At 68.1% G+C, this 55,734-nt stretch carries 59 protein-coding genes and 1 pseudogene (1 of these 60 only partly in view); 27 read left to right on the plus strand and 33 right to left on the minus strand.

Going from position 1 to position 55,734, the window contains the following annotated elements; translation table 11 throughout:
* On the minus strand, window positions 1-604 hold a 604-nt coding region (locus tag E0L93_RS16405), incomplete at its 3' end, for a xanthine dehydrogenase family protein molybdopterin-binding subunit (RefSeq protein WP_132688801.1).
* 107 nt (window positions 605-711) lie between these two features.
* Here E0L93_RS16405 and E0L93_RS03965 point away from each other — a divergent pair.
* A complete protein-coding gene (locus E0L93_RS03965) occupies window positions 712-2,142 on the plus strand; it encodes a sodium:solute symporter family protein (protein ID WP_132688804.1) in 1,431 nt (476 codons plus the stop codon).
* Window positions 2,143-2,146: 4 nt separating this feature from the next.
* Window positions 2,147-3,628, plus strand: coding sequence for an NAD-dependent succinate-semialdehyde dehydrogenase (locus tag E0L93_RS03970; protein WP_424511418.1), 1,482 nt, complete (start codon window positions 2,147-2,149; stop codon window positions 3,626-3,628).
* Here E0L93_RS03970 and E0L93_RS03975 read toward each other — a convergent pair.
* On the minus strand, window positions 3,609-4,721 hold the full coding sequence (locus tag E0L93_RS03975; protein ID WP_207890320.1) for an AI-2E family transporter: 1,113 nt from the start codon (window positions 4,719-4,721) through the stop codon (window positions 3,609-3,611). The two genes, E0L93_RS03970 and E0L93_RS03975, sit on opposite strands and share 20 nt — an antisense overlap.
* 117 nt (window positions 4,722-4,838) lie before the next feature.
* On the opposite strand from E0L93_RS03975, the gene E0L93_RS03980 reads away from it, so the two are divergent.
* Window positions 4,839-5,516, plus strand: coding sequence for a cyclase family protein (locus tag E0L93_RS03980; protein WP_132688810.1), 678 nt, complete (start codon window positions 4,839-4,841; stop codon window positions 5,514-5,516).
* Here E0L93_RS03980 and E0L93_RS03985 read toward each other — a convergent pair.
* Window positions 5,513-6,271 carry an SDR family NAD(P)-dependent oxidoreductase gene (locus E0L93_RS03985; protein WP_132688813.1) on the minus strand — a complete coding sequence of 253 codons (759 nt, stop codon included), beginning with the start codon at window positions 6,269-6,271 and terminating at the stop codon, window positions 5,513-5,515. The genes E0L93_RS03980 and E0L93_RS03985 overlap by 4 nt on opposite strands.
* A 122-nt stretch (window positions 6,272-6,393) precedes the next feature.
* Between E0L93_RS03985 and E0L93_RS03990 the strand changes: the two genes are divergently transcribed.
* Window positions 6,394-6,597 (plus strand): hypothetical protein, encoded by a 204-nt coding sequence (locus E0L93_RS03990; RefSeq protein WP_132688816.1) that lies wholly within the window; start codon window positions 6,394-6,396, stop codon window positions 6,595-6,597.
* Here E0L93_RS03990 and E0L93_RS03995 read toward each other — a convergent pair.
* Together E0L93_RS03995 and E0L93_RS04000 are read right to left on the minus strand one after the other, a co-directional pair.
* Window positions 6,594-7,547 carry an EamA family transporter gene (locus E0L93_RS03995; protein WP_243638098.1) on the minus strand — a complete coding sequence of 318 codons (954 nt, stop codon included), beginning with the start codon at window positions 7,545-7,547 and terminating at the stop codon, window positions 6,594-6,596. The two genes, E0L93_RS03990 and E0L93_RS03995, sit on opposite strands and share 4 nt — an antisense overlap.
* Before the next feature lie 29 nt (window positions 7,548-7,576).
* Window positions 7,577-8,623 carry an ADP-ribosylglycohydrolase family protein gene (locus E0L93_RS04000; protein ID WP_207890321.1) on the minus strand — a complete coding sequence of 349 codons (1,047 nt, stop codon included), beginning with the start codon at window positions 8,621-8,623 and terminating at the stop codon, window positions 7,577-7,579.
* 116 nt (window positions 8,624-8,739) lie between these two features.
* Here E0L93_RS04000 and E0L93_RS04005 point away from each other — a divergent pair, with 116 nt between their 5' ends.
* From E0L93_RS04005 to E0L93_RS04035, 7 genes and pseudogenes are all read left to right on the plus strand, one after another.
* Window positions 8,740-9,741: a LacI family DNA-binding transcriptional regulator gene (locus E0L93_RS04005; protein WP_132688819.1), complete on the plus strand. Its 1,002-nt coding sequence runs from the start codon at window positions 8,740-8,742 to the stop codon at window positions 9,739-9,741.
* Window positions 9,742-9,758: 17 nt separating this feature from the next.
* Window positions 9,759-11,237: a sugar ABC transporter ATP-binding protein gene (locus tag E0L93_RS16410; RefSeq protein WP_132689016.1), complete on the plus strand. Its 1,479-nt coding sequence runs from the start codon at window positions 9,759-9,761 to the stop codon at window positions 11,235-11,237.
* Window positions 11,238-11,304: 67 nt separating this feature from the next.
* A pseudogene (gene rbsB, locus E0L93_RS16560) lies at window positions 11,305-13,117 on the plus strand (ribose ABC transporter substrate-binding protein RbsB).
* A gap of 4 nt (window positions 13,118-13,121) precedes the next feature.
* Window positions 13,122-14,027, plus strand: a complete 906-nt coding sequence (gene rbsK / locus E0L93_RS04020) for a ribokinase (protein ID WP_132688822.1) — start codon at window positions 13,122-13,124, stop codon at window positions 14,025-14,027.
* Entirely contained in the window at window positions 14,024-14,413 is a 390-nt protein-coding gene (gene rbsD, locus E0L93_RS04025) for a D-ribose pyranase (protein ID WP_132688824.1), read from the plus strand. Before rbsK ends, rbsD begins: the two co-directional genes overlap by 4 nt.
* 69 nt (window positions 14,414-14,482) lie before the next feature.
* Window positions 14,483-15,430 carry a zinc-dependent alcohol dehydrogenase family protein gene (locus E0L93_RS04030; RefSeq protein WP_132688827.1) on the plus strand — a complete coding sequence of 316 codons (948 nt, stop codon included), beginning with the start codon at window positions 14,483-14,485 and terminating at the stop codon, window positions 15,428-15,430.
* Between the two features lie 92 nt (window positions 15,431-15,522).
* On the plus strand, window positions 15,523-16,542 hold the full coding sequence (locus tag E0L93_RS04035; RefSeq protein ID WP_132688829.1) for an LCP family protein: 1,020 nt from the start codon (window positions 15,523-15,525) through the stop codon (window positions 16,540-16,542).
* Between the two features lie 211 nt (window positions 16,543-16,753).
* Here E0L93_RS04035 and E0L93_RS04040 read toward each other — a convergent pair whose 3' ends face one another.
* Window positions 16,754-17,197 (minus strand): OsmC family peroxiredoxin, encoded by a 444-nt coding sequence (locus E0L93_RS04040; RefSeq protein ID WP_132688832.1) that lies wholly within the window; start codon window positions 17,195-17,197, stop codon window positions 16,754-16,756.
* Between the two features lie 170 nt (window positions 17,198-17,367).
* On the opposite strand from E0L93_RS04040, the gene E0L93_RS04045 reads away from it, so the two are divergent.
* The 3 genes from E0L93_RS04045 (at window position 17,368) to E0L93_RS04055 (ending at window position 19,211) form a co-directional block, all read left to right on the plus strand.
* Window positions 17,368-18,276, plus strand: a complete 909-nt coding sequence (locus tag E0L93_RS04045; protein WP_132688835.1) for a golvesin C-terminal-like domain-containing protein — start codon at window positions 17,368-17,370, stop codon at window positions 18,274-18,276.
* Window positions 18,277-18,309: 33 nt separating this feature from the next.
* The gene (locus E0L93_RS04050; protein WP_132688838.1) at window positions 18,310-18,615 is read left to right on the plus strand and encodes a DF family (seleno)protein; all 306 of its coding nucleotides are present in this window, start codon (window positions 18,310-18,312) and stop codon (window positions 18,613-18,615) included.
* A 62-nt stretch (window positions 18,616-18,677) separates the two neighbouring features.
* Window positions 18,678-19,211 carry a thioredoxin family protein gene (locus E0L93_RS04055; RefSeq protein WP_132688841.1) on the plus strand — a complete coding sequence of 178 codons (534 nt, stop codon included), beginning with the start codon at window positions 18,678-18,680 and terminating at the stop codon, window positions 19,209-19,211.
* Between the two features lie 19 nt (window positions 19,212-19,230).
* On the opposite strand, the gene sppA is transcribed toward E0L93_RS04055, so the two are convergent.
* The 5 genes from sppA to E0L93_RS04080 form a co-directional block, all read right to left on the minus strand.
* Window positions 19,231-20,256: a signal peptide peptidase SppA gene (gene sppA, locus E0L93_RS04060; RefSeq protein WP_132688844.1), complete on the minus strand. Its 1,026-nt coding sequence runs from the start codon at window positions 20,254-20,256 to the stop codon at window positions 19,231-19,233.
* A gap of 4 nt (window positions 20,257-20,260) precedes the next feature.
* Window positions 20,261-20,932, minus strand: a complete 672-nt coding sequence (locus E0L93_RS04065; protein WP_132688847.1) for a YIP1 family protein — start codon at window positions 20,930-20,932, stop codon at window positions 20,261-20,263.
* 67 nt (window positions 20,933-20,999) lie between these two features.
* The gene (locus E0L93_RS04070; protein WP_132688849.1) at window positions 21,000-21,884 is read right to left on the minus strand and encodes a hypothetical protein; all 885 of its coding nucleotides are present in this window, start codon (window positions 21,882-21,884) and stop codon (window positions 21,000-21,002) included.
* A gap of 81 nt (window positions 21,885-21,965) precedes the next feature.
* Window positions 21,966-23,093 (minus strand): hypothetical protein, encoded by a 1,128-nt coding sequence (locus E0L93_RS04075; protein ID WP_132688852.1) that lies wholly within the window; start codon window positions 23,091-23,093, stop codon window positions 21,966-21,968.
* Between the two features lie 29 nt (window positions 23,094-23,122).
* A complete protein-coding gene (locus tag E0L93_RS04080; RefSeq protein WP_132688855.1) occupies window positions 23,123-23,785 on the minus strand; it encodes a metallophosphoesterase family protein in 663 nt (220 codons plus the stop codon).
* A gap of 82 nt (window positions 23,786-23,867) precedes the next feature.
* Between E0L93_RS04080 and E0L93_RS04085 the strand changes: the two genes are divergently transcribed.
* Genes E0L93_RS04085 through E0L93_RS04095 form a run of 3 tightly spaced genes read left to right on the plus strand, consistent with a single transcriptional unit; the run spans window position 23,868 to window position 26,039 of the window.
* Entirely contained in the window at window positions 23,868-24,278 is a 411-nt protein-coding gene (locus E0L93_RS04085; RefSeq protein WP_132688857.1) for an NUDIX domain-containing protein, read from the plus strand.
* A gap of 19 nt (window positions 24,279-24,297) precedes the next feature.
* A complete protein-coding gene (locus E0L93_RS04090) occupies window positions 24,298-25,329 on the plus strand; it encodes a LacI family DNA-binding transcriptional regulator (protein WP_243638100.1) in 1,032 nt (343 codons plus the stop codon).
* Entirely contained in the window at window positions 25,329-26,039 is a 711-nt protein-coding gene (locus E0L93_RS04095) for a haloacid dehalogenase type II (RefSeq protein ID WP_132688863.1), read from the plus strand. The genes E0L93_RS04090 and E0L93_RS04095 overlap by 1 nt, the downstream gene beginning before the upstream one ends.
* A gap of 63 nt (window positions 26,040-26,102) precedes the next feature.
* Here the strand turns inward: E0L93_RS04095 and E0L93_RS04100 are convergent, their stop codons facing one another.
* Window positions 26,103-26,345 carry a hypothetical protein gene (locus E0L93_RS04100; protein WP_132688866.1) on the minus strand — a complete coding sequence of 81 codons (243 nt, stop codon included), beginning with the start codon at window positions 26,343-26,345 and terminating at the stop codon, window positions 26,103-26,105.
* A gap of 146 nt (window positions 26,346-26,491) precedes the next feature.
* Here E0L93_RS04100 and E0L93_RS04105 point away from each other — a divergent pair, with 146 nt between their 5' ends.
* Entirely contained in the window at window positions 26,492-27,151 is a 660-nt protein-coding gene (locus tag E0L93_RS04105; protein WP_132688869.1) for an LON peptidase substrate-binding domain-containing protein, read from the plus strand.
* On the opposite strand, the gene E0L93_RS04110 is transcribed toward E0L93_RS04105, so the two are convergent.
* Genes E0L93_RS04110 through E0L93_RS04130 form a run of 5 tightly spaced genes read right to left on the minus strand, consistent with a single transcriptional unit; the run spans window position 27,132 to window position 31,494 of the window.
* Window positions 27,132-28,076 (minus strand): mechanosensitive ion channel family protein, encoded by a 945-nt coding sequence (locus E0L93_RS04110; protein WP_165874149.1) that lies wholly within the window; start codon window positions 28,074-28,076, stop codon window positions 27,132-27,134. The genes E0L93_RS04105 and E0L93_RS04110 overlap by 20 nt on opposite strands.
* A gap of 21 nt (window positions 28,077-28,097) precedes the next feature.
* A complete protein-coding gene (locus tag E0L93_RS04115) occupies window positions 28,098-29,147 on the minus strand; it encodes a D-alanine--D-alanine ligase family protein (RefSeq protein ID WP_132688875.1) in 1,050 nt (349 codons plus the stop codon).
* A 38-nt stretch (window positions 29,148-29,185) separates the two neighbouring features.
* Complete coding sequence (locus tag E0L93_RS04120; RefSeq protein WP_132688878.1) at window positions 29,186-29,749, minus strand: HD domain-containing protein; 564 nt, start codon at window positions 29,747-29,749, stop codon at window positions 29,186-29,188.
* A 39-nt stretch (window positions 29,750-29,788) separates the two neighbouring features.
* On the minus strand, window positions 29,789-30,232 hold the full coding sequence (locus E0L93_RS04125) for a hypothetical protein (protein WP_132688881.1): 444 nt from the start codon (window positions 30,230-30,232) through the stop codon (window positions 29,789-29,791).
* A gap of 53 nt (window positions 30,233-30,285) precedes the next feature.
* Entirely contained in the window at window positions 30,286-31,494 is a 1,209-nt protein-coding gene (locus E0L93_RS04130; RefSeq protein ID WP_132688883.1) for a 2,3-bisphosphoglycerate-independent phosphoglycerate mutase, read from the minus strand.
* A 96-nt stretch (window positions 31,495-31,590) separates the two neighbouring features.
* On the opposite strand from E0L93_RS04130, the gene E0L93_RS04135 reads away from it, so the two are divergent.
* Together E0L93_RS04135 and E0L93_RS04140 are read left to right on the plus strand one after the other, a co-directional pair.
* Complete coding sequence (locus E0L93_RS04135; RefSeq protein WP_132688886.1) at window positions 31,591-32,493, plus strand: MBL fold metallo-hydrolase; 903 nt, start codon at window positions 31,591-31,593, stop codon at window positions 32,491-32,493.
* Window positions 32,494-32,617: 124 nt separating this feature from the next.
* Complete coding sequence (locus E0L93_RS04140; RefSeq protein WP_132688889.1) at window positions 32,618-33,679, plus strand: isocitrate/isopropylmalate family dehydrogenase; 1,062 nt, start codon at window positions 32,618-32,620, stop codon at window positions 33,677-33,679.
* Here the strand turns inward: E0L93_RS04140 and E0L93_RS04145 are convergent, their stop codons facing one another.
* The 5 genes from E0L93_RS04145 to E0L93_RS04165 form a co-directional block, all read right to left on the minus strand.
* Window positions 33,680-34,372: a FadR/GntR family transcriptional regulator gene (locus tag E0L93_RS04145; protein ID WP_165874150.1), complete on the minus strand. Its 693-nt coding sequence runs from the start codon at window positions 34,370-34,372 to the stop codon at window positions 33,680-33,682.
* Window positions 34,373-34,503: 131 nt separating this feature from the next.
* The gene (locus E0L93_RS04150; RefSeq protein WP_243638101.1) at window positions 34,504-35,901 is read right to left on the minus strand and encodes an NAD(P)(+) transhydrogenase (Re/Si-specific) subunit beta; all 1,398 of its coding nucleotides are present in this window, start codon (window positions 35,899-35,901) and stop codon (window positions 34,504-34,506) included.
* Between the two features lies 1 nt (window position 35,902).
* Entirely contained in the window at window positions 35,903-36,226 is a 324-nt protein-coding gene (locus tag E0L93_RS04155; RefSeq protein WP_132688895.1) for an NAD(P) transhydrogenase subunit alpha part 2, read from the minus strand.
* Window positions 36,226-37,527 (minus strand): NAD(P) transhydrogenase subunit alpha, encoded by a 1,302-nt coding sequence (locus E0L93_RS04160; RefSeq protein WP_132688899.1) that lies wholly within the window; start codon window positions 37,525-37,527, stop codon window positions 36,226-36,228. The genes E0L93_RS04155 and E0L93_RS04160 overlap by 1 nt, the downstream gene beginning before the upstream one ends.
* 41 nt (window positions 37,528-37,568) lie before the next feature.
* Window positions 37,569-38,087 (minus strand): (2Fe-2S) ferredoxin domain-containing protein, encoded by a 519-nt coding sequence (locus E0L93_RS04165; RefSeq protein ID WP_132688902.1) that lies wholly within the window; start codon window positions 38,085-38,087, stop codon window positions 37,569-37,571.
* 138 nt (window positions 38,088-38,225) lie between these two features.
* Here E0L93_RS04165 and E0L93_RS04170 point away from each other — a divergent pair, with 138 nt between their 5' ends.
* The 3 genes from E0L93_RS04170 (at window position 38,226) to E0L93_RS04180 (ending at window position 42,169) form a co-directional block, all read left to right on the plus strand.
* On the plus strand, window positions 38,226-39,131 hold the full coding sequence (locus E0L93_RS04170; protein WP_165874151.1) for a Ppx/GppA phosphatase family protein: 906 nt from the start codon (window positions 38,226-38,228) through the stop codon (window positions 39,129-39,131).
* A complete protein-coding gene (gene ppk1 / locus E0L93_RS04175; protein ID WP_132688908.1) occupies window positions 39,116-41,188 on the plus strand; it encodes a polyphosphate kinase 1 in 2,073 nt (690 codons plus the stop codon). Before E0L93_RS04170 ends, ppk1 begins: the two co-directional genes overlap by 16 nt.
* 81 nt (window positions 41,189-41,269) lie before the next feature.
* Entirely contained in the window at window positions 41,270-42,169 is a 900-nt protein-coding gene (locus E0L93_RS04180; protein ID WP_132688911.1) for a mechanosensitive ion channel family protein, read from the plus strand.
* 8 nt (window positions 42,170-42,177) lie between these two features.
* Here E0L93_RS04180 and E0L93_RS04185 read toward each other — a convergent pair whose 3' ends face one another.
* Window positions 42,178-42,549 carry an ArsR/SmtB family transcription factor gene (locus tag E0L93_RS04185; protein ID WP_132688913.1) on the minus strand — a complete coding sequence of 124 codons (372 nt, stop codon included), beginning with the start codon at window positions 42,547-42,549 and terminating at the stop codon, window positions 42,178-42,180.
* 162 nt (window positions 42,550-42,711) lie between these two features.
* Here E0L93_RS04185 and E0L93_RS04190 point away from each other — a divergent pair, with 162 nt between their 5' ends.
* The 4 genes from E0L93_RS04190 to E0L93_RS04205 all read left to right on the plus strand — a co-directional run bounded on the left by E0L93_RS04190 (window position 42,712) and on the right by E0L93_RS04205 (window position 46,551).
* Window positions 42,712-44,481, plus strand: a complete 1,770-nt coding sequence (locus tag E0L93_RS04190; RefSeq protein WP_132688916.1) for a S9 family peptidase — start codon at window positions 42,712-42,714, stop codon at window positions 44,479-44,481.
* A 67-nt stretch (window positions 44,482-44,548) separates the two neighbouring features.
* The gene (locus E0L93_RS04195) at window positions 44,549-45,076 is read left to right on the plus strand and encodes a cyclic nucleotide-binding domain-containing protein (protein WP_165874152.1); all 528 of its coding nucleotides are present in this window, start codon (window positions 44,549-44,551) and stop codon (window positions 45,074-45,076) included.
* Between the two features lie 10 nt (window positions 45,077-45,086).
* Complete coding sequence (locus E0L93_RS04200) at window positions 45,087-45,605, plus strand: cyclic nucleotide-binding domain-containing protein (RefSeq protein WP_132688921.1); 519 nt, start codon at window positions 45,087-45,089, stop codon at window positions 45,603-45,605.
* A gap of 1 nt (window position 45,606) precedes the next feature.
* Window positions 45,607-46,551 carry an aldo/keto reductase gene (locus E0L93_RS04205; RefSeq protein WP_132688924.1) on the plus strand — a complete coding sequence of 315 codons (945 nt, stop codon included), beginning with the start codon at window positions 45,607-45,609 and terminating at the stop codon, window positions 46,549-46,551.
* A gap of 9 nt (window positions 46,552-46,560) precedes the next feature.
* Here E0L93_RS04205 and E0L93_RS04210 read toward each other — a convergent pair whose 3' ends face one another.
* From E0L93_RS04210 to E0L93_RS04255, 10 genes are all read right to left on the minus strand, one after another.
* Complete coding sequence (locus E0L93_RS04210) at window positions 46,561-47,256, minus strand: hypothetical protein (protein WP_132688927.1); 696 nt, start codon at window positions 47,254-47,256, stop codon at window positions 46,561-46,563.
* A gap of 77 nt (window positions 47,257-47,333) precedes the next feature.
* Window positions 47,334-48,734, minus strand: a complete 1,401-nt coding sequence (locus E0L93_RS04215) for a V-type ATP synthase subunit B (protein WP_132688930.1) — start codon at window positions 48,732-48,734, stop codon at window positions 47,334-47,336.
* Window positions 48,731-50,467, minus strand: coding sequence for a V-type ATP synthase subunit A (locus tag E0L93_RS04220; RefSeq protein WP_132689022.1), 1,737 nt, complete (start codon window positions 50,465-50,467; stop codon window positions 48,731-48,733). Before E0L93_RS04220 ends, E0L93_RS04215 begins: the two co-directional genes overlap by 4 nt.
* A 50-nt stretch (window positions 50,468-50,517) precedes the next feature.
* Window positions 50,518-50,859, minus strand: a complete 342-nt coding sequence (locus E0L93_RS04225) for a V-type ATP synthase subunit F (RefSeq protein ID WP_132688933.1) — start codon at window positions 50,857-50,859, stop codon at window positions 50,518-50,520.
* Entirely contained in the window at window positions 50,856-51,974 is a 1,119-nt protein-coding gene (locus tag E0L93_RS04230) for a V-type ATPase subunit (RefSeq protein ID WP_165874153.1), read from the minus strand. Before E0L93_RS04230 ends, E0L93_RS04225 begins: the two co-directional genes overlap by 4 nt.
* On the minus strand, window positions 51,971-52,570 hold the full coding sequence (locus E0L93_RS04235) for a V-type ATP synthase subunit E family protein (protein WP_132688938.1): 600 nt from the start codon (window positions 52,568-52,570) through the stop codon (window positions 51,971-51,973). The genes E0L93_RS04230 and E0L93_RS04235 overlap by 4 nt, the downstream gene beginning before the upstream one ends.
* A 10-nt stretch (window positions 52,571-52,580) precedes the next feature.
* Window positions 52,581-52,796, minus strand: coding sequence for an ATPase (locus tag E0L93_RS04240; protein WP_132688941.1), 216 nt, complete (start codon window positions 52,794-52,796; stop codon window positions 52,581-52,583).
* 4 nt (window positions 52,797-52,800) lie between these two features.
* On the minus strand, window positions 52,801-54,753 hold the full coding sequence (locus tag E0L93_RS04245) for a V-type ATP synthase subunit I (RefSeq protein ID WP_132688944.1): 1,953 nt from the start codon (window positions 54,751-54,753) through the stop codon (window positions 52,801-52,803).
* Window positions 54,754-54,756: 3 nt separating this feature from the next.
* Window positions 54,757-55,134: a hypothetical protein gene (locus E0L93_RS04250; protein WP_132688947.1), complete on the minus strand. Its 378-nt coding sequence runs from the start codon at window positions 55,132-55,134 to the stop codon at window positions 54,757-54,759.
* 5 nt (window positions 55,135-55,139) lie between these two features.
* On the minus strand, window positions 55,140-55,734 hold the 3' portion of the coding sequence (locus tag E0L93_RS04255; protein ID WP_132688950.1) for a V-type ATP synthase subunit D. 35 nt of this gene lie beyond the right edge of the window; only the last 595 of its 630 coding nucleotides appear in the window; its start codon lies off the right edge, out of view — the gene reads right to left on this strand; it ends in the stop codon at window positions 55,140-55,142.

Raw genomic sequence — 55,734 nt, forward strand, 5'->3', positions numbered from 1 at the left:
GGGGCTCGATGGCGTTCGGGATCAGACGCTGCTGGATGTACCTCTCTTTGACCACCACATCCGCCCGCTCGAACGCCTCCTCCACATCCCCGACCTCAAGCGGCCAGGTGTAGCACTCGTTGGTGCCGAGCTCCTCATGCACCAGCGGCGAGCCCTCTTCGAGCGCCGCCTCCACGTCCACCACCGCATCCAGCGGCTCGTAGTCCACCTGAATGGCCTCCAGCGCGTCGCGCGCCCGGTAGCGGTCGGTCGCCAGCACCACCGCGACCGCATCCCCCACGTAGTTCACCTCCCCGCGGGCCAGCGGCCAGTGATCCGGGATGCGGATGTCCTCCGTGACCGGCCAGCCACAGGGGATACCGACTACCCACTCATCGGCCAGATCCCGGCCGGTGAAGGCCGCCACCACACCGGGCATCTCCCTGGCAGGCGAGACGTCCAGGTTGGTGATCCTGGCGTGCGCGAACGGGCTGCGCAAGACCGCCATGTGCACCGTCCCCGGCAGCCGGATGTTGTCCGTCCACTCCCCCCGGCCCTCCAGAAAGACCGGGTCCTCTTTGCGCGGCAGGCTCGTGCCAACGTGCGTCTGAGCTACATCAGCCATCTGAACTCCACCTTTCCCTCACGTAACGCAGGTAACGTAGCACAGCGGGTAGCTCCGGGCAACAGTATCCTTGTATCATTACTGCAACGTAGCAGGAAGGAGACGGGATGGAGAATTCGCTGGACTACGCGGTGATCTTGTTCTACTTCGCCGCGGTGGTGGGGGCGGGTTACTGGGGTTTGAAGCTGGCGCGCAGTGCGGAGGACTACCTCGTTGCCGGGCGGCGCCTGGGGTTTCCGATGTACGTGGGCACCATGAGTGCGGTGGTGCTGGGTGGGGCTTCTACGGTTGGCGGGGTGAGTTTGGGGTACCAGTATGGCATCTCGGGGTTGTGGCTGGTGTTCATGATCGGGCTCGGGGTGGTGGCGTTGGGTTTCTTGCTCTCGACCCGGCTGGCGAACCTGGGAGTCTACACCGTATCCGAGATGCTGAGCCTGCGCTACGGGGGTTCGGCGGGTTTGATCAGTGCGGTTGTGGTCTCCTCGTACGCCTTGATGATAGCCGTCACCTCCACGATAGCTCTTGGAGCGGTCTTCAACGTGGCGCTCGGGCTCTCGCCGGTGTGGGCGATCCTGATCGGGGGTGGCGTCGTAGTGCTCTACTCGTTCGCGGGTGGGATGTGGTCCGTAACCCTCACGGACATCCTGCAGTTCTGCGTGATGACGGTTGGGATCTTCTTCGTGCTGCTGCCGCTCTCCGTGTCTGAGGCCGGCGGGATTTCCGGGATGCGGGCTGCGCTACCGGACTCCTTCTTCTCTCTTACGGCTATCGGAGGCGGAACCATCTTCACCTACTTCCTGCTCTACGTGTTCGGGCTGATGATCGGGCAGGACATATGGCAGCGGGTCTTCACCGCGCGCGGTCCCTCCGTGGCGCGGTGGGGGAGCATAGCGGCCGGGGTTTACTGTCTGCTCTACGCTCTGGCCGGGGCTCTGATCGGGTCTGCTGCCCGGGTGCTCTTGCCGGAGCTGGAGGCTGCGGACAACGCGTTCGCCGCCGTTGCGATCGCGACCCTGCCGGTCGGGCTCCTGGGGCTGGTGCTCGCTGCGGCGCTGGCCGCGGTAATGTCCACTGCAAGCTCGGCCCTCTTGGCCTCCTCCACCATACTCGCCAACGACGTCTACGCCCGGCTGGCCCGCGGCGTTCACAACCGGGTTCTCATCAGTCGGCTGGCGACCCTGCTCGTGGGCGTGGCGGTGCTCGGCATTGCCATCGCCGTAGGCGATGTTGTCGGCGCGCTGACCGTGGCATACAACCTGCTCACGGGCGCGCTCTTCATCCCGATCGTGGGCGCGCTCTTCTGGCGGCGGGCGACGGGTGCGGGGGCTCTGGCCGCAATGCTGGTGAGCAGCGGTGTGGTGATAGCGCTCATGTACACCCGCGGGCTCTTCTCCAACGACCCGATCATCTACGGCATGCTGGCCAGCCTCGGGGTCTTCGTCGCGGTGAGCCTGCTCTCGCGCGGTCCGGGCCCACAAGAGCAGGAAGCCTGGGAGAAGCGTCTGAGGGAGCCCGTGCGGCGGGATGAGCTACACTAGCCAGATACGGTTCGAGGAGGAAGCTGTGATCGAAGAACAGGTAGCGGACAGGATATTTGTCGGCGGGGAGTGGGCTGAGGCCGCCTCCGGCAAGACCTTCGAGGTCACAAACCCCGCAACCGGCGAGGTCATCGCCACCCTCCCGGACGGCGGGCGCGAGGACATGCGCCGTGCCGTAGACGCCGCCGCCTCCGCCCAGCCGGAGTGGGGCGAGAGTCTGGCGGCGGAGCGCAGCGCCATCCTGCAGCGGGTCGCCCGGACCATGCGCGAGCGGAGCGAGGAGCTCGGGCGCATCATGACGCTGGAGCAGGGCAAACCGCTCGCCGAGGCGCGGGGTGAGATCGGATATGCTGCCTCGTTTCTAGAGTGGTTTGCCGAGGAGGCCAAGAGGATCTACGGCGAGACCATACCCGCCAACACGCAGGACAAGCGCATCCTGGTCATAAAGCGGCCCGTGGGGGTAGCGGCGGCCATAACGCCGTGGAACTTCCCGGCGGCCATGATCACGCGCAAGCTCGGCGCGGCGCTGGCTGCCGGCTGCGCCATGGTCATAAAGCCCTCGGAGCTGACCCCGCTCTCCGCTCTTGAGATAGCCAGGATCTTCGAGGAAGCCGGGCTGCCCAAGGGCGTGCTCTCAGTGGTTGCGGGGCTCGATGCCGCGGACATAACCTCTGCTGTTATGGAGGACGGGCGGGTCAGGAAGCTCTCTTTCACCGGCTCGACGGAGGTGGGGAAGCTCCTGATGAAGCAGGCCGCCGACACCATGAAGCGTCTCTCTTTAGAGCTGGGCGGTCACGCGCCGTTCATCGTCTTTGAGGACGCGGACATAGAGGCGGCCGTAGAGCACGCGGCCGCTTCCAAAATGCGCAACATGGGCCAGACGTGCGTGTGCGCCAACCGCATCTTTGTGCAGCGCGGCGTGATGGAGGAGTTTGCCGAGAAGCTCACCGCCAGGATGGCCGCCATGAAGGTCGGCAACGGCCTCGAAGAAGGGGTTGAGGTAGGGCCGCTCATCGAGGAGAAGGCCGTGCAGAAGGTCGAGCGGCATGTCGCCGACGCCCGCAAAAAAGGCGCGAAGGTGCTTCTGGGCGGTGAGCGGATCAACGGCGCGGGCAACTTCTACGCGCCCACCGTGCTGCTCGACGCCGACGAGACGATGCTCGTGGCGCGGGAGGAGACCTTCGGGCCCGTGGCGGCGCTCATGCCGTTCGAGAGCGAGGAGGAGGTGGTGCGGCGGGCCAACGACACCTCCTACGGGCTTGCCGCCTACTACTTCACGCGCGACGTGGGGCGGGTGATCAGGCTGGCGGAGAGGCTGGAGTACGGCATCCTCGGGGCCAACGACGGGATGCCCTCCACGGCCCAGGCGCCCTTTGGCGGCGTCAAGGAGAGCGGCTTCGGCCGGGAGGGCAGCCACTACGGCATGGAGGAGTATCTGGATATCAAGTACGTCTCGCTGGGCGGCGTTAGTAGTTCTCCTCGGTAGTGATCCTGACCCGGAAGAAGTCGAAGAGGACCCGGAGGACGGCGACGGTCGGCACGGCCAGCACGACGCCGAGCAGCCCGGCGATCTCCCCGCCCGCGATGACGGCGAGCAGGATGATGATCGGGTGCACGCGCACGGCCACTCCCTGGATACGCGGGGTGAGCAGGTTGCTCTCTATCTGCTGGATCGCGAAGAAGACTATGGCCGTCAGGACCGCCGTGAGCGGCGAGACGAAGAACGCGACGATAACCGCCGGTATCGCGCCGAGCCAGGCTCCGAGGTAGGGTATGATAGCCGTTATCGAGACCCAGGCGCCGAGCAGGATCGCATACGGGACGCCCAAGATGGCGAGCGCGATGGCCGAGAGCACGCCTTGCGCTATGAGCACGAAGGCCAGCCCGGAGAGGTAGCGCGAGAGCGAGAACCCGAAGGAGTCCCACAGCTCCCGGGCATCCCGCCGGTAGCGAGAGGGAACGGCGAGCAGGTAGGCGGCCTTGATCCGCCGCACGTCTATCAGGAGGTAGGCCGCCACAAAGAGCATTCCGAAAAGGGCGATGCCGATGCTGATCACCCCCGAGACGAACCCCACCAGCCCGCCGAGGGCCCGCTCGGCCAGCGCCTGGGCCCGGTTGAAGAGATCCTCACCCAGATTGGAGATGAAGTCCTCCGGCGTCCCCGGCAGGAGGTTGCGGTCGGCGAGCATCATCACCAGGCTGCGGAGCATCCGGTCCGCCTCGCCGGCAATGGCCGGTGTGGCGGCTATGAGCGCGCTGAGCTGCTCTATGAGTATCGGTACCAGCACCGCGATGGCGAACACCACCAACCCGGCCAGCGAGAGGAAGCTGACCAGGATCGCCAGCCCCCGCGGCATGATCTGTGAGAGAGCCCGCACCGGGAACGAGATTATGATGGCCAGCGCAAATCCGCCGATAGCTATTATCGGGACGCTGGGCGCCGCCCACATGATGAGCAGCAGCGCCGCCAGCGCCCCGGCCAGCAGCAGGTTGCGGGTGCGCCGGGAGATCCGGATCGGGGTCGGGTGGATCATCGGCCGGGCCTTCTTGCGGCCCGCTCTTTTGCGCCTCAGCCTCACTGCGCTCTCCGGGAGGTCGTCTCCATACAGGGAGTTTACCGTTTCCGCGCAGGACGTGGCCGCTGGAAGCCGGGCGAGGTATGGTAAGGGGCTGGAGAAGAAAGCAGGAGGTTCTTGATGCCCGAGTTTATCCGGCTCTCATACGATATCCGCGGCGGAGACCCCGGCTGGCCGGGGAACCCGAAATACTCCTACCAGCGGCACACCTCCATAGAGGACGGCAGCCCTGCCAACACCTACCGGCTGGACCTCTTCAACCACTTCGGGACGCACCTGGACGCTCCCAACCACTTCAACCCGGACGGGCCGAAGATAGCCGACGTCCCGATGGACCGGTTCGTCTATGAGCGCCCGCTGCTGATCGAGACCCCGAAAGGGAGCGATGAGCTCGTGATGCGGGAGGAGCTGGAGCGGCACGCAGATGCCATCCGGGAGTGCGACCTGCTGCTGCTGCGGAGCGGCTGGCAGAGGCTGCGCGCCGAAGACCCCGAGCGGTACGCCGGCGAGGGGCCGGGCGTCGCGCCCGAGGCGTGCGAGTACCTGATCGAGGAGTTCCCGGGACTGAAGGCCGTGGGGATGGACTGGATCTCGCTCGCAGCCTACCGGCGCCCCGAGGAGGGGAAGCTGGCGCACCAGATCTTGTGCGGCGTCCACCACCCGGGGCGGTACGTCATCATAATCGAGGACATCAACCTGAGCCTGGCTCCGCAGGAGATGCGGCGGGTCTACGCCATCCCGCTCTTCCCCGAGGTCGTGGACAGCAGCCCCTGCACCGTCTTCGCCGAGTCTCCCTAGTCCATCAGCAAACCGCCGTTGACCTCGATCACCTCGCCGACCACGTAGTTGGCGCGCTCTGAAGCCAGGAAGAGCATCGCTCCCACCGTCTCCTCCGGCGTTCCCGCCCGCCCGATCGGGATGGCGGAGACCAGCTTCTCCATCACCTCCGGCGGCGTGTAGCGCTCGTGGAAGGGAGTTTGGATGACCCCCGGAGCGACCGCGTTTACCAGGATGCCTTCGCCCACGAGCTCCTTCGCCATCGCCCGGGTGAGCGTGCTCACCCCGCCCTTGGCCGTCGCGTAAGCCATCGAGCCCGGCCCGCCGCCGTTGCGCGCCGCTATGGATGTGACATTGATGATCCTGGCCCGCTCACTGCGCCGCAGGAGCGGCAGCGCCGCCTGCGAGCAGAGGAAGACCGACTTGAGGTTCACAGCCATCACCCGGTCCCACAGCTCCTCGCTCATCTCGGAGAGGGTGGTGCGTTCGATCAGGGCTCCGGCGTTGTTCACGAGCACGTCCAGCCGGCCGAAGCGCCTCTCTATCTCCCCAACCATGCGCCGGACATCCGCAGCTTTCGAGACGTCTCCCCGTACCAGCAGCGCCTCGCGGCCGAGAGACTCTATCTCACCGGCCACCTCCTGCGCCGGGCCTTCGCTGCTGTTGTAGTGGACGGCGACGGCGCAGCCTTCCCGGGCGAAACCGATCGCGGCCGCCCGTCCTATCCCCGTACTGCTCCCCGTGACCCAGACTACCGTTCCTTCGGAGAAGATCATCCCTCACTCCCTCTCTCGCTTACAGCCAGTTGTTTCTAACACAACTGGAGCCGTTCCCGCAGGTTTCGCCCGGCGGACTTCCGGGCAATACCAGACACGGAGGCGATCAAAGAGGAGGAGAGTTGGCCCTGACGGCTACCGTCACCGGATTCGACGGCGGAAACGTGACGATGCTCATCGGAGAGCGCGAGATAGTCGTGGACCGCTCCGAGCTGCCGGAGGACATCGGGCAGGGAGACGTGCTGCGGCTGGAGTTCTCCGTGGAGCGCCGCACCATGAAGGACACCGACACCGAGCGCGGGAGCCGTCCCGGGGAAGAGGACTAGCGCCGGGGTCTGAACCCGGCGCTGCCGGCCGCCGCCGCGCTGACCAGCAGGATCGCGGCCCACGACCGGAGCTGCAGCGCCTCGCTCAGGATCACGAACCCGATAAGCGCGGCCACCGCGGGCTCCAGGCTCATCAGCACCCCGAACACCCGCGCGGGCATCCTCTTGAGCGCTTCTATCTCCAGCGTGTAGGGGATGGCGGTCGAGAGCAGCGCGATCCCGGCCCCGGCGAGCAGCACGCCCGGAGCCAGCAGCTCCGTCCCGGCCTGCCAGAGCCCGACCGGGGCCACGAGCACCGCTCCCACGCCCGTGGCGAGTGCGAGGCCCGTGCCTCCGGCGAAGCTCCGGCCTAGCAGGCCTCCGAGCAGCACGTAGCACGCCCAGAACGCCCCGGCCAGCAGCGCGAAGATTACGCCCACCGGGTCCAGAGCCTCGCCGCCCGCTACCCCGGTCGTGCTCGCGAAGGGGGAGAGCAGGAAGATCCCGCCGGCGGCCAGTGCGCCCCAAAGGAAGTCCAGCAGCCGCCGTGAGCCGAGGAGCGCTACGGCGAGCGGCCCGGTGAACTCCAGCGTCACGGCGACCCCCAGCGGTATGCGCTCTAGCGCCGAGTAGAAGCAGAAGTTCATCCCGGCGAGCACGAATCCGAAGGTGGCCGCCAGTGCGAGGCTCCTGCGCGAGGACAGTACCGCGCCCGCCAGCCGCCTTCGCCAGAGGAACGCCAGTAGCAGCGCCGCCAGCCCGACCCTGAGAAACACCGCCCCGCCGGGACCTACAGCCTCGAAGAGGCTCTTGGCCATCGCCGCTCCGAGCTGTACGGAGAGCACCGCCAGCAACACCAGCGCCGGCGGAGGGATGGACCCGGAGGCCTCGCGCAGCACGGCCACCCGCCCGGCGGCAAGCTCGCGCCCGAAGGGCCCGCGGTAGCGGAACGCCCGGTCAGGGGCGGCCAACTACCGGAATCCTCTCTCTACACTCCGGGTCACGGGGCGCATTCTCTCAGGTCCGGCGGGCGGTTTCGAGGCTTTTTCGCCTTGATCCGGCAGCACCGGCGGGCCAGCTCTGCGAGCTCTTCGTAACCCCACGTTCCGTTGTCCGTCACGCGGCGAGCCAGGTCTTCCGGAACGCCTTCTATCCCCAAGTGTGCCCCGCTGATGGCTCCCGCCATCGCCGCCGTCGTGTCCACGTCGCCGCCCGCCGAGATCGCATTCCGCACCGTCTCCCGGTAGTCCTCCGGGCTCCTCAAGAAGGAGTACAGGCTCCAGAGCACGCTGCCGACCACGAAGGGCGAGATCCCCCACCGGGGATCGTGCTCCCCGGATTCCAGCCCCGCCCGGGAGATCGGCCCGGCAGCCTCTCCGGGCGGAAGCTCTACCCACTCTTCCAGCCGGCGGATGTAGCCGCCGAAAGAGGGCTCTACCGCAGCCGTCCACTCGCTCAGTTGCGCCAGAAAGCAGCCGAAGTCCACCGGCCGCTCCTGGAACGCGAGCGCCACGGCCCCGGCTATGGCGACGGCCCCCGCCGAACACCGATCGTCCCGGTGGGTGATTATCCCCTGCTCCCGGGCCGCCCGGACCAGCCCTTCCGGATCGTCGTGGAAGAGAAGCCCCACCGGCCCGGCGCGCATCGCGCTCCCGTTCCCGGCCGCCGGAGGCGGCGTCCCGGACTCGCGCCAGGAGACGCCCCCGATCAATCGCCGCGCCGCCTCCTCCGTGGCCCGACCCTGACCGACGATGCGCACCTCCCGGAAGATGGCCGCGATCCGGCGCGCGTAATCCTCCGGGTCAAACCTCCCCAGCTCCGCGTAGCTCTGCAACAGCTCCCGGGCGAGCTGCGAGTCGTCAGAGTACTGGCCGAACCGGTACGGCTCGCGCCCTGCTTCCCCCGGCACTCCCTCATCCAGAACCCGGTCTATGTACCGGCGGCAGACCTCCGGCAGCCGCCCCTCAACCACAAACCCCAGAGCATCCCCCGTGCACTGCCCGATGAGACACCCCACAAACCTCTCCTCAGCGACCAGAACTCTCAACCTCCTCCAGAGTAACGGTACTCCTTGCCAACTTTAAAATACTCCTCACGTTCTGAGAGACCCACTCTTGTAATCGTTTACGTAAACGATTACACTAGGATACAGGAGGAGCTGGTTTGAGCACGATCAAGGACGTGGCCCGGGAGGCGGGGGTATCTACGGCGACGGTATCGCGGGTGATGAGCGGCAGCGGCCGGGTGAGCGAGCGGATGCGCGAGCGGGTTTTGGCGGCGGCCGACCGGCTTGGGTACCGGCCGAATGCGATGGCCCGGTCTCTGCGGAGCGAGACGACGCGGACGCTGGGGCTCGTGGTCTCCAACGTGCTCAACCCCTTCTTCACGGCGGTGGCGCGGGCTGTGGAGGACGCTGCTCACGAGCGGGGGTACAGCCTCATTCTGGGGAACGCTGACGAGGACCCGGAGAAGGAGGAGCTGTATCTGAATGTGCTTCTGGAGCGGCGGGTGGACGGTCTTATCGTGAGTCCGGCGCGGGCTGAGTCGCCGTATCTGGCGGAGGTTGTGGAGGAGGGCGTTCCGGTCGTGTTCGTGGACCGGCACATCGAGGGGATAGGTGCTCCGGTGGTGCGCGCGGACGGCCGGCGGGCGGTGGGGGAGCTGGTGGAGTATCTGGTAGGGCTTGGGCACCGGGAGCTGGCGGTGATCTCTGGGCCGCCGGAGGTCGTGTCGGGCCGGGAGCGGTTGGAGGCGTTTGTGGGTGCGGCGCAGCAGCGCGGCGTGCCGGTGATGGAGGAGCGCGTCCGGGTGGGGGACTTCCGCCGGGCGAGCGGTGCGGTGGCGATGCGGGAGCTGCTGGCGTTGAGGGAGAGGCCGACGGCGGTCTTCGTTGCGAACAACCTGATGGCGCTCGGCGCGCTGCGTGAGGTCCGGCGCGCCGGGCTGAAGGTCCCGGAGGACATCTCGCTGGCCAGCTTCGACGACGTGAGCTGGTTCGAGCTGGTGGAGCCGCCGGTTACCGCGATCTCACAGCCCACCGGCGAGCTCGGCGCTGCGGCGGCCCGGATGCTGCTGGAGATGGTCGAGGAGGGGCGCCGGCCCCGGTCGCTGATTATGGATGCTGAGCTGGTGGTGCGGGACTCGTGCGGGAGGCCGGGGCGGTGAGCGAGGAGCTGCTGGAGATGCGGGGCATCACCAAGCGCTTCCCGGGCGTGGTGGCGCTGGATAAGGTGGACTTCAAGTTGCGGGCGGGCGAGGTGCACGTGCTGCTCGGTGAGAACGGGGCCGGCAAGAGCACGCTCGTCAAGATCCTCTCCGGGGCGTACCGGCCGGACGAGGGCGAGATCCTGCGCGGTGGCGTGCCGGTGGAGATAGACTCCGCCGAGGACGCGCAGAAGTTGGGTATCTCTACCATCTACCAAGAGTTCAACCTGATCCCGGAGCTCAGCGTGGCCGAGAACATCCTGCTCGGGCGCCAGCCGCGGCGGTTCGGGATCGTGGACCGGCGCAGGATGTTGCAGCGGGCGCAGGAAGTGCTGGACGAGATGCGCGTCAAGGTGGACCCGCGGGCGCTCGTCTCCGAGCTCGGGGTGGCGCAGCGGCAGATGGTCGAGATCGCCAAGGCACTGAGCCTGGAGTCCGAGATCCTCATCTTAGACGAGCCGACGGCCGTGCTCTCCGGGCAGGAGATAGAGCGGCTGTTCGAGATCATCCGGGCGTTCAGGGACGAGGGCGTCGGGATCATCTACATCTCGCACCACCTGGAGGAGGTAGCCGGGATCGGGGACCGAGTGACGGTGCTGCGCGACGGGAGAGTCGCGGGGCACCTACCCGCGGATGCGAGCCGCGAAGAGATGGTACGCCTGATGGTCGGGCGCGAGATCGAGAACCAGTACCCCCGCCGCCGGAGCGCGGCGGGCGAGGTGCTGCTGGAGGTGAGGAACCTCTCGCGGGCGGGGGTGTTGCGGGACATCTCGTTCCAGGTGCGCGCCGGGGAGGTGGTCGGGGTAGCCGGGCTCGTTGGGGCCGGGCGCACGGAGCTGGCACGCGCCATCTTCGGCGCCGATCCTGTGGACTCCGGCGAGATCTTGGTCGGGGAGCGGAAGATGGAGCCGGGAGACATCCGGGAGGCCCGCAGGAAGGGCATCGGGTTCATTCCTGAGGACCGGCAGGGGCAGGGGCTCGTCCCCAGGCTCTCGGTGCTGGAGAACCTGGGGTTGGCGGCTCTCTCCAGGAGTGTGCGGCTGGGGATGATCCGGCGGGGGGAGCTGCGGCGCAAGGCTCGGGAGATGGTCGAGGGGTTAAACATCCGCACGCCGGGGCTGGAGCAGGAGGTCCGGTACCTCTCCGGTGGCAACCAGCAGAAGGTGGTTATCGGGAAGTGGCTGCTTGCGGACTCGAAGGTCCTCATCCTGGACGAGCCGACTCGCGGGGTGGACGTGGGGGCCAAGGTGGAGATCTACGAGCTTATCAACCGCCTTACCGACGAGGGCGCCGCCGTGCTCATGATCTCCAGCGACCTCCCAGAGGTGCTCGGTATGAGCGACCGCATCCTGGTGATGAGCCAGGGGCGCATCACGGGCGAGCTGCCGGCCAGGGAGGCGACGCAGGAGCGGGTGATGGAGCTGGCGACGCCGGAGAGCGAGGTTGTCGTTGAGTAGGCCGAGCTTCAGAGAGCTCCTGAGCCGCAGCGGGCCGCTCGGCGGGCTGGTGCTCCTGTGCGCGGTGATGGCGTTCCTCTCCCCGATCTTCCTGACCTTCACCAACCTTTTCAACGTCGGAACCCAGATAGCGGTCATTGCGATCCTGGCCTTCGGGGTCACCTTCGTTATCATCTCGGGCGGCATAGATCTCTCGGTGGGGAGCGTGCTGGCGCTGGCCGGGATCGTGTTCGGTTGGGCGGCGGTGTCGGCTGGACTGCCGCTGCCGCTGGCCGTTGCGGCCGGGCTCGGCGCGGGGGCGCTGGCGGGGCTGGTGAACGGGTTGCTGATCACACTGGGTAACCTGCCGCCGTTCATTGCGACGCTGGCGATGCTCAGCGCCGCGCGAGGTCTGGCGCTTGTGATCTCGGGTGGCATCCCGATCAGCGACATCCCCGAGTCCATCCAGTATCTGGGGAGCAGGGATCTGTTCGGGGTGATCCCGCTGCCGGTGGTGGTCATGGTGGTGATGTGGGTCATCACCGTATTCATCCTGCGCTATACCTACGCCGGACGCTGCATGTACGCCATCGGCGGCAACGAGGAGGCCGCCCGGCTCTCCGGCATCAACGTCTTCGTCCAGAAGCTCCTCGTATACACCCTCTCTGGGCTCTACGCCGGGATCGCGGGGATACTCACCACGGCGCGGCTGGCCTCAGCGCAGCCGCAGGCCGGGTTCACCTTTGAGCTGGACGCCATCGCGGCGGTCGTGATCGGTGGGGCGAGTCTCCAGGGCGGGGTGGGCACGGCCTCGGGGACGCTCATCGGGGCGTTTATCCTGGGCGTGCTGCGCAACGGGCTGAACCTGATGAACGTCTCGGCGTTCTGGCAGCAGGTGGTTATAGGGGTTGTGATCGCCCTGGCGGTCATGACAGATACCTTGCGCCGCAGGCGCAAACGATAGAAAGGAGATCGCAATGAAACGCGTACTCTCGTTATTGGTGGCGCTCACTCTGGCGGTTACGGTCGCCGGGTGCGGCGGAGCTGCGGGTGACGGTGGCGAGGGCACGAGGATAGCGCTCTCCATCTCCACACTGAACAACCCGTTCTTCGTGACGCTGCGCGACGGGGCGCAGGCGGCGGCGGACGAGGCCGGGGTGGAGCTGATCGTGGCCGACGCCCAGAACGATGCCTCCCGGCAGCAGAACGACATCCAGAACTTCGTCACCCAGCAGGTGGATGCCATCCTGGTGAACCCGGTGGATTCCGACGCCGTGGTCCCGGCGGTCGAGGCGGCCAACCAAGCGGACATCCCGGTCCTGGCGCTGGACCGCGGCGCTTCGGGCGGCGAGATCGTAACCACTATCGCCTCGGACAACGTTCAGGGCGGCCGGCTCGCCGGGGAGGAGCTGATCCGGCTCGTCGAAGAGGGACCGGTCGTTCAGCTCGAAGGCATCCCCGGCACCTCGGCGGCCCGGGACCGGGGGCAGGGCTTCCGGGAAGCGATAGAGGCCCAGGACGCCGTCGAACTCGTCGCCAGCCAGCCGGCGGACTTCGACCGGAGCGAGGGGCTGAACGTGATGCAGAACCTGATCCAGGCCAATCCGGACATAAGGGGCGTCTTCGCGCAGAACGACGAGATGGCGCTCGGCGCGGTCCAGGCACTCGGCGACCGCGCGGGGAGCGAGGTGATCGTGGTCGGCTTCGACGCCATAGAGGACGCGATCGGGGCCATCCGGGAGGGCAGGATGAACGCCACCATCGCCCAGCAGCCGGAGGAGATGGGGCGTCTCGGCGTCGAGAATGCTATAAAGGCCATCGAAGGGGAGCGAGTCCCGGAGGAGATCCCCGTCGAGGTTAAGCTGGTAACGCAGGAGAACGTGGAGGAGTTCGCGGAGTAGCGGCTTGGCGGAGGTCTTCGTAGCAGGCTCCATAAACCAGGACTTCGTGCTCCGGGTGGAGCGCCGCCCGCAACCCGGCGAGACGGTCACCGGCGCCGAGCTCTCCACCCTCCCCGGCGGCAAGGGGGCTAACCAGGCCACGGCCGCAGCCCGCCTGGGGGCCTCGGTCGCGATGCTGGGCCGGGTCGGGGAGGACTCTTTAGGCGAGGCCATGCTCCGTAACCTGCGCGAGAAGGGCGTGGACTCAAGCCGGGTGGAGGCCATCCCGGGTATATCCACCGGAGCGGCGTTCATCACCGTGACCCCGGACGGGGAGAACGCCATCGTGGTCTCGCCGGGGGCGAATCACCGCCTGATGCCGGAGGATGTGAGCGCGGCCGCGCAGGACATCCGGGCCGCGAGGGTGCTGGTGGCCCAGATGGAGCTGCCCGTCGAGACGGTAGCGCGGGCGGCGGAGGTCGCCGCCTCCGGCGGGACGCGTTTCGTGCTGAACCTGGCCCCGATGCGCGAGGTCCCGGACGGGCTGCTGGAGATCCCAGACCCCCTGGTCGTCAACGAGCACGAGGCCGCGTTCCTGCTCGGTACGGAAGTCGAGCCGGTAGAGGATGCGCGGGAAGCCGCCGGGAAGCTGCTGGAGCTGGGACCGCGCTCGGCCGTGATCACGCTCGGGGCCGCCGGGGCGGTCTTCGCGGGCGGCGGGAAGACCGGCCACTTCCCGGCTCCGGAGGTGGAGGTGGTGGATACCACGGGCGCGGGGGATGCGTTCGTGGGGGCGCTCGCCGTGAAGCTGGCCCGGGGAGACGCTTTGGGCGACGCCGTCTCCTACGCGGTGCGGGCCGGCTCGGCGGCGGTCACGAAGCCCGGAGCGCAGGGCTCGCTCCCCACGCCGGAGGTCGTGGAGCGGTTGTGAGAAAGGGGGGCATCCTGAACGCACAGCTCGCCGGCGCGCTGGCCCGGCTGGGCCACACGGACCTCGTGGTAGTCTGCGACTGCGGGCTGCCGGTCCCGGACGGTCCGGAGGTGGTGGATCTCGCCTTCAGGTTCGGCACTCTCTCCTTCGAGGAGGTTCTCAGAGGGCTCCTGGGCGAGCTGGTCGTCGAGCGGGCGACGGCCGCGCTGGAGGTCAGGGAGGCCAACCCCGGCTGTTACCGGCTGCTAAAGAGCGAGCTGGGGGGCTTGGATCTCATCCCGCACGAGCAGCTGAAGCTCCTGGTAAGGGAGGCGAAGCTGGTGGTGAGGACGGGCGAGGCGCGGCCGTACGCGAACGTTATCCTGCGCTGCGGCGTGCCCTTTTAGCCGGCGGTCCCGGCGGGTAGGTTAACCAGGCAGGCGGTTCTCAGAGCAGGTTTTCAGGAGGGAGCTTCTATGCGCGCGATGGTGATTGCGGACTTCGGAGGGCCGGAGGTCTTCGAGCAGCGGGACGTCGAGCGTCCCGAGCCCGGGCCGGGCGAGGTCCTGGTGCGGGTTGTCGCCTCCGGGACGAACCCGGTGGACGCCAAGATCCGGGCCGGAGCCATCCCGGTCGTGGAGCCGCCCGCCGTGATCGGCTACGACGTTTCCGGGGTTGTGGAGGAGGCGGGGCCTGGGGTGGACGACCTCCGGCCGGGCGACGAGGTCTACTTCACGCCCGAGATCTTCGGCAACCCGCACGGCAGCTACGCCGAGTACGTGGTCGCTCCGGCGAGCATCGTGGCGCTCAAGCCCGCCGGCCTGAGCCACGTGGAGGCCGCGGCGGTTCCTCTGGCGGGCGGTACGGCGTACGAGGCCCTGATCCGGCGTCTTGAGGTACGGCCCGGCGAGACGGTGCTCATTCACGGCGGGGCCGGGGGCGTCGGATCGTTCGCCGTCCAGATAGCGAAGGCCGCCGGGGCGTATGTGATCGCGACCGCCGGACCTTCCAACCAGGAGACTTTGGGCGAACTCGGGGCAGATGTGGCGGTAGACTACCGGAGCCAGGACTTCTCGGAGGCCGCGCTGCAGGAGACCGGCGGCGAGGGGGTAGACGCCGTCTTCGACGCGGTCGGCGGACAGCTCGTGAGAAGCCTGGAGGCGACGCGGCCGTTCGGGCGGCTGGCGAGCATCCTGCCGATCCAGGGAGACCTCACCCACGCCTATCTCAACAACCAGACCATTTACGGCGTCTTCCTGACCCGCGAGCGCCGGCGGCTGGAGGAACTGACGCGGCTCATCGAGCAGGGCAAGATGCTGCCTCTGGTGGATGAGGTGCTGCCGTTGGAGCACGTTAGCAGGGCTCACGAGCGGCTGGACTCCGGACACGGCCGCGGTAAGGTCGTGCTGGAAGTGTCCGGGTAGGGAGACTGCAAAGCGCCCGGATCGTGAGGTATATTAGATGAACTTGAGGAGGCCGGAGCGGGCTCCGGCGCGAGGCCGTCTTGGAGAGGAGCATGCAGAGATCCGGGACAGAAGAGGCGCGCTCTTCCGGGGAGAAACCGGAAGAGCGGCGCGGGCGGTGGTGGCGCTGGGGGCTCCTCTCGGCGCTCGGCGTCCTCGCGGTAATCGCCGGTGCTCTGGCCGGATTCATGGCGGCCGGCTCCCCGAACACCGGCGGTACCAACCCGATCGCCGAGATCGTCGGCGGCGACTCGCCCGGCATGTTCATAAGCCGCGAGCCCCAGTATCTGCTCTTCCTCGGGGCCGATGATGAGATGAACGAGCCCGAAGAGGCTTCGCGCTCCGACACAATAATCCTGATCCGCATCGCGGGGGAGGGTATATCCATGCTCTCCATCCCGCGGGACACGCGGGTCCACATCCCCGGCTACGGATATGACAAGATCAACCACGCCTTCGCCTACGGCGGGCCCGAGCTCATGCTCCGGACCGTCTCCGGGTTTACCGGCATAGAGGTGGAGGACTACGCCATCGCCAACTTCGAGGGGTTGCGGGAGGTGGTCGAGGCGATGGGCGGGGTAAGGGTCAACGTTCCCGTGGAGGTCGAGAAGCGCGCCTACCCCGGCGGCCCGATGATAAGGCTGGAGCCCGGCATCCAGACCCTCAACGGGGAGCAGGCCCTGGCCTACCTGCGCTGGCGGGCCGACTCCCAGGGCGACATCGGGCGCGTCAAGCGCCAGCAGGACTTCGTTTTCCGCGTCTTCAATCAGGCGTTCTCCCGCGAGAATATAGACCGCCTGCCGGAGGTAGAGGAGGCCGCGCTCAGCAACGTCGAGACTAACATGACGCGCAACGAGCTCATAGCGCTCGGTGCCCGGGTCAAGGCGCTCAGGGAAGAGGATGGCAGGATAAAGATCGAGGCCGGAACCGTCCCCGGCCACGAGCAGACGCTCTACTCGGAGCCGGCCGGGATGTACCTGAGCTTCTGGGTCCCGGATATGGTGGAGTTCCAGCAGGTCTTGAGCGAGACGGTCAAGCCGCCGGAGGAGCCTGAGGCGGCGAGCGGCGGTTAGTGCCCGCACCTCTTCTGTGGCGACCGCCGGCGAAGCTGAGCACGATCACACCGGGCGTTATGAAGAGGGCGGTGAAGATCACGTAGGGAGATTTGGCTCCCGGTCAGCCCGTAGGCGCGCCCGGGCCGCCCCGGCAGGCGGCCCGGCTGCGATTGCTGTCCGGCTGTGGCCTTGAGAGTGCGTACCGGGCCGAGTAGCCACCCTCCAGGCTTTAGCTCTCCAGAGACGCTTCGAGCCGGATGTCCACGTTGCCGCGCAGGGCGTTTGAGACCGGACAGCCCTGCTCGGCCTCCTCGGCGGCTGAGCGGAAGTCCTCGGCCGTGATTCCTGGCACCCGCCCCCGCACGCTGAGGTCCACGCGCGATATCTTCACTCCGTCCGGGATCTCGTCCAGCGCGCAGACCGCGCTCACCTCCAGCCGCTCCGGCGGGGTCTCCCGGCCCTCCAGCACGTGTGAGAGGGCCATGGCGTAGCACCCGGCGTGGGCTGCGGCTATCAGTTCCTCGGGGGAGGTCTTGCCGTCGGGACGCTCGGTGCGGGCCGGCCAGCTTACGGGCAGCTCTCCCAGCGCGCCACTGCCCCCGGTGAGACGCCCGGTGCCGCGGGCGAGACCGCCCTCCCATACCACCTCTGCTCTGCGTTCCGCCAGCGCCATATTCGCCTCCTTTCGTCGAACACTGCGAGAAGATACTACCAGAGGTCTCCCGGCTCCACGGAAATTGTGAAAAAATTTCAGAATTCTCTAAAGTTTCGTTACGCGAGGCCCAATAAACGTCTATATTTATTGCGATACGGTAACGGGCCCGTGGTTCCTGGAGGGGGCGATTGAAGAACGGTTTTTCTCTGGCGCTGATCGCGCTTCTGCTCGCGGGGGTAGTAGGGTTGGCTGCGGGCCCGGCGGAGTCGGCCCGGTACGTGCAGGTGGTAGACAACGAGACTCCTGGGCGCTTTGCGGCCTCCGAGAGCTGGGGCGCGAGCTCCTACAGCCCGGAGCGCTACGGAGAGAACTACCGCTTTGCGACCCCCAAGCCGGTAGCCGACGCCGCGCGCTACAAGGTCAGGATACCGGCCACGGACCGCTACAGGGTCCATGCCCGCTGGCCTGCAAATCCCGGCTATAATCCCAGAGCGCGGATAGGGATTCACACGACCTCCGGCTGGCAGTGGGTGACCGTCGATCAGCGGCAGAACGGCGGCCGGTGGGTGCATCTGGGGACCTTCAGGATGGCCGCTGGGGACGGTTGGAAGATCCGGGTTGCCCGCCGCTCTGGCAGCGAGGGCTACATAATCGCCGATGCGGTGCGGGTTGCGCGGGTGACCGAGACGCAGCAGACCGCCTCGGGGGGGCAGGTTACCGGGAAGGAGATTCTGGCCGAGGCGCGGACGTGGCTCGGCGTCCCGTACCAGTATGGGGGTACCTCGCGCCAGGGGGTGGACTGCTCCGGCCTGACGCTCAAGGTCTACGAGAAGTTCGGCATCCGGTTGCCGCGCACGGCGCACGACCAGTACCACTCCGGTCCGGGGACGAAGGTCGCCAAGACCGAGCTCCGGCGCGGATATCTGGTCTTCGGCTACGCCGACGGGTACGGTTCGGGCATCCAGCACGTCGGCATCGTCACCGGCGACGGGCGCATGATCCACGCTCCCGCTCCCGGCACCGTGGTCCGCTACGACGACCTGCCCAACGGCTGGTACAACATCCTGGGCGTCAAGCGCATCGTGCCGCCGGCGTAGTAAACGGCCCCGCTTCAGGCTACCATTAGGCTCATGAAGGTGGACTTCCTGTACTATGAGGACTGCCCGTCGCACGGCCGGGCGTTGGAGCGCTTGCGGCGGGTGATCTCCGAGGAGGGTGTCGAGGCGGAGGTCGAGGTGACGGAGGTGAAGACCGAGGAGCAGGCCGCCGAGCTGCGCTTCGTCGGCTCCCCGACCATTCGCGTGGACGGAGAGGACATAGTTCCGCCGCCGGATGGTGCGCCCTACGCTCTCACCTGCCGGGCCTACACGCTGGAGGACGGGCGAGTCTCCCCGCTGCCCTCTGAGGAGAGCATCCGGCGGGCGTTGCGGCGGTAGCGGCTCCTCGTCCGAGCGTTTACCCTGAGATCCGGAGAGAGTCCGAGCGACGGAGGTGAACCGTGGCCAACATAAGGATCGGAGATAACGCCATACCGTTCAACCTGCCCGGCGTGGACGGGAGGAAGTATCTGCTCTCAGACTACGACGACCGGGAGGCGGTGGCTGTGATCTTCACCTGCAACCACTGCCCCTACGCCCGGGCATGGGAGGACCGGCTGGTGCAGATCCAGGCCGACTACGCCGGCCGGGGGGTGCAGCTCATAGCCATAAACTCCAACGACGCGAGCAAGTACCCCGACGACAGCTTCGAAAAGATGAAGGAGCGGGCCGAGGAGAAGGGGTTCAACTTCCCCTATCTCCACGACGAAGATCAGGAAGTGGCCCGGGCCTACGGTGCGGAGCGCACGCCGGAGGTCTTCCTCTTCGACGCGGACGGCATCCTGCGCTACCACGGCACCGTGGACGACAACTACGAGGATCCGGAGGCGGTGAGGGAGGCCTACCTGCGCGACGCGATAGAAGCCGTCCTGGAGGGGCGGGAGCCCGCCACGGCCGAGACCGCTCCGGTGGGGTGCACGATCAAGTGGAAGTAGTGGTTCTGTTCTCCGGGCGCTACCGACCCGGCGCGTACGCGCCGGGCCGGTAGAGGTACTGAAGCTCCGGCGTGGGATCGAAGCCGGCGGCGCGCAGGATCGTCAGGATCTCCGGCTCGGGCGGCGCCAGGCGGGCCATCAGCAGGTCGAGAAAGCCCGGCCGCTGCTCGTAGCGTACGACCGTGGCCTCGTCCACCCCCGCGAGCTCGCGGGCCGTCGCGGCGGCGTCCTCCAGGTTCCCAAGCCCGTCTACCAGCCCGAGCTGCTCGGCCTGCTGGCCCGAGTAGATCCTGCCGTCGGCCAGCTCCCGCACCCGCTCTTCCGGGAGGTCCCGGCCCTCTACTATGACGCCGACGAACCTGTCGTAGGCCTCGTCGATGAAGGACTGGAGGATCTCACGCTCTTCGGGTGTCAGCTCGTCGAAGGGGGAGGCCATGTTCTTGAACTCCCCGCTCTGGACGACGACCTCCTCTATGCCCAGCCGGTCTGCAGCCTCGGCGTAGTTCACGGACCGGAAGATGACGCCTATAGAGCCCGTCAGGGTGGTGGGGTTAGCCACGATGCGGTCGGCGGCGGTGGAGATGTAGTAGCCGCCGGAGGCCGCTGTGGAGCCCATCGAGACGACGACGGGCTTCTCCGTGCGCTCCCTGAAGTCCAGGATCGCCTGATGCATCTCGTCGCTGGCCACGACCCCGCCGCCGGGCGATTCGACCTCCAGGATCACGGCTTGTACGCCGGTGTCCCGGGCGGCCTGTTCCAGCTGGCTGCGCAGGGTCTCCGGCGTGGCACCGGCCTGGGCGAAGAGTCCCTCCGCCTGCAATCCGATGACCCCCGTCACCGGCAGGACGGCTATCTTCTCCGGCCCCTCGCCCATGACGTATCTCTCGTCCCAGGTGATCCGGCTCGCAGCGGCCTCACCGGGGGCCGGACGCCCGGCGAGAGCCACCACGGCCACGGCGACGATAACCGTCAGCAACACCAGGGCTCCGGCCGTCAGCAGGATCCAGAGCCAGGTGCGGCTTCTGCGGCGCGGTGCTTCCTCCATCGCTCTATCCTCCTCCGAAGGTCCCGGCGAGCGTGACGACCAGGACCACGACGATAGTTATGGCCAGCAGGATCAGGCCCCCGCAGCCCACACATGAGAGCGCGCAGGCTCCGCCGGACTCCCCGTAGCTGAGCTGCCGGGCAAAGCGGCTCCCCACGATGACGAGCGCCACATGCCAGATGCCGGACCCGAGCAGGATCAAGAACCCCAACAGACCCAGCAGAACCCCTACCGGGCTGTCCGGTCCGGCTGCGAGCTGCAGGCCGGTCAGGGGCATCTGCACCAGGGTCTCCAGTGCGAGCGGCAGGCACGCCACGCCGACGATGGCGAGCATGTTGCTCAGGGGTCCGCTGCCCCCGAAGATGCGGGTGGCGAGCTGCATCACCAGCGAGACGGCGATCCACCAGATGAAGGGCAGGAGCACGGCGAAGACGACCGCCAGAACCCGGGCCGTGAGCAGGAGCTCTCCCTCGAACAGCTCCGGCGGGAGCTGCGGGAAGTCCTCGGGGGAGAACTGCTGCTCTACGGGGAACAGAAAGACTTCCAGCGCAGCCGACAGGAGGCTCAGCGCCGCCCACAGCGCCACTATCCCGAATCCGGCCGCCGCGCCGCCGCCCTCTCTCGTGAGACGCTCCATCGCGCGGGCCGGGGCCCAGATCACATCCAGTACGCCCAAAGAGCTACCACCTCGATTCGTCCGGCTTCAATGCCTCATTCCAGGCATATCTTACACGTCCGGCCCTCTAGCTGAGCATGAAGGGCGGTCTGCGCTCCCGCGCTGAGAGCAGGGCGTCCTTGGCCTCTTCCGGCGAGACGGACTCGTCGCGGCGCTCCAGCACGAGCTGCTCCCGGTGGGCCACGATCCACATATACAGATCCGGCTCGGTGCGGCCCGGGAAGGCGTCTAGTACGCGCTCCTCCCGGATCATGCGCGCTATGGGTCTGTAGGAGTGCTCGTACCAGTCCCGGATGGCCTCTTCCGGCGAGACGTAGCGCCGCCAGAGCTGGGAGAGCCGGAAGCCGTGCGCCTCGATGAGCGTCGCCAGCCGCCGGTAGTCTGCCACGTCCGAGAACTCCAGTTTCAGGTCCGGCAGCACCCGGTCTATCGGGAGGCGTTCCAGCAGCCGCCGGTACTCGTACATCCGGAGCAGGTCGCCGGCCGTCAGTGCCGAGTCGACCGGGACGCGGGTACGCAGCTCGGTGACGTCGGCGTCTATCATCTCGATGCCCTGCTGGCGCGCTACCGAGACCCGGTGGTTGCCGTCGCGCACGAAGTAGGCGTCCCCGATCTTGTACAGGCTCACCGGCGGCAGCTCCTCGGCCCGGTGGAAGGCCTGATCTATGCGCTTCCACCGTTGCTTGATGCTCTCGGTGGAGGGGAGGAAAGCCCGGTCGAAGTCCCGGTGCCGCCCGACGCTGCCCACGATCTTCTCCACCGGCACTACCTGCATCCCCAGATGCACCTGATTGAAGACGCCGAGCGCGTCCCGGACCTCCTCGAAGGAGAGGAGCCGGTTGGAGGCGGGGTCGTTGCGCAGGAAGGCCCGCAGCCGCCGGAGGAACGCCCGCCGCCGGGCCCGGGAGAAGTCCTGATCTGCCTGCTCTTCGAGGTTCATGTGCTCGACCACGGGGAAAATCTACTCCCGCCTCTGCCGGAGAACAAGCCCCCCGGGGTTAAATCCGTGTAAAACCGGCCGCCCTGCACTCTTCTACTGGTAGCTGATCACCGCCGGGGCGGGATCCAGCAGCAGGACCTCCTCCGGGGCGAGCGGCGGATCGTCCCGCTCGCGGAAGATCCTGATCCCGCCGTACTGGATCGGCTCCTGGCGCACGAGAAGGTCGTAGCGGATGGTCTTCTCTGCCGGGGTTCCGACCCCGTCGGTGTTCAGAACCACCTGCACGTTATCTGTGGGTCGGATGCGCTGTTTGTCGGCGATGATCCCCTCTGCGAACTGGTGTACGATCAGGACCTTGTCCGGCAGGTCGTTCTCTTCTACCAGCCGGTCGAGGAGTTCTATGGCCGCCTGGATCTCACCCCGGTCCATCGAGCCGAGGTTTACCCCCGGCACCTGCCCCTCCCCGACGGCGTACTCGGTGTCTAGCGCCAGATGTACGTGGGGAAGCTCCAGGAACGGGCGGACGGCCTCTATCTCGTCCGCCACGGTGCTGCGCCCGATCTGGAGATCCAGGATCAGCAATGCCCCATGCCGGGACGCGAGGTCGGCGTACTCTTCTATCTGCTCGGGCGGGAGCCGGTCCAGGTAGAGACCGTCGGTCCCGGGCGTCCTCCGGGCGGCGGAGACGACGAGATCCACCGCGGGAACGGCCGGGCGTTCCGGATCGGCTGCCGAGTAGGCGGCCGCTTCCTCCCCGAGGCGTTCCATGGTCTCCTCCGGCTCGTGCCGGGCGAGCAGTCCGGCGTGCTCCGGCAGCGGTGACCCGTAGTAGGCCACGATCCGGTGCCCTTTCAGCGGTCCGTCCGAAGGGTCGGCGGCTCCGGCCACCAGCGTCTCCCCGAGCGGCACGCTCCGCTCGGCGTCCGGCCGGTATCCGCCGGCTTCGGGCCGGGAGCTCTCCGCTAACCGATACTGCAGGGGAGGCTGCTCCCCGGCGGTGCGGGCGAGCGGCTCCGCGTCCGGCGGCGGGGGGACGGCCGCATAGGGCCGCTCCGGGGCTGCAGCGGATGACGCCGCGGCCTGGGGGCCGGGGTCTCTGACACCCGCCGGCTGCGTCTGGCCGCCGCAGCCCCGGAAGAGAACGAAGATCAGGAGCGCCGCCAGCAGCAGGCAGAGGAGGGCGAACCGCCTCCGGCGGCGGTACTTCCTCCTCCGGCTCATCCGGACTCTCAAGCACCCTCCCGCCGGCCTTAAATCTCTACGAGTCGGTGTCCGAACACGTTCACTATCCGGGTCCCGCCGCGCTGCAGCTCGCGCACCGGCTCGGCCCCGTAGAGGTGTACGTGGCCGTGCAGCCAGAGCTTCGGCCGGTGGCGGTTTATGAGCTCCACGAAGGATCTGAATCCCGTATGACAGGGATCTTCCCGGTCGCCGAGACCGAACGGGGGGGAGTGGGTTACGAATACGTCCGGCGCGGAGCGTCCCAGCGCCCTTCCGAGCGCTATTCTGGCCGAGAGCCGCCAGCTCTTGAGGCGCATCTCGCGCTCGGTGTACTGGTGGGGGCCGCCGGAGTAGAGCATCGAGCCGGAGAAACCGGCGAAGGTTACGCCGTTTAGGCTCTGCGTGCGGCCGTCCAGCGGGATGCAGCCCTCCGGCGGGCGTTGCGCCTTACCCTTCTTCTGCGCGGACGATCCGGGCTCCGGGTCGTGGTTGCCCAGCACGTAGAGCAGCGGCACGTTCAGCATCGTGACCACGTACTCCAGGTACTCGAACGGCAGGTCCCCGCAGGAGACGACGGCCTCCACGTCTGGAGCCAGGCTTTTGATGCCCGGCCCGTATATGAACGGTTCGACCCTGTCGCTTATGGCGAGGATCTTGATCTCGGCCGACCTCCCTTCTCCCGTCCGGAACATTCTACCAGCGATGAGTTAGAATGTGCTCCGGCGTGCCGGAGGGGTTGCGGCACGGACTCTGCTGGAGGAGGTGCGTATCTTCTTGGGGGCACCGGAGACGCCCAGACTCACCGTCGACGTCATCGTCCCGGACGAGCGAGGCCGGGTGCTCTTGATCCGGCGCAAACGGCCGCCTTTCGAGGGGCGGTGGGCGCTGCCGGGCGGCTTCGTGGACGTCGGGGAGACGGTCGAGAGCGCCGCCGTGCGGGAGGTGCGCGAGGAGACCGGGCTCGAGGTGGAGCTCGTGCGGCTCGTCGGGGTGTACTCCGAGCCGGACCGCGACCCGCGCGGGCACAACGTGAGCGTGACGTACCTGGCGCGGGCCACCGGCGGCGAGCTCGCCGCCGCGGACGACGCGTCCGAAGCGCGCTTCATGGACCCCGCGGCAGTGGAGCTGGCCTTCGACCACGCCGCGATCGTGGAGGATGCGCTCCGGCTCCTGGAGCGCCGGTGAGCCGGTGCGGGGGCAGGGGATGGTAAGACCGGTTACGGCGGGGACTCGCGGCGCGAGCATAAGGGATGTGGCGCGGGCTGCAGGGGTCTCCATCTCCACGGTGAGCCGGGTAGTGAACGGGACGGCACCGGTCGCCCCGGCGACGCGGGAGCGGGTAGAGGCCGCCATAGAGGCGCTCGGATACCGGCCGAGTGCGATCGCTCGCCAGCTCGCCTCGCGCAGCTCCGGCACGGTGGGGCTCCTCGTTCCGCACCTCTCCGATCCGGCCTGCGCCATGGTGGCCGAGGGGGTCGAGGCGGCGGCGCGGGCACGCAAGCTGTCGGTCATCCTGTGCCAGACCGGCTCCTGCGGCGAGGCGGAGCATCTGGTCCGGCTGGCTGAGCTACGGGTGGCGGGCGTGGTCGTTGTGGCCTCTGAGCCGGACGGGGAAGAGCCGCGAGATGGCTGCTACCGGACTCTGGCAGGTGAGGTCCCGCTGGTTCTCGCCGGGACGGGCGCGGGTGCCGTCCGCGTGGACGAGAGAGAGGCGGGCTACCTCGCCGCCGGGCACCTCCTGGAGCTGGGGCACGAGAAGCTCGCGTTCCTCGGCGGTAGCGCCGGTTCCACCGTTGTCCGGCGCAGGCTGGAGGGTATCGAGCGTGCCTTAAGAGAGGCGGGGATGGAGTACGGCAGCACGCTGCACCTCCCGGGCGGCTCCGGCTTCGAGGACGGACGGGCCGCCTTCGGTCGGCTCGCGCGCCGCGAGGATCGGCCGACCGGTCTTGTGTGCGTCAGTGACCTTCTGGCCGCCGGGGTGCTGCGGGCCGCCGCTGAGATGGATCTGGGCGTGCCGGAGGACCTCTCGGTGGTCGGAATCGATGACGTTTCGCTCTCCCGCTGCTTCTCCCCGCCGCTCACCACGGTGGCCAGGCCGCTGCGCGAGCTCGGCCGGCTGGCCGTTGAGGAGCTGGTTGCGCTCATGGCCGGCTCGGAGCCAGGGACGTGCGAGCTCAAACCGGAGCTCGTGGTGCGCGGGAGCACGGGGCCGCCGGACGGCCGGGAGGAAGGGTGATGAGCCTATCCGGAGTAAGAGCGCTTGCTTTCGACGTCTTTGGCACGGTCGTGGACTGGCGCTCCACGATTATCGAGGAGGGCGGGCGGCTGAACCGGGAGAAGGGGCTGGATGTGGACTGGGCCGCCTTCGCCGACGCCTGGCGCGAGGAGTATAGGCCCTCGATGGACCGGGTGCGGCGCGGGGAACTGCCGTGGACGAAGCTGGACGATCTGCACCGCGCCTCCCTCGAGAAGCTGCTGGACGAGTTCGGCGTAGAGGGGTTGAATGATGCCGAAAAGGAGCGCCTCAACCGCGTCTGGCACCGGCTCAAACCTTGGCCCGACGCCGTAGAGGGCCTCAAGCGGCTGCGGCGGCGCTACATCCTGGCGACCCTCTCCAACGGCAACGTTGCGCTGCTGGTAAACATGGCAAAGCGCGCCGGGCTGCCCTGGGACTGCGTGCTCTCGGCCGAGCTGGCGCGCCGCTACAAGCCCGACCGGGAGGTGTACCTGATGGCGGCGGAGCTTCTGGGGCTAAAGGCGGGGGAGGTTGGCATGGTCGCGGCGCACGCCGAAGACCTCCTCGCCGCCCGTCAGGCGGGCTTGAGGACCGTGTTCGTACCGCGCCCGCTGGAGTTCGGTCCGGGAGGCGCGGCGGAGGCTCCCGACCCATCCTTCGATATGGTAGTGGAAGACCTCACGGATCTGGCCCGGAGGCTCGGGCTCTGAGAGCCGCTTCACCCCGGCCGAGCGGATCGCGACCTCGCTTACGGTCGCCGCTCAGCGCGCCGGCTACTTTACCACCTCGTAGTCCTTGTCGGCGCGGTCGTAGCGCGCCCAGGCCTCCTCTGCGGGCATCTCCCGGTCCAGGGGCATCACCGCGACGTTCTCCGGGGCCGCCTGCTCCTCGGTGAAGATGCACAGGGCGTAGGGCGCGTCGTTGGGCTCGAGCTGGTGCCAACGGCCGGACTTCGTCTCCGAGATGTGCACGACCCGGATCTGGTCCCTCCGGATCTTGGTCTTCTCGCGGTCCAAGATCTCCCTCCTCGCTGGCTCTCCCTATCCTTTATACCGGGCGTTCCGGTCCGCCAAACCCGCAGGCTCTGTAACGGTATACCCTGTGTCCACCTCCGGCAGCGGGTAAGATAGGGGCGACCGGAGTGCGAGAAGGAGTATTTTCCGTGGCGGACATACCTCTCTTCCCATTGAACGTCGTGCTCATGCCGGGCACTCCGCTGCCGCTGCACATCTTCGAAGAGCGCTACAAGCAGATGGTGAACGAGTGTCTGGAGACGGGTTCGGAGTTCGGCATGGTCCTCTCGGACGAGTCCGGGACCCGGGAGGTGGGCTGCACGGCGCGCATCGTGGAGCTGGTGCAGCGGTTCGAAGACGGGAGGATGCTGATCCTGGTCGAGGGCTCGCGCCGCTTCAGGCTCCGCAACATCCTCTCCGGCCGCCGGCCATACTATGTGGGAGAGGTGGAGTACCTCGCCGAGGAGACCCCCGGAGACGAGGTGACCGGGCTCGCCGAGGAGTGCATCGCGCTTCTGGAACGGGTGGTAGAGATAGCCACCGAGGGCGAGGTGGACATAGAGGTCGAGCCGCCCTACCGCAACCTCTCGTTCGCCATCGCCGGCCGGATAGAGTTCGAGACCGAGGTGCGGCAGCAGATCTTGGAGCTCCCGAGCGAGCGCGAGCGGCTGGAGAAGCTAAAGCAGCTGCTGACCGAGGCGGCCGATCGGCTGGAGAAGACGCGAAAGATCCGGGAGATAGCCGAGACCAACGGACATATCCGTCGCCGCCCCTCTCCGGACGAACCGCCTACTCCTCCGGAGGAGTAAGCTCCTTGAGCCGCTCGACCGTCCGCCGGTCCGCCGTGTAGACCAGCGGTTCGGCCGCCAGATCCTCCTCGCCCGCGGCGGCGCGGATGCGCTGCGTCAGCTTCTCCCGCGGCAGCCAGTCCATCGAGGGCAGTGCACTGGCCTCGATCGTGAGCCGTACCCCGCCGCCGGCGAACTCCTCCCGCCGCACGAGGCGCGGCGGGGTGACGTACAGCTCGTCGGCCTCCTCCAGCGCCCGCACCACCCTCCCGGCCGCCTCCGGATTCCGGAGCTGCACCTCGACCGTGAATCGCTGACGGCCCTGTACGTAGTTGGTCACGCCGGTTATGACGCCGTTGGGGATGTAGACCACCTCGCCGGAGACCGTGCGGAGCTTCGTGGTGCGCAGGCCGAACTCCTCCACTACCCCGAAGGCTCCCATCGGTTGTACGGAGATGAAGTCTCCGACGCTGTATTGGTCCTCAAAGAGGATCGAGAACCCGGCGACTATGTCGCGCAGGAAGCTCTGCGCGCCGAAGATCACCAGCGCCGCGAGCACCGAGGTCCCGGCCACGACCGGTAGGGCCTCTCTGAGGAAAGCGCTGACCGCCACGAGCGCCACCACGATGAAGGTGGCGTACTTGAGCAGGTTGCGGATGAGGGTTACGGCCGTGTCCTGGCGTTTGATCCGGGCTCTGGTCTGCGGGTCGGGCCGTCCCTCCGCCGGCCGCCGCCAGTAGAGGAGGCGGGGGAGGATCCTGACCGCCAGCCGGTAGAAGAGGATTCCCAGCAGGATGGCGAGGACCGTCGCCGCCAGACTGGCGACGAAATCCGGGCCGGTGACGTAGTCCAGAAGCCGCTCGTAGAACCCGATGAGCCCGTCGACGGCCCGGCCGGCCTCCTCGACCGCGTTCTCGGCCTGAAAGAGCGGTGCGCCTGCCGTCACAGCGGGGATCTCCCCGGCTCTCTAACCGTGCCGCTCCAGGGCGTGCCGGATCAGGCGGTCGAGCAGCTGCTCGTAGGAGAGGCCGCTGGCGGCCCAGAAGCGGGCGTAGCCGCTGGTGGGGGTGAAGCCGGGGATGGTGTTGATCTCGTTCAGGAGCACGCGGCCGGTCTCGCGCTCCAGGAAGAAGTCCACGCGGGCCATCCCGGCGGCATCCACGGCCCGGAAGGCCGTGCGGGCGATCTCCCGGATCGCCCGCGTCGTCTCATCCGGTATCCGGGCGGGGACCACGATCTCGCTCTCTCCTTCGGTGTACTTGGCTCTGTAGTCGTAGAAGTCGCGGTTCCGGACCACGATCTCGCCCGGCAGCGAGACCTCCGGCCACTCGTTGCCGAGCACGGAGACCTCTATCTCGCGGGCGTCGAGCCCCTGCTCGACGATGATCCTGCGGTCCAGCTCCGCGGCCTCTTCCAGACCGGCCCGGAGCTCGCCGGCGTCCCGGGCCTTGCTGATCCCGACGCTGGAGCCCAGGTTGGAGGGCTTCACGAAGCAGGGGTAGCCGAGCAGAGCCTCTATCCGGCCGATCCAGCCCTCCGGGTCACACTCCCACTCCTCCCGGGTGAGCCCGACCCAGTTTACCTGCGGCAGACCGTGGAAGGCGAAGATCTTCTTCATCGTGATCTTGTCCATCGAGACGGCGCTGCCGAGTACCCCGGAGCCCACATACGGCACACCGGCCAGCTCCAGCAGCCCCTGCACCGTGCCGTCTTCGCCGTAGGGACCGTGCAGCACCGGGAAGACCACGTCGACGTCCCCGAAACCGTTCGGGAGCTTCTCGTCTCTGGTGGCCGGAGCCCGAGGCTCTTGCGCCTGCGGGATCGCTCTGCGGGCGGCGGCCTCCAGCTCCGACAGGGCGTTCTCGCCCACGCGCCAGCGGCCCTCCCGGGTGATCCCCACCGGGAGAACCTCGTAGCGGCCGCTCTTCTCGAGCGCCTCTATCACGCCGCGGGCCGAGGCGAGCGAAACCTCGTGCTCTCCGCTGCGCCCGCCGAAGATCACCATTACTCGAACCATGCGACACCCTCCGTTTTGGCTACCTATCCTAGCAGGTGTCAGTCCGGCCGGCTCTGAAGCCCGAGCTCCGGGGCGCGCTCACGCATCGCAGCCGCGACGAACTCTATGTGCTCGTCGAGATTCACCCCGAGCTCCTCGGCTCCCCGGACGATGTCTTCCCGGTCTACTCCGGCGGCGAACGACTTCTGCTTCATCTTCTTCCTGACGCTCTTCGCTTTCAGGCCCTCCAGCCCGTTCGGCCGCATGAGGGCCACCGCGGTGATGAACCCGCAGAGCTCGTCCACAGCGTACAGGGTCTTGGACATCAGGGTATCGCGGGGCACACCCAGATAGTCTGCGTGGCCTTTTATGGCATGCAGTACGTCTTCCGGGTAGCCCCGGCGCTCCAGCTCTCGCACGCCGACCATCGGATGCTCCTCCGGGGTGGGATGCTTCTCGTAGTCCATGTCGTGCAGGAGACCGGTGATGCCCCACTTCTCCTCGTCCTCGCCGAAGCGGCGGGCGTAGGCGCGCATGGCGGCCTCCACGGCCAGCATGTGCTTGCGCAGCGAGTCGCTCTCAGTCCACTCGCACAGCAGCTTCCAGGCCTCCTCGCGGTTCATGCTCCTCCTCGGCTCGCTTCCACTGCTACGCGAAGGATTTTAACCGGAAGATACGATCTCTATCGTGCCGCCCTGCCGGTTGGTCTGCTGTACGGAGCGGGTACGCTCACCGTCAGTCAGGATGACCCGCAGTACGTCAGAGCCGGGACTCTGTTTCTGGATCCTGCACCGCAGCTCCCGCCCGCCGAGCTCGTAGGTGTAGCGCCTGGGAACCTGGCCGCTGATGACCGTCCGCTCCTCACCTACGGTGCAGACCCCGGAGAAACGGGTTCTCTCCCCGCCCTCCAGCCGCAGCACGACGCTCTCTGCGGCGGCCCCCTGCCATTCGTATTGCAGCTCCCCGGGGGCCGGCCCTTCTTCTCCCGTTACCTCCAGGGTGGGCTCCCGGTAGTCGCCGGAATGCTCGGTAACCCCGTCCGAACCGCCGTTCGCGCATCCTGCGAGGAGGAACATCGTTGCCAGAATGGCCAGAGCGTGTTTCAAGAAACCTCCGGATAGCGTACGGGACTGGATTCTACCATCCGGAGAGCCGGTCCCTAAGCCCCGTAGCGGTTGAGCTTGAGCGCGTGGCCCATGAGCAGGCCCATGACCTCCTCCGCCGGGAAGGTGCCGAGCACGCCGCCGGCGCAAGCCCGCTCACCGAAGCCACCGGCGGTGGGCACGGCCCACCGCGAGTGCAGCAGGAAGGGGACCGGGTGCCAGGAGTGGCTGCGCAGCGCCGCCGGGGTGGAGTGGTCGCCGGTGACCGCGAACGCCGCCGGACCTGCCTCCAGAATCTCCGGGATCAGGGCGTCGACCTCCTCTATGACCCGCGCCTTGCGCTCGAAGTCTCCATCCTCGCCGGCGCTGTCGGTAGGCTTGATGTGAACGAAGAAGAAGTCGTATCCTTCCCAGCTCTCCCGGAGGGTCCGGATCTCGCCGGCTATCCCCTCGCCTTCCTGCAGCACCTCCATCCCCGCGAGCCGGGCGAGTCCCTTGTACATCGGGTAGCTCGCGATGGCCGCGGCCCGGAGCCGGTACACCTCGTCGAACTTCGGCAGCGCAGGATGCATCCCGAAGCCACGCAATAGCACCGTATTGGCCGGATGCCGGTCGCTCAGGATCTCGTTCGCCTGCTGCACGAAGGCGTTAGCCAGCTCGGCGCTGCGCCGGGCCTTCTGTGAGTCGGGGTCGGTGGGCCGGACCGGGAGCGGTTTCTTCCCGGTCTGCTGCGGGTCGGTGTCCGAGAGGGCGTCCGAGAGATCCTCGGCACGGAACACCACGACTGCCCGGTGCTCCTTCTCCGGCACCACGAAGGTCTCCACCGGGGAGAGATCTACCTTCTCGTTCAGCAGCGCGGCCAGCTCCGAGCCGAGCTCGCTCGGGATGCGCCCCGCGCGCCGGTCCGTGATCTCACCGGTCTCGCTCATGGTGGCGAAGTTGATCCGGGCCGCAAGGTCGGTGTCCTCGAGCTCGAACCCGACGCCGAGCGCGCTCAGAACGCCCCGCCCCACCGGGTGCTGCAGAGGATCGTAGCCGAAGAGGGAGAGGTGCCCCGGACCACTGCCGGGGCTCACACCCGCCGCCACAGGCCGGATCAGACCGAGCTCCGAGCGGGCCGCGAGCGCGTCCAGGTTCGGGGTGCCGGCTGCCTCCAGCTCGGTCTTGCCGGCGGGACCCGGCAGCCCTCCCAGACCGTCCAGGACGAGCAGTACTATCTTCGATTCGGTGCGGACCGAAAGCTCTCGCATCAGGTTCAGGTCCAAGGCTGCCTCCCTCGTAGTAGTTCGCTCCGGCTCTACGCCGGGAGAACAGCATAGATATAATGCCGGACGCAGGCAAGCTGCTGGACCGGAGGGCGGATGAGGGTAGAGGTGCTGGATCTGAACTTCCTGGACCGGAAGGGACTTATCAGGGCGTTTCTGCTGCGGAACGGGGATTCCGCAGCGCTGGTGGAGACGGGGCCCGCCACCGGTCTGGAGAGCCTCATGCGCGGGCTGGAGGAGCGGGGCGTGGCGCCGCGAGACGTGCGCCAGGTCTTCCTGACGCATATCCATCTTGACCACGCCGGAGCCTCTGGCACCCTGGCGGAGCTGCTGCCCGACGCCACCTTCTACGTGCACGAGGTCGGAGCCCCGCACATGATAGACCCCTCCAGACTCCTGAAGAGCGCCGGCCGTATCTACGGCGAGAATATGGAGGCGCTCTGGGGCGAGGTGCGCCCGCTGCCGGAGGATCGGCTGGTGAGGCTGAAGGGCGGGGAGCGGCTGGAGGCTGCCGGAGGTGAAGTGGTCGCCCACTACACCCCCGGGCATGCCTACCACCACCTCGTCTACCACGAGCCGGAGAGCGGCGCCATGTTCACCGGCGACGTGGGGGGAGTGCGTATGCCCGCAGCGGCGTACGTCCGGCCGCCGATCGTGCCCCCGGAGTTCGACCCGGAGGCCTGGCAGGAGAGCATCCGGAAGATCCGGGAGATCTCGCCATCCTCGCTCTGGCTCACGCACGGTGGCGAGTTTGCCGACGTCGAGCGCCACCTGAACCAACTGGAAGATCGCCTGAGAAGCTGGGTGGAGTTCGTCGAACTGCGCCTGAAAGAGGGTATGGACGAAGAGGAGATCCTGGCCGATCTCCGAGAGTACGGCGATGCCGAACTGGCCGAACTCGGCGCCGATGAAGAGACGCGCCAGAGCTACGAGTTCGCCAGCGCGTACTGGATCGCGGTCTCCGGCCTGATGCGCTACTTCTCCAGGAAGGGGCGCTGACCGGCCGGAGAACTTGTAATACCTGTAAGACATCTAGTAGTATGCCGGGCTATGATCGGGAGGAGGGCAGGCTCTCGGCCTTCTGGGGCTCTACGTGCGGAGGAGGCCTGAGGGGGGTACGTTCGTGCGGGGGTACGGGGTTGCGGTCATACCGGGAGACGGGGTTGGGCCGGAGGTAGTTGGGACGGCATGCAGGGTTTTGGACCGTGCTGGGGAGCTGTGGGGTTTTGAGCTCCGCTGGGAGATTTTCGACTGGGGGTGCGGGCGCTATCTCCGCACCGGGCGGGTGATGCCGCGGGACGGGCTGGATAGGCTGCGGGGGTGTGATGCGATCTTCCTCGGCCCCGTGGGGCATCCCACGGTACCCGACCGCATTCCGCTGGAGGGGCTATTGATTCCGATCCGGCGTGGCTTTGAGCAGTACGTGGATCTGCGACCCGCAAGGCTCTTCGATGGCGTCCGCTCTCCTATCCGCAACGTGCGGGGCGGGGAGATAGACTTCGTCGTGGTGCGGGAGAACAGCGAGGGGGAGTGTTCGGAGGTCGGGGGGCGGCTGCACCGGGGGACCCTGCGGGAGATGGCCGTGCAGGAGGCCGTCTTCTCGCGGCCCGGGCTGGAGCGCATCATGCGCTATGCCTTCGAACTCGCGCGCGAGCGCGGCGGTGAGCTGGCTTCGGCCGTTGCGGTGGACGGCATCACGCACACGATGCCGCTTTGGGACGAGGTCTTCTCCGGGCTCGCGGAGGAGTATCCGGATGTACGGACCGTCCGGCACTCCGCGGAGGAGCTGGCGGCTCTCTTCGTGTTGCGTCCCCAGCAGTTCGACGTGGTGGTGGCCTCGAGCCTCCTGGGCGGCATTCTGGCCGATCTGGGTGCCGCCGTCTCCGGCAGTGGTGGCATGGCGCCTTCGGCCAGTCTCAATCCGGGGCGGGAGCACCCCTCGATGTTCGGGCCCCGGCACGGGCCCGTGCCGGAGGCGGCCGGGAGGGGGACGGCCAATCCTCTGGGGCAGGTCTGGTCCGGGGCCATGATGCTGGAGCACCTCGGGGAGAGGGAGGCTTGTGAGGGGATCATGGCCGCTCTGCAGCGCGTCCTGCCCCACACGGAGGGGCTTACCCCGGACCTGGGCGGCTCGGCGCGCACCGCGCAGGTGGCGAACGCCCTGATGGGTGCCCTGGAGTGCTAGCTACCCCTCCGGGGGCGCCAGGCCTTCTCCGGAGGGGTCGAAGCCCAGCTCCGAGGCCCGCTCTGCCACGTGGTGCCACATGGCGCGGGATGCGCTGCCGGAAGACCGGCGCTTCACGGCGCCGTATATCTCCGCGTGGGACTCCAGCTCCCACTTTGAACGCTCCAGAGACCTGAGCCCGGCGCGGCGGGCTTCGAACAGCAGGGGCTCGATGCCGCGGCAGATGGAGAGGTACAGCGGGTTGCCGGAGGCGCGGGCCAGAGCTTCGTGGAACGCCATGTCTGCAAACACCCGCCCCCTCAGGCTGTCTCTCTCTATGTGAGACTCCAGATTCCGCAGGGAAGCCTCGAGCCGCTCCAGATGCTCATCCCCGGCCCGCCGCGCCGCCAGCGCCGCCATCTGCGGCTCGAAAGCCAGCCGCACCTCCATCACGGCGCTCAGGGGCACGTCCGCGCTTCTGTCCCAGATCCCCGGTGGGTCCTCCCGCGCGTCGGGGTCCGCTACGAACGAGCCGCGGCCCATCTGGATCTCGATCAGACCCATCGAGCTCAGCACGCGCAGCGCCTCCCGCACCGAAGATCTGCCAACCCCGAACCGGTCACACAACATCCGCTCAGAAGGCAGCCGGTCTCCGGGCCGAAGTATCCCCATTCTTATCTCGTCGGAGAGGGCCTCGACGATCTCGTCTACCACACCTCTCCGCCCCGAACTCCCTCTGAAGTACATGCTTGCAGGTCGCGTTGTGGCGGACATTTCCCCAAGCTACGGCTTGGGCGCCAAGTATATTATCATGAGCTAATTCATATTGTAACCGGTGATCCGGCTCAGCCGCTCTCTTTGAGGGCGGCGATGACGTCCTGGAGGCCTTGCCTGGCGTCGGCGAAGAGCATCATGGTCTTCTCCTGGTAGAAGAGCGGGTTGTCCACACCGGCGAATCCGGGGCTCAGGGAGCGCTTGATAAAGATCACGCGCCGGGCGCTCTCCACGTCCAGGACGGGCATGCCGCTGATGGGGCTGTCCAGATTCGGGTCTTTGGCGGCGGGGTTCACCACGTCGTTGGCTCCGACCACGATGACGGCGTCGGTCTCGGGGAAGTCGGCGTTGATCTCCTCCAGGTCCAGGAGCTTATCGTAGGGGACGTCGGCTTCGGCCAGGAGCACGTTCATGTGTCCGGGCATCCTCCCGGCGACCGGATGGATGGCGAACCGTACCACCTTGCCCTTCCGCTCCAGCACCTCCACGAGCTCGGCGGCCAGCGTCTGGGCCTGGGCTACGGCGAGGCCGTAGCCGGGGACTATGATCACGGAGTCGGCGTCGTAGTTGAGCACGGCGGCCACGTCCTCCGGCGTCACGGAGTTGACCGGCTTCTCGTCCTCTTCCTTCTTCGCAGCGGCCGGCGGTGATGCGCCGACCCCCGCGAAGATGATCTTGTTCAGCGGCCGGCCCAGGGAGCTGCTCATAAGCCGGGTGAGGATCGTACCCGAGGCCCCGACCAGCGCCCCGGCGATGATCAGGACCTCATTGCTCAAGAGGAAGCCGCTCATGGCCGCGGCGAGCCCGGTGAAGGCGTTCAGGAGCGAGATGACGATCGGCATGTCCGCCCCGCCGATGGGAATCACCAGCAGCACGCCGAGCGTAAGGGCTATGAGGAAGACGAGCCAGACGGAGAGCAGCGGCAGGGGCCCGCCCGCGAGGGCGTTGATGCCCAGCAGGACCGCCGCGCCCAGCAGCCCGGCGTTCGCCACCTTCTGGTAGGGGAAGGTTACGCTCCCGGCCAGGAAGAGCTCCTCCAGCTTGACGTAGGCGATGGCGCTCCCGGCGAAGCTGACGCTGCCGATCAGGATGCCGGCCAGGATGAAGAAGACGTCGGCCCGGTCGCCCGCCACCTGTCCGATGTGTATCTGGTAGAACTCCGCGAGCGCGATGAACGCCACCGCGCCGCCGCCCACCCCGTTGAAGGCGGCCACCATCTGCGGCATCGCCGTCATCGGCACCCTCACGGCCGAGACGTACCCGATCACCGAGCCGATCGCTACACCGACGAGGATCTCCCAGTAGCTGACGATCCGCTGGTCCAGCAGCGTCACACCGAGGGCGATCGCCATGCCGATCGCAGCCAGGCTGTTGCCCGAGCGGGCCGTCTCCGGCGAGCGCAGCCGCCGCACGCCGAGGATGAAGAGCAAAGCCGCGAACATGTACGAGAGCGTCATGAAGGTGTGCACGCTACACCCGCCTCCTCACCCGGCGGACGCGCCGCTTCTTCTGCGGCTCGCGCTTGAACATCTCCAGCATCCTGTTCGTAACCACAAATCCGCCCACGACGTTGATGGTGGCGAAGATGACCGCGATCATGCCCAGGACGGTGGTGAGCAGGCTCTCGGAGGCCCCGAGTACCAGCAGCGCCCCGACCAGGATGATGCCGTGGATGGCGTTCGTGGCGCTCATGAGCGGCGTGTGCAGCAGGCTCGGCACGCGGGAGATGAGCTCGAAGCCGATCACGGCCGCCAGGACGAAGATGATGATCTCCAGCAGGAGCTGCTGGTCCATCAGCTCTCACCTCCCTCGAGCGCCTCGCGGGTGGGGGCGTGGCGGATCTCGCCCGCGTGCGTGACGCACGCCGCGTCGGTTATCTCGTCCTCGAAGTCTAGCTTCAGCCGGAGGTTGCCCTCCTCGTCTCTGTCCGCCAGATAGGAGAGGAGCGCGTACATGTTGCGCGAGTACATCTGGCTGGCGTGTACCGGTACCGAGCCCGGCAGATTGAGCGGGCCGTGGATCCGGACCCCGTTGTGCTCGACCACCTTGCCCGGCACCGTCAGCTCGCAGTTGCCGCCGGTCTCTGCTGCCAGATCCACGATTACCGTCCCCGGCCGCATCTCCTCCACCATGTCCTTCGTGATCAGGACCGGTGCCCTCCGGCCCGGGACGGCCGCCGTGGTGATGACCAGGTCCATCTCCCGCAGCCGCTCCCGGATCATCTCCCGGTCCCGCCGCTGCTTCTCCTCGGGCTGCACGGTCGCATACCCGCCGGTGCTTGCACCGCTCTCCGCTTCCTCCGCGATCCCGGCCTCCGGACCTTCCTCCTTGCCGTCCCGCTCGGCGAAGGAGTAGAACCCGAGCGCCACCATGAGCCGCGCGAAGGGAGAGAGTACCCGTTCCTCTTCCACGACCTCCTCTTCTTCGGCGGCTGCTCCCCCGGGCTCTGCCGACTCCAGAAACCGCGCCCCCAGGCTCTCTATCTGCTCTTTCGTCTCCGGCCGGATGTCGAAGGCCTCGACCTCCGCCCCCAGCCTCCTGGCGGTCGCTATGGCCTGCAGCCCCGCCACCCCGGCCCCCAGCACCAGCACCTTCGCCGCCCGGGTGGTCCCGGCGGCCGTCGTCATCATGGGGAGATACTTGCCGAGGGCGTTGGCCCCGAGCAGTACCGCCTTGTAGCCTGCGAGCGAGGCCATGGAAGAGAGGGTGTCCATCGCCTGCGCCCGCGTTATGCGGGGGATGAGGTCCATGCTGAAGAGGGTGACGCCCGCCGCCGCGATCCGCTGCACGAGCTCGGGATAGAAGGCGGGCTGGATCGAGGTGATGAGGACGCTCCCTTCGCGCAGCAGGGGCAGCTCTTCCTGTGTGGGGCGCTGCACCTTCAGGACGATGTCCGCCGAACCGAATACCTCGCCGGCGCTCTCTGCCACCCGTGCCCCGGCTTCCCGGTACTCTTCGTCCGGGTGGTATTCGCGGCCCGCGCCACTCTCGACCAGAACCTCAAAGCCGTCCCGGACGAGCTTCTCCACCGTCTCGGGCACGAGGGCGACCCGGTTCTCGCCGCCTCTGGCCTCTCTGACTATCCCCACCTTCATGGCCCGCAATTATATTGCAGGGGGAAGTTCTGCGCTTCCTCCTACGGCCCCGTCTCGCCCCGCGAGACGTGCCGGGCCACGATTCCGGGCACCTGCCCGGGGCCGACACCCGTGTGCCAGGAGCCGTCCGGGTAGATGACGGCGTTGGGCCCGCGCTTGCAGAGCCCGAGGCAGTCCACCTCATTGACCCTGACCCGGCGCATGCCCCGCGAACGGAACTCGCGCTTGAAGAGCTTCTTCAGCTCCTTCGAGCCCCGCTTGCGGCAGTCCCCGCCGCAGCAGACCAGAACGTGCGCCCGGTAGCCGCCCGCTTTCACACCGTTCTGCGGGGGCGCAGGCTCCGCAGGAGCCTCCCGGGGAGCGAGCGGTTTCTGTACGCCTCCTGCCTCCTCCCACTCCAGCTTCAGGCTGAGCTTGCGGCGGCGCTTTTTGGCCTTGCTCTTGATCCTGGCCCGCAGCTCCTCCGGAGCCCGCACAGGCCGCCCGTCCACCAGCAGCGTCCCGGACCGGAGCTGCCCGGCGAATCGTTCCAGCCAGGAGATCAACTCCCTCCGGCGCATCTCTCCTCCTGCTTCTTGTTGAGAGTCGTTTGCAACAGGCCCTAATATACAACAACGGCTGCGGGGGAGGCGGATTTGCGTTGCCGGGGCCGGCCCGGATCTGCTAATCTCAGGCCGCACATCTGCCGTGAGGGAGCTTTGGGCGAGCATCTGGCCGTCATAGACGTGGGGTCGAACACGATCCACCTGCTGGTGGGCACGGTGGAGGGGGGGCTGGTGTTACCCCGGGCGAGCGAGAAGGTCTCGGTACGGCTCGGGGAGGGGGTTGAGAGGACGGGGCGGCTCCAGGAGTCTCGGCTGCAGATTGCGGTGGCGGCCATAGACCTCTTCGCCCGGATCTCGGCTCTGCACGGGGCCGTGCGGCCGGAGATCGTCGCCACCAGCGCGGTGCGGGAGGCGGTGAACGGGCGGGAGCTGATCCGGGCCGTCCAGGTGCTCAGCGGGCTGGAGGTGCGGTTGCTCTCGGGTGAGGAGGAGGCCGTACTGGGGTTCCGCGGGGCGATGTCCGCGGTGAGGTTGGAGCCGGGGGCTCCGGTGCTGGTGGTGGATCTCGGGGGAGGTTCGGCGCAGTTCATCTTCGGCGGCATCGAAGGACCGGAGTGCCGGGTCTCGCTACCGCTGGGCACCGGCCGCATCACCGAGCGTTTCGTTACCGGGGAGACCGCCCGCCGGGAGGAGCTGGAGCGGGTACGGGAGCACGTGCTGGCGGCGCTGCCGGACTGGGAGCTGCCGGAGGGCACGGTCGCGCTCGCGGTCGGGGGCTCGGCGCGGGCCATGCTCAAGAGCAAGCCCAACCCGCTCACGCCGGAGGCTCTGGGCGAGGTGGCGGCCGAGGTCGGGGAGCGAACGGCGGCGGTGTACGCGCGGGAGCGGGGGCTGAGCCCGGTACGGGCCCGGGTGCTTCCGGCGGCGGCCGCGACGTTGGGTGCGGTGCTGGAGAGGTTCGGGCTGCCGCACTTCACGGTAGTGCGCGGAGGGGTGAGGGAGGGGGTTCTGCTGACGGCGGCCATGAACGGCGAGGTGCGGGGTTGGAGACCGGAATAAGGCTTACGGAGCCGGAGCTGTACATAAACCGGGAGCTCTCGTGGCTGCAGTTCAACGACCGGGTGCTGCATCAGGCCCGGGAGCGGCGGCATCCCCTGCTGGAGCGGGTACGGTTCGTGGCCATCTCGGAGACCAATCTGGATGAGTTCTTCATGATCCGGGTGGCGGGACTGCAGCAGCAGCTCGCCTCCGAGCGTCCCAACCCCGTCCCGGACGGGATGTCGCCGGAGGAGCAGCTCGCCCAGATCCAGGTCCACACCCGGGCCTTCTTCGCTGAGCAGCGCCGGATACTGCGGGAGGAGCTGCTGCCCGAGCTGGAAGGGGAGGGGATCCGGATCGTCCCCTACAACCGGCTCGACCGCCGGGAGAAGGAGGAACTGCGCCGGGAGTTCGAGCGCGAGATCCTGCCCATCCTCACCCCGCTGGCCATAGACCCGGCGCACCCGTTCCCGCACATCTCCAACCTCTCGCTCAACCTGCTCGTCGTCATCCGGGACCGGGGGCGGGAGGTGCTCGCCCGGCTCAAGGTGCCCAACACCCTCAAGCGTTTCCTGCGGATCTCGCCGCCGCAGGAGCCGCCGGAGCCGGGGCAGCACCACGAGGTGAACCTGGTGCGGCTGGAGGAGGTGGTGGCGGCGAATCTGGACGAGCTCTTCCCGGGAAAGGAGATAGTCGCCAGCTACGTCTTCCAGGTGGTGCGCAACGCGGACCTCGTAATCCAGGAAGACGAGGCCGCGGATCTTCTGCGGGCGGTGGAGGACGAGCTCGGCCAGCGGCAGTTCGGGCAGAGCGTGCGGCTGGTGGTTACCGGGGAGATGCCGGGGGAGCTGCGCGAGTGGCTGGCCGGGCATCTGGGGGTCGATCACAGCGCCATCTTCGCCGTCGAGGAGCCGCTGGGGCTTGCGGATCTGGAGGAGCTGACGCACGCCAGCCGGCCGGATCTGCTCTACCCGCCCATCGCGCCCCGTATCCCGGAGGAGTTCAAGAAGGGCCGGTCCATCTTCGCTTCCATCCGGCAGGGGGACATCCTGCTCTACCATCCGTACGACTCTTTCGCTCCGGTGGTGGACTTCGTGCGGGCCGGTGCGACGGACGGCGGGGTGCTGGCCATCAAGCAGACCCTCTACCGGGTCGGCACGAACTCTCCGATCATTGAGGCTCTGCTGGAGGCGCGGGACGAGCGCACGCAGGTGGCGGTGCTCGTGGAGCTGAAGGCCCGCTTCGATGAGGAGCCGAACATCGGGTGGGCGCGGCAGCTGGAGGCCAGGGGCGTGCACGTGGCCTACGGCATCGTAGGGCTCAAGACGCACGCCAAGATCTGTCTGCTCGTGCGCCGGGAGGAGGGCGGGCTGCGGCGCTATCTGCATCTGGGGACCGGCAACTACAACCCCTCGACCGCGCGCGCCTACACGGACTTCTCGTATTTTACCGCCGACCCGGATCTGGGCGAGGACGGCACGGACCTCTTCAACTCCCTGACCGGCTACTCCGAGCAGGAGGAGTACCGCAAGCTGCTCGTCGCACCGGGCCGGATGCGGCGGCGGCTCCTGCAGATGATAGAGCGCGAGGCGGAGAAGGCCGCGGGCGGCAGGCCCGCCCGCATCGTCTGCAAGATAAACCAGCTCACCGACCCGGAGATGATCCGGGCCCTCTACCGGGCTTCGCGAGCCGGGGTGCGGATAGATCTGATCGTGCGCGGGACCTGCTGTCTTAAGCCCGGCATTCCCGGGGTGAGCGAGAACATCCGGGTGGTCTCGCTCGTGGGCCGCTTTCTGGAGCACGCCCGGGCTTACGTCTTCGGGGCGGGGGAGGACGAGGAGATCTATCTCGGCAGCGCCGACCTGATGGAGCGCAATCTGGACCGCCGGGTGGAGATCATCTTCCCCCTGCGGGATGAGGCTAGCCGGCGGAAGGTCCGGCGCATCCTGCAGCTCCAGCTCTCCGACACCGCCAACGCCTGGGAGCTCGGGCCCGATGGCTCCTACGAGCGGCTCCGGCCGGAGGAGGGGAAGGAGCCGCTGGACAGCCAGGCACTCCTGCTGGAAGAGCCCGTCTAGCGGGTCTTCGCTTTGAAACCGGCGCGCCGGTCTGCTACGTTTGCGCTGCAGTCGGTTCTCTGAGGAGGCGGGCGCTTCAGGATGACTGAGCTTATCTCCATGATCCGGGACGTTGCGGCGGAGCCTTTCGTGCAGGCAGGGCTGCGGGCCGCCCTCATAATCGTGGGGGCCTTCGGCCTCTACTGGCTGATCAAGGCCCTCTCACACCGTATCGTGGATATGGTTAGGAATGGAGAGGCCGGGGACATACTGAGCCGCCGGGAGCGGGAGAAGCGGGCCACGACGCTGGCCGGTATAGTTCGGGCGGCCTCCCTGGTCGTGATACTCGTCATCGCGACCATCATGGTGCTCGGGGTGTTCGGATACAACGTCGCCCCGCTTCTGGCCGGTGCCGGGATCGTGGGCATCGCGGTCGGCTTCGGGGCGCAGAACCTGGTGCGGGACGTGATCACGGGCTTCTTCATCCTGCTGGAGAACCAGTACAGCGTGGGGGACGTGGTGCAGATCAACGGCGTCGCCGGGGTGGTGACGCACGTGGGGCTGCGCACTACGACGCTGCGCGATCTAGAAGGGGCTACGCACATAATACCCAACGGGATCATCGAGATGGTCTCGAACATCACCAAGGAGTACAGCCAGGCTCTGGTGGATGTCGAGGTGGCCTACAAGGAAGACCTCGACCGGGTGAGGGAGGTCCTGCTGCAGGTGGGCCGGGAGCTGATGCGGGACCCGGAGTTCGGCCCGCACGTGCTGGAGGAGCCGCAGGTGCTGGGGGTCGAGGCCTTCGGCGCCTCGGGGATAACGATCCGGATGGTCTGCAAGACCGCCGCCGACCAGAAGTGGAGCATCACCCGCGAACTGCGGCGGCGGATCAAGGTCGCCTTCGACCGCGAGGGCATCGAGATTCCCTGGCCCCATCAGAAGGTCTTCTATTACAGCGCTTCGGAAGGCCCGGACGGATCCGGACGCCCCGCCGGGTGAGGCCGTCTCTAGCGGTCCTGCAGCACGTCGCAGGCGATCAGCTCCTCCCGGTATTCCTGCAGCCCGTTGTGGGCGAGCCTCAGCACCTCCAGAACCCGCCAGTCGGTTATGGAGTAGTAGGCGTGACGCCCCTCGCGCCGCGCCTGGACGAAGCCGCACTGTGCCAGAGATCGCAGGTGATCCGAGACGCGCGGCTGCGGCGCTCCCACCTGCTCGACCAGATCGCCCACGCGCATCTCGCCCTCGCGCGCGAGCAGCAGCAGGATGGAGAGCCGGGTCGCGTTTGCGAAACCGTCGAAGAGCCGGGCCAGAATCCGCACCTCTCTGCTGGTCCGGCCGACGGGTATGTCATCCAGCGGCAGCTTCATCTTCTCCTGCATTCCGGCGCTCCTCTCGCAGTACGCCCGATCCCAGACGGTATGAATCTTCTATTACAGATATACTACCCGAACTGTACCGGGATAGGCACGTGTTCCGTTCGCGGCCGGTCCCCTGCCGTATGATTTAATCTCCCTCCGGGAAGCCAGAGAAGGAGCCGAAGCGTGACCTACGATTTCTCCCGGTACCTCAAGATCCGGTCCGCCTACGGAGCGTCCTGGTCGCCGGACGGCCGCCGGGTGGCCTTCCTGACGGACATCACCGGCGTTCCTCAGGTGTGGGAGGTGGCCGCGGCCGGCGGCTGGCCGGACCAGCTGACCTTCTACGACGAGCCGGTGGCCGGGGTCGAGTACTCGCCGGTGGACGACCGGCTCGTCTTCAGCATGGACGCCGGCGGGAACGAGCGGATGCAGATCTTCCTGCTGGAGGACGGGGAGGTTCGAGATCTCACCCGGAGGCCGGACGCCATCCACTACTTCGGCGGCTGGTCGCCTGACGGGAGCCGGATCGCCTTCACGGCTACCCGGCGCAACGGCACGGACTTCGACGTGTACGTGCAGGACGTTACCGCCGATCCCGAGCCGGTGTGGGAGGTCTCCGGGTACCATACCGTCGCCGGCTGGTCGCCGGACGGGAGCTTCCTCATCGTCTCCCGCCACTCCTCCAATCTGGACAACGATCTCTACCGCCTGGACCTCTCCACCGGCGAGGCCGCGCACCTCACTCCGCACGAGGGTGACGCCCGCTTCCACGCGGTTAACGTGACGCCAGACGGGAAGCACGCCTACCTGGCCACCGACCGGGACGGGGACTTCCTGCGCCTGGCGCGTCTGGACCTGGAGTCGCTGGAGATCGAGTACCTCACCCCGGACGAGTGGGACGTGGAGAGCGTGAGGCTCTCGCGGGACGGCGGATACCTGCTCGCCGCCCGCAACGTGGAGGGCTACTCGGACCCCATGCTATTCAGCGGCAGAGGCCGGCGGCTTCCCGATCCGGCGGTGCCCGGGGGTGTGCTCTCCGGTTTTGAGTACTCGCCGGACGGCCGGCGTCTCGCCTTCACGCTCAACGGCCCGGACCGCAATCCGGACGTGTGGCTGGTGGACCTCCCGGACGGCGAACCGGCGCGCCTCACGCGCTCGGCGACGGCGGGCATCCCGCGGCATACCTTCCGGCGGCCCGAGCTCGTGCGCTACCCGACCTTCGACGGGCGTGAGATCCCGGCCCTCTTCTACACCCCGGAGAACGGCCGGAACGCTCCCGTGGTGGTGAACGTGCACGGCGGCCCGGAGGCTCAGGCCCGGCCGCTCTTCGCGCCGGTCACGCAGTACCTCCTGCACCGCGGCTACGCCGTCTTCGCGCCCAACGTGCGCGGCTCCACCGGCTACGGCAAGGCCTACACGCATCTCGACGACGTCTACCTGCGGATGGACTCGGTAAGGGATCTGGCACACTGTGCTTACTGGCTCCGCGGGCAGGGGTACGAGCGCATCGCCGTCATGGGCGGATCCTACGGTGGGTTCATGGTGCTCGCCGCGCTCACCGAGTATCCGGAGCTCTGGACCGCCGGAGTGGACATCGTGGGCATCGCCAACATGGTCACCTTCCTGCAGAACACCGGCAGCTACCGCCGGAAGCTGCGCGAGGCCGAGTACGGCTCCCTGGAGCGCGATCGGGAGTTTCTAAAGTCCATCAGCCCGATCCACAAAGCTCACAAGATAAGGGCCCCGCTCATGGTCATCCACGGCAAGAACGATCCCCGCGTCCCGGTGGGGGAGGCGGAGCAGATCGTGGAGCGGGTGCGGAAGAACGGCGGCGTGGTCGAGTACCTCCTCTACGAGGACGAGGGGCACGGTCTGGCCAAGCTCAAGAACCGCCTGGACGCCTACCCGAAGATAGTCTCGTTCCTGGACCGGTATCTGGCCGGCGGGTTTTGACTGCCCCCGGAGGCGTGATAGATTAGGAGCCGAGAAGGTGCGGAAGATCCCGGGTGGGTGAGACATCTTGACCGGCGACCGACTGAAGGAGATCGGCCTCTTCGAATCGCTCGGCGACGAGGGGCGCGCGGAGTTCGCGGCCGCCTCGGAGGAGGTCCGTTTCAGCCCCGGAGAGGCTATCATAGAAGAGGGCACCGAGCCGGACTCCATGTACGTGCTGCTCTCCGGGAGGGCCGAGGTGTACAGGCGCGTCCGGGGCGGTGTGGAGGAGCGGCTGGCCGCCATAGACGCGGACGACGGCGGCGCCGTCGTCGGAGAGCGCGGTCTCCTGAGACCGAGCCCGGCCTCGGCCACGGTGCGGGCGGTGGATGCGGTGGAGGCGGTGAGGATCCCGCGGCAAGTCTTCCGCCGCATGATCGAGGCCGGTCACCCGGCGGCGTACGAGCTCGCCTACCGGATCTCGCGCACGCTGGCCCGCCGGCTCGTTCAGCTCGACGAGGAGGCCGCACGCGCCATCCGCCGGCTGGAAGACCGGCCGCAGGACGCCGAGCTGGAGGTCTTCAGGGACCGGCTCATAACCGAGTGGTCCGTCTAGGAGGAGTGGCATGAGCGCTGCCCGCACGCTGGAAGAGACGGGGCTCTTTCCCTCCCTTACCCCGGAGGAGCGCGCCGAGCTGGAGGCGCGCTTCGAACCGGTCCGCTTCCGCGCCGGGGAAGAGATCTTCTACGAGGCCGGCCCCGAGGAGCACCTCTACGTGGTGGTCTCCGGCACGGTCGAGGTCCTAAAGAGTGTCTCCGGCCTCCGCCGCCAAAGGCTCGCCGTGATGGAGGCTCCGACCCTGATCGGGGAGATGGGGCTGCTGACCGAGCCGCGGGCCGCCGCGAGCGTCCTCGCCCGCACGCCGGTGGAGGCCCGGCGCATCGCACACGCGGAGTTTCTGCGGCTGCTGGAGGGCGGCTCGACCGCCGCCTACAAAGTCGTCTACCGCATCGGCGAGCTTCTCGCCGAGCGCATGGCCCGCACCAACGAGAAGCTCTCGGCTGTGATCTCCGACCTTGACGAGGCCCGTCTCACGCGGGACGCTGGCGTCTTCCGTGACCGCCTCGCCGACGAGTGGTTCTGAGATGGTGAGCTCCGCGGAGGTGCGGCTGGGAGACCTGAGGGTGGTGCCGCTCGGCGTCGGCACCTGGGCCTGGGGCACGAAGCGCCTCTGGGGCTATGGCGGGGACTACGACGAGCGCGATCTGGAGGCGGCCTTCCGGACGAGCCTGGAGGCCGGGATCACGCTCTTCGATACGGCCGAGATCTACGGCAGCGGGGCCTCCGAGCGCATCCTGGGGCGCCTGATCCGGAAGAGCGGTGAGGAGGTGGTAGTCGCCACGAAGTTCGCTCCGCTGCCCTACCGCTTGGGGGCCCGGTCGCTGCTGAAGGCCGTCCAAGGGAGCCGGGAACGCCTCGGCATCGAGACCGTAGACCTCTACCAGGTGCACTTCCCCAGCCCCCTGCTCAGCATAGAGCGGCTGATGGATGCGCTCGCCGAAGCCGTCAAGCGGGGCTGGGTGCGCAACGTGGGGGTGAGTAACTACGGCGCCGGCCAGATGTTCCGGGCCGCCCGCCGACTGGAGCGTCACGGCATTCCGCTCGCCTCCAATCAGGTGCACTACAGCCTGCTGCACCGCGCCCCGGAGCGCAACGGCGTGCTGGACGCCTGCCGCGAGCTCGGCGCGGTCCTCATCGCCTACAGTCCGCTCGCCCAGGGGCTGCTAACCGGCAAGTACCGCCCGGGCGTCAGGGCCGCCGGGGGTCTGCGGCGGCTAGACCGCCGTTTCCGGCGGAAAGGGCTGGAGCGCATCCGGCCGGTGGTGGATCTGCTGCGCCGTGTGGGGGAGGCGCACGGCGGCAGAACGCCCGCGCAGGTCGCGCTCAACTGGCTGGCGATGCGGGACGGGGTCCTGCCCATCCCGGGGGCCAAGAACGAGCGTCAGGCGCGCGAGAACGCGGGCGCGCTCGGCTGGCGGATGAGCGAGGATGAGTTCCACCGCCTGGAACGCGCCACGCGCGCCCTGTGAGGAGCGTGGCTATCCCCTCAGGCGCCGGTCGTACTCCTCGAGGAGGCTCTCGCGGTTCTTGGTCTGAACTTCGTAAGCCCTCAGGGTCGAGATCTCGGCCGGGGAGAGGCCCTCGAGGCGGCCCTTGATCTCCTCCACGTTCAGCTCGTCGTAGTTCCTGATCGGCAGAACCGAGCTCGTCACCGCCCGCACGCCCTCCTGGTAGAGGGCGAACGGGGCGCTCAGCAAGTCCATATACGCCTTCACCGATTCCCGGGCCAGGTTCTGGAACGCCTCCATCTGCTCCCGGGGAGCCTCTACCAGCAGGGACCGGGTGGCCTCGGCCTGGTCCCTCAGGGTCGCGACCACGGTCTCGATCCAGTCCTGGGCCAGCTTCGTGTTGCGCTCCTGGGCCTCGTTGGCGTTCTCCACCACAGTCCGGTAGGCGTTCAGGCTCTCGGTCAGCGCCCGGGTGGTCTCCTCCTGCCGCTTGATCGCCTCCTCGACCACCTTCACGTAAGACTCCATGCTGCGCGTCAGCGCCCGGTTCGTCTCCGCCTGAGCCTTGAAGGACTCGATCACGTTCTCTACCCAGCTCTGGGCCAGCTTCGTGTTGCGCTCCTGGGCCGCAAGCGCGAGGTTCACGAACTCCTGCGCCGCCTCCGAGCTCATGCCGGCCATCCTTCGGGCCGCTTCGGTCATCCTCTCCGCGCTGCGCTCGTCCATGCTCTCTCCTTTCCCGCAGCCGATCTGCACTTAAGAATCTACCCACATGTCCGCGGGAAAAACAAGCTGCGGGTCCGCTAAGAGGGCCGGTAACGCTCGATGATCTCGGGCTTGATCCTCTTAAGCTCGCTCTCCGGGAAGTCCGCCAGAAGCTCCCAGGAGAGATCCAGCGTCTCCTCGATGGAGCGCCGCCGCGCCCCCTGACCCACGAGCCGCTCCTCGAACCTGTCCGCGAAGGCCAGATAGCGGCGGTCGTCATCCGAGAGCGCCCCCTCCCCGACGATGGAGACCAGCCGCCGCAGCTCCTTGCCGCGCGAGAGGGAGGCGTAGAGCTGGTCTGCCACGGCCCGGTGGTCTTCGCGCGTCTTGCCCTCGCCGATCCCCTCGTTCATCAGGCGGGAGAGGGAGGGGAGCACGTCGATCGGCGGGTAGATGCCGCGCCGGTCCAGCTCCCTGGACAGCACGATCTGGCCCTCAGTTATGTAGCCGGTTAGATCCGGGATGGGGTGGGTCACGTCGTCGTCGGGCATCGAGAGGATCATAAGCTGCGTCACCGATCCCGGCCGGCCCCTCACCCGCCCGGCCCGCTCGAAGAGGGAGGCCAGATCGGTGTACATGTAGCCCGGGTAGCCGCGCCTTCCCGGGATCTCGCGCCGTGCCGCCGACACCTCGCGCAGGGCTTCGCAGTAGTTGGTCACGTCGGCCAGGATCACGAGCACGTGCCGCCCCTCCTCCCAGGCGAGGTGCTCGGCGACCGTGAGCGCGGCGCGCGGGGTGAGCAGACGCTCGATGGTGGGGTCATCTGCGAGGTTGAGGAAGAGAACCGAGCGCTCCAGCGCGGCGCTGCCGGCGAAGCGGCGCCGGAAGAAGGCCGCCTCGCGCTGGGTGACGCCGATGGCGGCGAAGACCACGACGAAGCCCTCGTCGTCGCCGGGTACCCGGGCTCCCTCGGCGATCTGAGCCGCGAGCTCCATCGCCGGCAGCCCGAATCCGGAGAAGATGGGCAGCTTCTGGCCGCGCACGAGGGTGTTCAACCCGTCTATGGCCGAAACCCCCGTCTCTATGAAGTCCTCCGGATGGGCGCGGGCGTACGGGTTGAGGGGTTCGCCGTTGACGTCCCGGTAGTCGTCGGGGCTCAGGGGCGGGCCGCCGTCTATGGGATCGCCCGACCCGTCCAGAATGCGCCCGAGGAGGTTCTGGCCCACGGCCATCTTCGCGACCTCCCCGCGGGGCCTGACACTGGTGCCGGGCCGGTTGAGGCCCTGGGTGCCACCCAGAACCTGCACAACCATCCTGTCATCTTCGACCTCCAGGACCTGTCCCCGGCGCGTCTCCCCGGCCGGGGTGACGACGTCCACGAGCTCGTCGTAGCCCACCTCCCCGACGCGCTCGGCCACCAGCAGCGGTCCCGAGATGTAGGAGACCGTCCAGTACTCGACGGCGAAGAGCCCGTCCGCCGTTGTGATGCGGCCGTTCATTGCAGCTCACCTACCTCTTCTCGTATGCGTTCGGCCAAGGGGCCGGCCCTCTGCTCCACCTCCTCGTCCGTCCAGTAGCGCATGCGCGAGATCTCAGAGAGAGATGAGACCGAAGAGGCCGCCTCGGCCGACACCCCGCGCTCCACGGCCTCGGACATGGCCTCGTGAGCGGCCCGGATCACACCGAGCATCGCATGCTGCTTGGGCAGGGAGCAGTACGCGTCCACCTCATCGAAGGCGTTCTGCTGCAGGAAGTCCTCGCGCAGCAGCCGCCCGGTCGCGAGCACCACCCTCTGGGGCGGGGCCAGCGAGTCCGCGCCCAGGAGCTGCACGATGTCCAGAAGCGAGCTCTCCTCCTGCAGGAGGCTGCGTGCCCAGGCGCGCTGTTCGGACCAGCTCTCCCGCACCTCCCGGTTGAACCACCCGTCCAGATCGTAGAGGGTGTAGCTGGTGTTCCAGTTGATGGCCGGGAAGTGGCGGCTGCGTGCCAGCGAGGTGTCCAGCGCCCAGAACGTCCCGGCCAGCCTGAGGCTGTGCTGGGTGATCGGCTCGGAGAAGTCCCCGCCGGGCGGCGAGACGGCGCCCACGACCGTGACCGAGCCCGTCTCCTGCTCCCGCCCCAGGCACGCCACCGAACCGGCGCGCTCGTAGAACTCGGCCAGGCGGGTCGAGAGGTAGGCCGGGTAGCCTTCTTCTGCGGGCATCTCCTCCAGGCGGCCCGAGACCTCGCGCAACGCCTCGCCCCAGCGGCTGGTGGAGTCGGCCATCAGCGCCACGTCGTAGCCCTGATCCCGGAAATACTCGGCGAGCGTGATGCCGGTGTAGATCGAGGCCTCGCGCGCGGCCACCGGCATGTTGGAGGTGTTGGCGATCAGGACGGTGCGCTGCATCAGCGGCGAACCGGTCTTGGGGTCGGTGAGCTCCGGGAACTCCTCCAGAACCTCGGTCAGCTCGTTGCCGCGTTCGCCGCAGCCGACGTAGATGACGACGTCCGCGTGTGCCCACTTGGCCAGCGACTGCTCCAGCACCGTCTTGCCGGTCCCGAATCCGCCCGGGATGGTTGCAGAACCCCCGCGCGCCACCGGAAAGAGCGTGTCCACGGCGCGCTGGCCGGTCACCAGCGGGACCTCCGGGTCGAGCTTGCGGGCCGCCGGGCGCGGCTCGCGCACCGGCCAGCGCTGCAGCATCGCGACCGGCTCGCCCTCCACCCATACCACCGGGTCCTCCACCCGCACGGAGCCCTCGTTTACCTCCGTTACGGTCCCCGAGACGCCGGTCGGTGCGAGCACCTTGTGGGTCAGGGCGTCGGTCTCCTGCACGGTGCCGAGCAGCGCGCCGGGCTCTACCTCGTCGCCGGGGGAGACGGCGGGGACGAACTCCCAGAGGCGCTCGCGGTCGAGGGCGGGGACCGAGGCCCCGCGCCCGATGGCGGGGTTGCCGTAGGGGTCGCCGTTCCGGGCGGCCAGCGCCGGCAGGGGGCGCTGGATGCCGTCGTAGATGTTGCCCAAAAGACCCGGCCCCAGCTCGACCTGCAGCGGGGCGCCCGTATCGCGGGCCGGCTCCCCGACCCTGAGGCCCGAGGTGCTCTCGTAGACCTGAATCACGGCGCGCCCGCCGTCGAGCCGGATCACCTCCCCGGGAAGCTCCTCCTCCCCGACGAGCACGACATTGTACAGGCGCGCGTCCTCCAGCCCCGTGGCGACCACCACCGGACCGGCGACGCGCCGGATCATGCCGGCGTTCGTCTCGCCTCTGGCCGGAGCCTCGCCGGCCCTTACTTCCGTCACTGCTCAGCACCTCCTTCGAAGGTTATCTCGTAGCCCACGGCCTGCCAGAGCATCCGGGCGAGCCGCCGCTTGCGCTCTCTTCCGGCCTCCGCGCCCTCTCCGGCCGGGAGCGGCACGACGAGCGGTTCGGTCGTCTCGTCGAGCCTGCGAAGCAGCTTGCGGTCGAGGCGCGCGTGGTACGGTTCGTGCACGGCTATGACGCCGCGCTCGCCGCGTTCGTCCACCAGCTCCCGCAGCTTTGCGGCGGTCTCCTCCGGGGAGCTCACCGCAACGGTCGAGGCCCCGGCGAGCCGGTAGCCGAGGGCGAGGTCCGGGGTCGTGAGCACCACGAGCCTCATTCCGCTCCTGCCTCACCGCTCTCGGGGAGGATCATGCGCTTCCGGACCCTCTCGGGAGAGAGGTTGCGGGCCGCACCCTCCGCCAGAAGGCGCAGGTTATGCGCCTCGATCTGCTTGGCCGCGGCGTACGCCACGGGCAGATCTATCCCGAGCTGATCGCCCCGGAGGAACAGGGCGGTGGCATCCCGCAGCCGGCGGGTCTCCAGCTCGTGCTGCAGCCCGGCCAGGTTCTGATCCTGCCCCCAGCGCTCCAGCGGCTCTTGCCATGCGCCCGGACCGGCCTCGGCGAGCGCGGCGGCCACTCCCGCGGCGTCGGGCCGCCGGATGGCCTCGTCGAGCGACTCGGGCCGGACGGCCCCGCCCGGCAGGTAGACCTCGAGGTCGCCCGGCTGCGGCAGCCGCTCTATCTCGCCGCGGGCAAGGGCCTCGCGCAGCCGCAGCGCGGTGAGCAGGTTGCGCTCCGCTATCTCCCGGCCGAAGAGGCGTTGCAGAGCCTCGCTCCCGGGTCTCAGGCTCTCCAGAGCGTCCGAGGTCCGGCGGGCCCAGCCCGCAGTGACCCGGTGCTCCAGTGCGGCGAAGTCCTCGGTGCGCTCATACTCGGGCCAGGCGCGCCGCAGGGTGCGTGCCGTGTCCCAGTCGGGCAGCTGCCAGCGGACGAGCAGCTGAACCGCTGCGGCCAGCTCGCTCTGGCGGGCTACCTCGCGCACCAGCGCGTCGTTCAGGCTCCCCATCGGGAAGACGTATGCCGGCGTCTCCTCGGGGTCCGACCGCGTGGCGACCCCGCGCAGGAGCGTGAGAGCGTTGTGCAGGTCCCAGCGGGAGAGCAGCAGGTCCACAAGCTCCCGCGCGCTCCCGTCGTAGAAGGAGCGCATCTCCTCTAGTGCCCGGGCGAAGTGACGGCGCACGGCTTCGTGCACCCGCCGCGCGCCGCGCTGCCGGGTGATCGCAGCCTCCACCTCCGGACCGTAGGGGGTGGAGGCGAGCGCCCCCAGAATGCCGTCCACGTCCTTGCCGAGCAGCGCTTCGTAATCTGAACGGTGCAGAAGCCCGGCCTTGCGCACCCGCAGGCGCGTGTTGCCGTAGGTGAAGTCTGCGCCCGAGGATAGCAGCCTCAATGCCCCTCCCCGGTGATCTCCGCGAGCCGGCGGGCGTACCAGAGCCTGAGGCGGGGTTCGGCATTGGCCAGGCGCTCCTCGAAGGTGTTGCGCACCACGCGGCCGTCGCCGCTCTCCAGCACCGGTCCGCCGAGCGTCTCCTCGTGCGAGGTCTCGACGGCAAGTTCCGCGCCGGTCTCCCGCGCCAGCTCGGTGGCCAGGGCCTCATCGCGCGGGTCCACGCGCAGCACCCGGGCCTCCGGGAGGGCAGCGAGGCCCTCCCGGAGCAGGGTGCGGAACGCGGTGCGGTAGGCTGGCGTGCCGCGCAGGGCGGCGAGGCGGGAGCGCACCTCCTCCAGGAGCCGCTCCAGTGCCTCTTCGCGCGAGCCGTGCACGATGCGTGACGCCTCCAGACGGGCGCCGGCGACGCGGCGCTCGGCCTCGGCCCGGGCCTCGGCCTCGCGCGGCGGCAGCACCTCCTCCCGCACCGCCCGGGCTCTCTCGCGAGCCCGGGCGAGAATCTCCTCGGCCTCGGCCCGGCTCTCGGCTTCGAGGTGTTCGTTCTCCCGTCTCGCTTCGGCCTCGATGGAGGCCAGCAGGTTCTCCAGCGGGCTCAAGGTCGCCCTCCTACAGGAGGAGGATGACCATGGCCGCCACGGCGAAACCCAGGATCACCAGGGTCTCGGGGATGGCGATGAGCAGGATCGCCCGTCCCGTGAGCTCCGGCTTCTCCGCGATGGCGCCCATCGCCGCGGCTCCGATGCGGCTCTGGGCCAGACCCGTGGCGATGGCCGAGAGGCCGATGGCTATGCCGGCCCCTATGGCGATAAGTCCGACTTCCACTGCTTCACTCCTTTCCTTCGCTCGTTGACCTTACGGACTCCGGAGACCCGGCCAGGCGCGCCCCGAAGGGCGTGAACGGCCGGCCGCCTCCGGCGTAGAACTTGGTGAAGAACTCCACGTAGTGGAGCCGCAGAGACTGGACCATGGGGCTGAAGGCGGCGAGCGCCAGGTTGAGCGCGTGGAAGAACGCCGCTACCACGACCCCGATCCAGAGCGGCGCCACGAAGGCAAACTCGTTGGCCACGATGGCGAGGTAGGCCGAGGCGAACCCCACGGCCGCGAGCCGCAGGTACGAGAGCACGTTGCCCACGGCTCCGATCAGCTCCAGCGGCCCGGTCATCAGGCCCAGCTTCCCTTGCGACACCATAACGATGACCAGCCCCACGATCACCACCGCCACCGCCGGGGTGATGGCGCCGTCGGGCACCAGGCCGGCCGCGAGGCCTGCCAGGGCGAGCAGACCGGCTATCACCACCAGGGTCCCGGCCCTCTCCAGCAGCTCACCGCGGTGGCGCTCCTGCCAGCTCTGCCAGATCCCCAGGAGCAGCCCGAGCACAACGTGCGTGACCCCCACGGCTATGCCGAAGATCAGGACCGGTGTCAGAGCCTCGGGCCGGTAGGTCCACAGCGACCAGTCGTAGCCGAGCAGCCGGCGGGCCAGATTGCCGAGGGCCTCCCCGTAGATGAACCCGAAGATTATCGACCACACCGAGCCTACTATCAGTACCGAGGCCAGATCCCTGAGGGTCCCCGGCTCCGTAAACCGCCGCTTCATCCAGAGCGCGATCCCGAGCAGCACCAGTCCGTAGACCACGTCCCCGACGATGACCCCGAACATGAAGGGTAAAAAGAGCGCCATGAGCCCGGTGGGATCGAGCGTCCCGGGCCTGGGCAGATCCAGCAGGCGCACCAGCGACTCGAAGGGACGGGCAACGGCCGGGTTGCGCATCAGAACGGGCGTCTTCTCGTCCCGGGGGTCGGCGGGCAGCTCCTCGACGACGACCTCGGGCCCCACGTTCTCTTCGAGAGTACTGCGCAGGGAGCCGAGCCGGTGCGCGGGCACCCACCCGGCGATGACGAACGCCCGGCGCGTGCCTCCGGCGCGCTCCACCGCCTCCAGTTGCTCCAGCTCGGCCCGCAGCTCGGAGAGCAGCACGCTCCACTCCCGCTTGTAGGGTCTGAGCAGAGCGCGCAGCTCCTCCCTGGTCGCGGAGATCTCGCCCGGGATCTCGTCCAACCGTTTCCGCATCGCGAGGACCGTGCCGTGCAGCGAGAGGTGTTCGTACTCCTCGGGGAGCCTGGTGGGCCGGATCTGCTCCTCGCCGAGCAGCTCGCGCACCGCCGCGGCATCGTCGTGGTGGAAGACCAGCACGCATCCTATAGCGCCCTCTTCGATGGTCTCGTGGGCCAGCTCGAAGCGGCCGTCCAGCCGGGCGTCCAGCTCCCGCCGCAGCGCCTCCACAACGCCCTCATCCTCGGTGTTCAGGACGAGCGCGACCGTGTCGAGGCGCAGCAGGTCTGGGTTGCGGTCCTCCAGCCGGGCGAGCTCGGGCATCAGCGGGAGTAGGTGCTCCAGCGGCCTGAGATAGCGCGGGAGGATGACCTGCTCGTTTCTGAGGTCGTCCAGACGCCGGGTGAGCTTCTCGACCCGCGGCGAGATCTCCTCCAACTGTTTCCGGATCTCGTCCGTATCCACCCAGCCGGGGACCCGATCCGTGCGGTCCTCGTGCCCGTTTCCCATCAGGCCCAGCAGGGCTTCCAGCTCGGCGATCAGGACCCGCAGCTCGTCCGCCCGCCGGCCGTGCTTCTCGTCCCCGGCCAGCGGCTCGACCTCGAACTCCTCGTCGCTGCGCACGTCCGCGAGCTGCACCAGCTCCATCCGGTGCAGCTCTTCCAGCGTGCTCTCGAGTTCCCGCTGAGGCCCGATAATGCGGACCTTCGCCATCGGGACGAGCACGCTCTAGCTCACCTCTTCCGGAAGCAGGGCTTCGAGCACCTCCGCAGCCGCCGCATCCCGGTCTTTCTCCGCGAGCGCGAGTATCCTTTCGGCCTCCTTCCGGGCCCGACGCAGCAGGCGCCCGGCCTCAGCGTCGGCCGCACTCAGCAGCTCGGACCTTCGTGCCTCCGCCTCTTGCAGCGCCTCCTCCTGCGCCTTGCTCACGATGCGCCCGGCCTCCTCCCGGGCCGCTTCGAGACGCTCTCGCGCCGCCTCTCTCGCGTCCCGCTGCTTCTCCAGCTTCTCCTCCAACCGGCGGACGGCCTCAAGCGCGGCCTCCTCGCCACCCCGGCCGTTCTGCTCGACACGCTGGCGGATGTCTCCCAGGGTCGTCTCCTTCACCTCCGTCAGGACCTCCCTTCAGAGCCGGACTTCATCCTCATCAGGCGCACGCGATCCTCCAGCTCGCGCTCATCCAGAACCATCTGTATGTAGTCGCGCTCCGCCTCCAGACGGGGGATCACGACGTGATCCAGAGCATTGACCCGCCGGGTGGTGCGCTCTATCTCCTCGGCCAGCCGCCGCAGCGATAGCTCGACGGCCACCACGTCCAGAAAACCTTCGAGCGCCGACTCGAAGGCCTCCGCCGCTTCGTCTATGCCGGGGGTGGTGGAGGCCAGACTGTAGCCACGTCCGAAGCGTGGGCGCCCGACCGGGTCGTGCTCAAGCTCTAAAACCGGTACCCCGGCCACGCTTCTGGAGGTCAACCGCACCCCCACCTCCCCGCCGGCGGCTAGCGCGGCCGAACCCACGGCTTCGGGGCCGTCGAGGGCCATCGCCTCCCCGAGAGCCCCGCGGGCGTCGGCAGCCTGTTGCTCCAGAGACTCCAGCGCGTCGAGCGCCCGGGCGCTCAGCCGCTCGAACTCCTTCATCAGGGCGGTGCGCTTCTCCTTGAGCAGGTCCCGCCCCTGCGCGGCGAGAGAGATCCTGTTCCGCCGCGCC

The sequence above is a fragment of the Rubrobacter taiwanensis genome (assembly GCF_004337705.1).
Classification (GTDB): Bacteria; Actinomycetota; Rubrobacteria; order Rubrobacterales; family Rubrobacteraceae; genus Rubrobacter_C; species Rubrobacter_C taiwanensis.

What these genes read in the sequence shown, in the direction of transcription:
- E0L93_RS04180 (WP_132688911.1), top strand. Translation starts at nt 41,270, where the DNA reads ATGACTGAGCTTATCTCCATGATCCGGGACGTTGCGGCGGAGCCTTTC.
- E0L93_RS04075 (WP_132688852.1), bottom strand. Translation starts at nt 23,093, where the DNA reads ATGAGCCGGAGGAGGAAGTACCGCCGCCGGAGGCGGTTCGCCCTCCTC.
- E0L93_RS04155 (WP_132688895.1), bottom strand. Translation starts at nt 36,226, where the DNA reads ATGGACCAGCAGCTCCTGCTGGAGATCATCATCTTCGTCCTGGCGGCC.
- E0L93_RS04050 (WP_132688838.1), top strand. Translation starts at nt 18,310, where the DNA reads ATGAAGGTGGACTTCCTGTACTATGAGGACTGCCCGTCGCACGGCCGG.
- E0L93_RS03965 (WP_132688804.1), top strand. Translation starts at nt 712, where the DNA reads ATGGAGAATTCGCTGGACTACGCGGTGATCTTGTTCTACTTCGCCGCG.
- E0L93_RS04120 (WP_132688878.1), bottom strand. Translation starts at nt 29,749, where the DNA reads ATGAACCGCGAGGAGGCCTGGAAGCTGCTGTGCGAGTGGACTGAGAGC.
- E0L93_RS04200 (WP_132688921.1), top strand. Translation starts at nt 45,087, where the DNA reads ATGAGCGCTGCCCGCACGCTGGAAGAGACGGGGCTCTTTCCCTCCCTT.
- E0L93_RS04090 (WP_243638100.1), top strand. Translation starts at nt 24,298, where the DNA reads ATGGTAAGACCGGTTACGGCGGGGACTCGCGGCGCGAGCATAAGGGAT.
- E0L93_RS04115 (WP_132688875.1), bottom strand. Translation starts at nt 29,147, where the DNA reads ATGGTTCGAGTAATGGTGATCTTCGGCGGGCGCAGCGGAGAGCACGAG.
- E0L93_RS04035 (WP_132688829.1), top strand. Translation starts at nt 15,523, where the DNA reads ATGCAGAGATCCGGGACAGAAGAGGCGCGCTCTTCCGGGGAGAAACCG.
- E0L93_RS03980 (WP_132688810.1), top strand. Translation starts at nt 4,839, where the DNA reads ATGCCCGAGTTTATCCGGCTCTCATACGATATCCGCGGCGGAGACCCC.
- sppA (WP_132688844.1), bottom strand. Translation starts at nt 20,256, where the DNA reads ATGGAGGAAGCACCGCGCCGCAGAAGCCGCACCTGGCTCTGGATCCTG.
- E0L93_RS04215 (WP_132688930.1), bottom strand. Translation starts at nt 48,734, where the DNA reads ATGAACGGCCGCATCACAACGGCGGACGGGCTCTTCGCCGTCGAGTAC.
- E0L93_RS04210 (WP_132688927.1), bottom strand. Translation starts at nt 47,256, where the DNA reads ATGGACGAGCGCAGCGCGGAGAGGATGACCGAAGCGGCCCGAAGGATG.
- E0L93_RS04080 (WP_132688855.1), bottom strand. Translation starts at nt 23,785, where the DNA reads ATGTTCCGGACGGGAGAAGGGAGGTCGGCCGAGATCAAGATCCTCGCC.
- E0L93_RS04030 (WP_132688827.1), top strand. Translation starts at nt 14,483, where the DNA reads ATGCGCGCGATGGTGATTGCGGACTTCGGAGGGCCGGAGGTCTTCGAG.
- E0L93_RS04160 (WP_132688899.1), bottom strand. Translation starts at nt 37,527, where the DNA reads ATGAAGGTGGGGATAGTCAGAGAGGCCAGAGGCGGCGAGAACCGGGTC.
- E0L93_RS04040 (WP_132688832.1), bottom strand. Translation starts at nt 17,197, where the DNA reads ATGGCGCTGGCGGAACGCAGAGCAGAGGTGGTATGGGAGGGCGGTCTC.
- E0L93_RS16410 (WP_132689016.1), top strand. Translation starts at nt 9,759, where the DNA reads ATGCGGGGCATCACCAAGCGCTTCCCGGGCGTGGTGGCGCTGGATAAG.
- E0L93_RS04135 (WP_132688886.1), top strand. Translation starts at nt 31,591, where the DNA reads ATGAGGGTAGAGGTGCTGGATCTGAACTTCCTGGACCGGAAGGGACTT.
- E0L93_RS04095 (WP_132688863.1), top strand. Translation starts at nt 25,329, where the DNA reads ATGAGCCTATCCGGAGTAAGAGCGCTTGCTTTCGACGTCTTTGGCACG.
- E0L93_RS04225 (WP_132688933.1), bottom strand. Translation starts at nt 50,859, where the DNA reads ATGAGGCTCGTGGTGCTCACGACCCCGGACCTCGCCCTCGGCTACCGG.
- E0L93_RS04205 (WP_132688924.1), top strand. Translation starts at nt 45,607, where the DNA reads ATGGTGAGCTCCGCGGAGGTGCGGCTGGGAGACCTGAGGGTGGTGCCG.
- E0L93_RS04185 (WP_132688913.1), bottom strand. Translation starts at nt 42,549, where the DNA reads ATGCAGGAGAAGATGAAGCTGCCGCTGGATGACATACCCGTCGGCCGG.
- E0L93_RS04165 (WP_132688902.1), bottom strand. Translation starts at nt 38,087, where the DNA reads ATGCGCCGGAGGGAGTTGATCTCCTGGCTGGAACGATTCGCCGGGCAG.
- E0L93_RS03985 (WP_132688813.1), bottom strand. Translation starts at nt 6,271, where the DNA reads ATGATCTTCTCCGAAGGAACGGTAGTCTGGGTCACGGGGAGCAGTACG.
- E0L93_RS04220 (WP_132689022.1), bottom strand. Translation starts at nt 50,467, where the DNA reads ATGATCCGGCGCGTCGCCGGTCCGGTGGTGGTCGCCACGGGGCTGGAG.